This window comes from Fictibacillus sp. BK138 (genome assembly GCF_004216955.1).
Lineage (GTDB): Bacteria > Bacillota > Bacilli > Bacillales > Fictibacillaceae > Fictibacillus.
The window spans coordinates 1-56498 of the sequence record NZ_SGXL01000004.1 but is presented as its reverse complement, the minus strand read 5'-3'; the positions used below and the strand labels follow the sequence as shown (position 1 = coordinate 56498).

Sequence of the window (56498 nt, the reverse complement as noted above, 5' to 3'; positions counted from 1 at the left end):
TGAAGCACTTCTAGATAAAGATACAGATGAACTGCCTCGTCCGGTAGGAGGAGACTTGGGTTCTGTCAGCGATTATTTCGAAGGCGGACAGAAGTACATGCAATATCTGAAACAAACAATTCCTGGAGACTTCTCAGGACTGCATATCGCACTAGACTGTGCTCACGGTGCTACATCCTCACATGCACCACACTTATTTGCTGATCTGGAAGCAGATATTTCAACGATGGGAACTAGCCCGAACGGCTTAAACATCAACGAAGGTGTTGGGAGTACACATCCAGAAAAGCTTGCTGAGCTTGTAAAAGAAAAAGGCTGTGACATGGGATTAGCGTTTGATGGAGACGGAGACCGTTTGATCGCGATCGATGAAAAAGGGAACATTGTCGATGGTGACCAAATTATGTTCATCTGTGCGAAGCATCTTAAAGACCAAGGACGTCTGAAGCAGGATACGGTTGTTTCCACAGTAATGAGTAACCTTGGATTCTATAAGGCAGTTGAAGCGACCGGTATGAAATCTGCTCAAACAGCTGTTGGTGATCGTTACGTAATGGAAGAGATGCGTAAGAACGATTTCAATCTTGGTGGCGAGCAGTCCGGCCATATTATTTTCTTGGATTATACAACGACAGGTGATGGACTTCTTTCCGGAATCCAGCTTGCATCCATTTTAAAAGCAACTGGAAAACCATTATCAGAACTTGCAGGAGAGATGAAGAAATTCCCTCAGCTTTTGATCAATGTTAAAGTAGCAGATAAATCTAAGCTGAACGGAAACGAAGCGATCAAATCGTCTATCGATCAAGTGGAAACAGAACTCGAAGGAAACGGCCGAGTGCTTGTTCGTCCTTCAGGAACAGAACCGCTTGTTCGCGTTATGGTAGAAGCACCAACAGAAGAGCTTTGCCAGAAGCATGCAGAAACAATCGTAGAAGTTGTTAAAAAAGAGTTAGTATAAAAAGGAAGACCTTTATCCGACATAAAATGAAAAAGGGCACGAAACATATGCATATGCGGCTCACACAAAGGGCAGCTTATGCATATTTTTTTATTATGGAACTTTATGTTTCAACTTTTTCTTAATTAGGGAAAGAATAATAATTGACGGTTCTGAAAAACCCGTGTATGATTATTTTTGTTTACTTCAATAAAAGGAAGGAGTTTACAGTTAATCATTCATCCAAAAAGCGCCTGAACTGCTGATCGGAAAAAAGCAGTTGACGAGGAAGAGGTTCATCGATATTTCGGCGGATGCCTCTCGGAACATTCACTTCCGTAAGCTTTTGTTCAAACCAGGCAAGGTGACTTCCTGTACAAAGACGAAAGCAAGTGAAACCAAAATAAAAATAGAAAACATAGGTGGGGTTGTGAGCCCCGCTCACGGCCCTCTTATGTAAGCCGTCAGCAGAGTGTGATGGCTTAAGGAGGACGTTTATTTATGTGTGGAATCGTAGGTTATATTGGAAATAATGATGCAAAAGAAATCTTATTGCGTGGTCTTGAGAAATTAGAGTACCGCGGATATGACTCAGCAGGAATCGCCGTACTTAACGAAGACGGAGTTCATGTATTCAAGGAAAAAGGCCGTATTGCTAACTTGCGTGAGAGTATTGATCTAGGTGTTGCAGCATCTGTAGGGATCGGACATACACGCTGGGCAACTCACGGTGTTCCAAGTAAAGTGAATTCACATCCACACCAAAGTTCAACAGAGCGTTTTACACTTGTGCACAACGGTGTAATCGAGAACTATGAACAGGTGAAGAAGCAATACATTTCAGGTGTAGAATTATTGTCTGAAACAGATACAGAAGTAATCGTTCAGCTAGTAGAGCACTTTGTAAAAGAAGGCATGGAAGTGGAAGAAGCATTCCGCCGTACATTGTCTGAACTTAAAGGTTCTTATGCGATCGGTTTAATCGACAATGAAAACCCTGAAACCATCTATGTTGGTAAAAACAAAAGCCCATTATTAGTGGGTAAAGGTGAAGGCTTCAACGTTATTGCAAGTGATGCAATGGCTATGCTTTCTCAAACAGATCAATACGTTGAATTAATGGATAAAGAAATCGTAATCGTGACTCGTGACAGCTATACAATCAAGACGCTGGATGGTGAAGTTGTAGAACGTGCACCTTACACAGCAGAACTAGATGCAAGCGACATCGAAAAAGGCACGTACCCTCATTTCATGTTAAAAGAAATTGATGAACAGCCTTTCGTAATGCGTAACATCATTAATCAGTACCAGAACGAAAATGGCGACCTTAAGTTAGATGACGATATCCGTGCTGCAATGAAAGGCGCAGACCGTGTATACATCATTGCTTGCGGAACGAGTTACCATGCAGGTCTTGTTGGTAAGCAACTGATCGAGAATATTGCAAACATTCCAGTTGAATCACATATCGCAAGTGAGTTTGTTTACAACATGCCGCTTTTATCTGAAAAGCCATTGTTCATCTTTATCTCACAATCCGGTGAGACTGCAGACAGCCGTGCCGTATTAGTTGAGATCAAGAAGTTAGGTCACAAAGCATTAACGATCACAAACGTTCCGGGATCTACCCTTTCTCGTGAAGCAGACTACACGCTTAACTTGTATGCTGGTCCTGAGATCGCTGTTGCTTCTACAAAAGCTTATACTGCACAAATCGCTGTTCTTGCTATCTTAGCTGTTGATTCTGCTCGTGCTAAAGGCATCGAGTTAGACTTCAACCCGCTTCAGGAGCTTGCGATCGTAGCAAACGCTATGGAAGTTTTATGTGATCAAAAAGAAGAGATGGAACAGATTGCTCGTGAGTTCCTCGCTGTAACGCGCAACGCATTCTTCATCGGCCGTGCTGCTGACTTCTACGTATGTTTAGAAGCTGCACTTAAGCTTAAAGAAATTTCTTATATCCAAGCAGAAGGATTTGCTGGAGGAGAACTTAAGCACGGTACGATCGCGTTAATCGAAGACGGTACGCCAGTTATTGCTCTAGCTACACAAGAGCATGTTAACTTAAGCATCCGCGGTAACGTAAAAGAAGTAGCGGCACGCGGAGCATACACATGCGTGATCTCTATGGATGGAATGCAAGAAGAAGGCGATCGCATCGTTCTTCCGAAGATCCACCCATACTTGACTCCGCTTGTATCTGTACTACCAATGCAGCTGATCTCTTACTACGCAGCGCTTCACCGTGACTGTGATGTAGATAAGCCGCGTAACCTTGCAAAGTCAGTAACAGTAGAATAAATTTTAAAAACTACAGAAAAAACCACCTCCCGATGGAGGTGGTTTTTATTTTTGTGCTTCTTCATTCTTCTCAAGGTCTTTTATAAGCTTTTTCATCTCATCAATCTCTTTACGCTGTGCCTTAATGATTTTATCAGCAAGCTCCTGAACTCTTGGATCTGAAATGTTAGCACGTTCACTCGTTAAAATGGCGATAGAATGATGCGGAATCATAGCTTTCATCCAGCTCGTATCGTCTACGGTCGCCTGACTGCGAACCAGCCAGAGAGAAGCGGCAAATATAAGAGCACTGCTTCCTAGGATCACGATATTCTTTCGACGGTCTGTATACATCTTTCGCATGAATAACAGCATGACAATCGCCATGACAGACCCCATGATCAGAGCCATATAGAGCCGTGTTTCGCTATAAAAGACGTGATTTAATTGAAAGACATTTAAGTACATAAGTCCAAACATAATGATGGTTGAAGTAACAATCATAACCACAAATTTCGTATAATTTTTCAATGTAAGCCCTCCTTTAGTCTCCAAATATAATGTAACCGAAGAAACGTTAACTCAAACATCCCCTTACTTTTGATCGATAAATAAAGCTACTGCCAAGGTTTCTATTCATTAAAGCAGTGGTAATGAAAGAGTAGAAGCCATTAATTGGGAGGTGTTGATATGCGAGTAGCTGTAATCGGTACTTCTGAAGCAGTAGGAGAATTGGTTATTAAAGAACTGAAAGAAAAAGACCATCAGCCTGTTGCAATTATCAAAGAAAAGAATCGAAAGCCGGACATGGAAAAGCTGGGTGCATCAGACGTAGTCATTGACGAAGGAAATCGATTAGAAAAGGCATTTTCCGCTTGTGATGCAGTGATCTATATCGCCGGATCCAGTCCAAGAGCAGGTGAAAGTAAAAGTGTATTAGTTGATCATGAAGAAGTAATCGATTCAATGACAGAAGCTAAGAGACAAGGGATCGAACGGTTTGTTCTCATGAGTGCCATTCGAGCAAATGAAAAAGACAACAATGGAACAACTCGAATAGGAGATAAACATAAGCCGGATGAGCAGTTAAAACAAGAAGGATTTGTCTTCACTATTATTCGACCAGGTCATTTAACGGATAAGCCAGGCAAAGGAATGATTCGTATGGGAAAATCCCTGGATATAGATAGCGAAATTTCAAAAGAAGATGTTGCTTCTGTTTTAGTAGAGAGTTTAAATAATGAAAGTGCTTTTAATAAAATCTTTGATGTGACCTCAGGAAACGTTCCAATACATGAAGCATTTAATCATTAAGATCTCAGAAAGGATGATTGTGTGGACATTACCGCATATCTCGTAATAGGGCTTATCGTTTTTATCGCATTAGTTATCGTCGTACCTGTTGTCTTTTTTATTTATTTATATTTTAAAGATGACCGTCAGAAGCAGCATGCCATACTGCGGAACTTTCCTATCCTCGGCAATGTCAGATATCTCACCGAAAAAATAGGACCAGAGCTGAGACAGTATCTCTTTAATAATGATAATGAAGGAAAACCATTTTCTCGAAAACAGTACCAAGACGTTGTTAAAGCAGGCAAATATAAAGAGCGGTTAATCGGGTTTGGTTCAGATCATGATTTTGAAGCAGAAGGTTTCTATATTCGTAATACATTATTTCCAAAACAGCGAGATGAATTAAAAGTAGATAACACAGAAAAGGTAAAAACGAAAACGTATAAAATAGATAAAGATGGTCTTTTTACACGAAAAGAGCATCATGAAGAAAAGCTTGTTGATCCTTATTTATTAAGAGATGAAGATGCAGTGGTGATCGGCGGGCAAACATGTCGCACTCCATTTCGAGTAAAAGGTCTAGTAGGACAGTCTGGGATGAGCTTCGGTGCATTAGGTGAAAATGCGATTACCGCATTATCGAGAGGATTGGGTCTTGCAAAAGGAACATGGATGAATACGGGTGAAGGCGGATTGTCGGATTATCATTTAGCAGGCAATCCCGATATTATCATGCAGATTGGACCAGACCTGTTCGGAGTCAGAAAACCGAGTGGCGAATTCTCATGGGAAGAATTCAAAAAAAAGAGTGAGATGGATCAGATAAAAGCTTTTGAATTGAAACTGGCACAAGGTGCAAAAACGAGGGGCGGACATGTTGAAGGCGAAAAGGTAACAGAAGAAATTGCAAAAATACGCCTTGTTGAACAAGGGAAAACAATTAACAGTCCAAACCGCTTTTATGAATTTGATAATCCATCAACCATGTTCGATTTTATAGAAAAATTAAGAGATGTTGGCGGTAAACCAGTGGGTATCAAAATTGTAGTCGGAGACCTTGATGCACTTGAAGATATGGTCGCCACAATGAAAGAAAGCGGGAAAGGACCTGACTTCATAACCATTGACGGTGGAGAAGGAGGCACGGGTGCTACTTATCAGGAGCTAGCGGATGCTGTAGGATTGCCGATTCAGGCAGCATTGCCTGTAATGGACGAGATACTTATGAAATATGGCGTCAGGGACAGAGTGAAGCTGATCGCATCAGGAAAATTGATCACCCCTGACAAAGTAGCGATCGCTCTTGCTATGGGAGCAGATCTGGTGAATATCGCCCGCGGATTCATGATAAGCGTAGGATGTATTATGGCACAGGTATGTCATACAAACCAGTGTCCTGTTGGAGTTGCGACGACAAGCAAAAAACTTCAAGAAGGACTCATTGTGGAAGAAAAACACTATAGGGTTGCTAACTATGTAATCTCGTTAAGAGAAGGTCTTTTTAATTTGGCTGCAGCTGCTGGCCTGGACTCACCCACCCAATTTAAAAGAAAACATATTGTGCATAAAGACGACCTAGGACGAATATCGCCGGTAGAAGAAATTATACATGCAGCAGTGAAAGCACAGCATCATAAATAAAAGTATAGCAAAACCAAAAAAACTCATCTGCTTAAAGATGAGTTTTTTTTCTTACATTCTTTGATCATTGGACAGTTTATGTAACTCTTTTGGCAGCTGCCCCAACAAAATCATCCGGTACATACGAAAATCTGCCCTCAAAGACCAGAAGGGATGTCCAAATGTAGCAGGCTTGTTTCCTTCAATAAAAAAGTGACTGAACCAAGCAATGCCGTAAGCTACGACAGGAGCTAATAAGAGAAACCACAGACTTTTCCAGATCGCAAGAATAATAAAAATAAAGACAAATGAAGTGCCTACAAAATGCCATGCTCTAGTAGATGGTTTGCTATGTTGTGAAAGATAAAATGGCCAAAATTCTTCGTAATTCCTAAACTCCATACTAACACCTCCTATAAAGGTTTACTATTCTCTTATCCCAGCACTGAATCCTTTTTATTAAGAGGGAAATTCAGCTTCTTTGAGGAAGACTATAAAAAGATGAGAAAAAAGTTTTGACTCTGTGGTGCACAACACGGTTTATGATGGAGTTGCAGGTGGTGAATAACGGATGTACAGAGTAAGTGAGTTCTCAAAGATGACAGGTTTGAGCAAGGAAACATTAAGATATTATGCAGAGGTTAAACTCCTCGAGCCTGCTTATACTGATCCAAAGAATAATTACCGGTATTACGATAATGGCTCTTATTTAATCGCAATGATTTTAGTAAGTTTACGAAAATTCAACTTTACGATTCAAGAAATGATTACTGTTATTGAAGATGAATCATTTGAGAACCTGGAGAACATACTTAATCAAAAAAAGCGGGACATACAGAAAAAAATAGAGGAATTGCACGGCACAATAGATGAGATCGACCAGTTTTTAAAATGGGGAAATGAGGAGGAAGAATGATGTTAATATGGAATAAAGAGAGGGTAATTTCGGTAAATATTGAAAACGTGTGGAACCTATTTTCTGATGAAAATTTACAGCGCATCATGCCAAACGTTGTAGAACATACACCAATCGAAAAGAAAGAAGGGATAGTGGGTTCGACGTATCGCCAATCTTATAAAGAGGGGCGAAGAGTAGAAACCTATATTGTTGAGACCCTAGGGTATGAGAATACAGAATTCAAAAAACACTTGCATATAGGGTTTACGCTAGGAAAGGCCTTCGAGATTGAAACAGCCTTTACATTAATAAAAATTGATGAAACAAACACACGCTTTATATATTCGGGACACAATAAAGGCATCAATTTCTTGGGCAAAGTCATGCTTAAGATCGCAGGTGATAAAAATAACAATAAAGTTGTTCAAGATTTTATGGATAGAGTGGAAGAAGAAGCGATGGAAGAAACAGCTTCTGTTTAAAACTCAAGATGAGTCTGATTTGTGCATGCATAACATGATGTTTTATTTTCCATCCTAAAAGGTAGAGTTAAAGGAGTGTAAATTAAAGGAGTGGATGGAATGGATAAAGAGCAACTAAAACAAGAAATATTAAATGTATTAGAAAAAAGACAAACCGGAGTGCTTGCGAGCGTGAAACAGAATAAGCCGCACTCCAGATATATGACCTTCTATCATGATGAACTAACCTTTTATACACCGACTAGTATAGAGACACATAAAGCAGAAGAAATCCAGGAAAATCCTAATGTTCACCTTTTGGTTGGATATGAAGGCGAAGGCTATGGCGATCCATATCTAGAAGTAGAAGGTACAGCAACCATTCAAGATGATCAAGGATTGAAAGAGAAGTTTTGGTCTGAGCAGATGTCACATTATTTTGATGGACCAAACGACCCAAACTACATCCTGCTAAAAATTAAACCAAGTCTAATCAGATTGATGAACAGTGAAGAAAATTCACCGCTAACATTAGAATTATAAAAATTAAAAAAAGGCCTCTCTTTTGAATAAAAGAGGGGTCTTTGTTCGTCTAATAGTAATAATCAGATTTAATTTTCCTATAATTGTAAAAAATGATAAAATAAATAGACCGAACATTCTTTAAATTAAGAGGGGGCTTTTAAATGAAGAGGTTATGGACGGCTATAGGGCTATTAGTATTATTAATCGGATGCTCTGAAAAAGAAACAGATAAAGAGCCTAAGTTTACGGTGAAAGATGCGATTAAAAAGAATCATGTTGTGATTCAAAATCTGTCTGATAATGAAAAAGAATTATTTTTAGGTGCTACAAAAGCCGAACACCTTACGCCAATGTTTTCATTTTTAGAAGATGTAGAGGCAAATAAAGAAAGCACACTGGAAATAACGATCTTCCCTAAAACAGGTGGGCCGGTGACTAGTAAAGTACATTTTATTAGTGAAGAAAAAACAGTGTTTACAAATAATTATGCTGGTTATGGAATGCCTAAGGGTGAAATTGAATGTCTGAACGTTTGGGGTTCTAATCAAAACTTTATGCTGAATGGCTGTAAAGGAGAGCCATCCACGGTTTTTGTTATACCATACAGCAATAGAGAATATTTATTGGCGAAGAATGAATATAAAAAGATGAATAAAAAATAGGAGGGTGTTATGCCATACATAGTAAAAGATAGTTTGCTTTCATTAATCTTATCGGTCATCGGCATTATTCTCTTAGGTTCTGTTCCGTTTATGTTTACAGGCATGGCATTTAATACGGGCAGCTATGTGGATGGGATTGGAAAACTATTTCAAGAGATGATGAAGCCATCGGAGATCATGTATTTTACCGGAAGCGGCGTCTACCCGCTCTTTCCAGAAATCTGGGGCATCATCGGATATTCATTAACCATTCTATTTTCTGCGTTTTTTATCGCTATTATCTTAGCGCTAATATTTTCTCTTGTGATTTTTTCGCTTCCTGCACGATTAAAGGATAAGATTCGTGTATTTTCGTTTATGTTCGAATCGATACCTGATGTTCTGATTGCAATAGGGATGCAGTTTTTTATTATTTGGTTTTTTAAGAAAACGAATATTCTGTTGTTTCAAATTGTTTCTCTGTATGACCAGAAAACTTATTTTGTACCGATCTTTTGTTTAACGGTATTGCCCACACTGCTTATTCTAAGGATATTGCTTCTTAATATGGAAGAAGAATTTAACAAACAATACATCGATACAGCTAAGGGTAAAGGGATAGGCAGATTCCGTATTCTTTGGAGGCACGTACTTCCAAACACACTGCTGAGTGTTTTTCACCAATCTCGCAATATTCTCTGGTTTATGCTATCTAATCTATTAATGGTTGAATATTTGTTTAATATCTATGGAGTTACAACACTGGTAAGAGAAATGGGAAACCCGGCTATCTTTACCATTTCTATGCTTCTATTATTTTTACCCATGTTTCTATTCTTTACGGCTCTGAGAATTTTTACGTATAAGTGGGTGGGTGAAAAATGATAAAAGTCATTTGGAAAGACCCCTTTTTTCTTGTAGGATTTTTATTCATTTTTGCTTTGATCAGTTTCAGTTTTTATCATTATTATGTGATGGATAATGAAATCTATGAAAATCAGATTATCTATGAAGGAATCACACCTGTTGATAGAGCTCCATTCGAACCATCTAGCAAGTATTGGTTCGGCAGCGACCGTATGGGAGCGGATTTATTCTATCAGATTATTTCAGGCGCAAAATATACGTTAGGGATAGCCTTTGTGGCTAGTTTGTTAAGGATATTTCTATCTTTCTTAGGTGGAGTCCTGTTAATGAGTGCCGGTAAGATTCTACCCGTCATTAAAGGATTAGGACAATCCTTCTATTATATACCGTCGGCTCTTTTAATCTTTTTTATAGTAGGACCTATTATTTCAATTGAACAAATCACATTTTGGGAAAAAGCCATTTTTCAGATTATGCTGATCGTTCTAATTGCTGTTCCTAATACGGCCATATTGATAAAAGAAGAAATAAACCTAATCAAGAAAAATGAATTTATTACGAGTGCCAAGTTAATGGGAGGTAACAGGTTCCGAATCTTGTTTAAACACATCATGCCTCATCTATGGCCAAAGCTTGTTCTTATGTATGTCCAGCAGGTGATCGCTGTCTTATTATTGCTTGCCCATCTTGGCATTTTAGGAGTTTTCTTTGGAGGAACGATCTATAGGGAATATGGGATGGAATTTTTGATTCCGGCTTCCGTTTCAAACGAATGGTCGGGCTTGTTAGGAGGTTATTATGCTCAGTTGAGACTTGCACCATGGCTTGTATTCTTTCCGGTATTAAGTTTTGCAGCTGTAATCATGGCATTTAACTTTATGGCGGAGGGAATCAAGCGAAGCAGCGATCAATTGCCAGGCAGGAAAAAAGGGAAGAAGAGAGAAAAAGGTAATGAGGAATCTGTCTCAGGCGAATCCTTTGTATTTTTAACAGAGCGGAAAACAGGATAAATAAAAAAGGCAAGAGCTAAAACTCTTGCCTCTGGCTGTTTCTATCTCAACGTCGCACCGATGATGATGAGAAGGATAAAAAGCACTACAATCAAAGCGAACACTCCGCCGCCACCGCCGTACCCATATCCGCTATAACCATAACCGCCACATGGGGAGCAGCAACCGTATCCGTATCCAGGGTAACCCCAGTTACGTTGTTGTTGTCTCTTTCCAAACATGCTGTAATTCCTCCTTCTTTCTTGTGCCTTATGCTTTCATCTATAGTGTATGTCCCAGGAGAAGGAGTGACAGGGACAATACCCTAAATAAAATCAAAAAGTTTTGAAATTAAAGGAGGACAATCATGAGTGAAGTGCTGACACAATACAAAAATTTTACGAATTGGCTTCAACAGCTTAAACGAATGCCAGAGGAATATTGGCTGATGCCTATTAAAGATGGGAAATGGTCTGTTGGAGAAATTGTTGCTCATCTTAAGGCATGGGATGTTTTTGTATGGGATGAGAGAGTTGCCTATTTTGTAAGTGGATCTGAAATTCCGGTAAAAAAAGTAGATGTTGAAGAAATCAACAGCAATGCTGCAAATGAAGCCAAATCCGGTATATCTAAAAATCAGCTTCTAGACGAAGTGATTGAATGCCGCCAAGTGGTTGCGAAAAAGTTAGGAGAAGTTCCGAGTACTGTTTGGCAGGAAAGAATAGAAATGGGTTCGAAAATGATTACATTATGTGAATATATTAGCGGTCTGGTGGAACATGATGAACATCATAGAACTCAAATCGAAGAATTCCTTGCAGAGAAGGGCATTAGCATATTAAAACAGGAAGTGTAGACCGATAGGAAATAAAGTCGAATTTCCCCGGAAATTATTTCAGGAAATAATTGAAACTTTGAAAAGAGCTTCTATCAAGACAGAAGTTCTTTTTTTCGTTACCATATAATAAAACGTTCTTTTCTATTTTCATCGTTTGCAAGTTGATTGGAGCGCAAGGTTGCCGACTCCTCGAAAATGGAAAATCACATTTTCTTCGTGCGATGTAAAGCTACCGAGGCCTTCCTTGTCCTACTGGACGAGCGGTCAGGTGGAGACTCCTAATGGCGCAAAGCGGCAGGAGGCTCACCGCACGCCCCGTGGAAAGCGAGCAGCCTGGAGCGGAAATCAACTAACTTTCAAGAGCAACAATGAATATGAAAACAGCCAAATAAAAAAACAAAGAGGGCACATGGATACAATTACGCATACTTTATTTGGATTAACCCTTTATGGCGCGGCAAATAAATCAAATATGGATAAGTCACATAAAAGAGCGCTCTTGTTAACTACAGTTGTAGGCAGTCAAATACCGGATATTGACGTGGTGGTCAATCTGACCGAAACAGGGCGAATCATGCAGCAGATGTGGCATAGAGGCTTAACACACTCATTTTTTCTAATACCCATCTGGGGATTAGTGTTTTACTATCTAAGCCGTCTTTTATTTAAAGTAAAAGACAAGCGGATTTTTTATTGGGCGCTTCTAGCTGTTTTCATACATGATACGAGCGACCTTTTCAATACATGGGGAACGGGATATATTGAGCCATTCTCCAGCTATCGTGTAACATTCGGTACGATACCGATTGTTGATTTTGTGTTTTGGTTTTTGATGCTGGCTGGATTCATTGTTTCTCGAAAAAAAGAAGCTGGTGAAAGGTACAAAGTATTCAGAGTGGTTTGGCTGTTAATGATTGCACATGTTGTCATCCAGTCGGCTCAAGGATATATCATTTATAATGAAGCAAAAGAAAAGTATGAAGATGTAGCGCTCGCTGCGGGCTTTGTGCCTACTCAATTTCAGGTGATCGGAAAAGATGGAAGCGAAGTAGAGATTGTAAAAGACAGTATTTTTATAAAGCCAGAAGTTGAACACCGTTTGATTTCGAGGGATGAAGCGGATCTTGTACCCCTGTTTGAAGAGAATCCGAGAGCAAAAACCCTTCATGAATGGTCTCCTTTCGTAGTTGTAGTTGAAGAGGATGATAAGCTGGGAATCTATGACCCAAGGTTTTATCGTAATGGAGAATCATTCTTATATGAGTTCATAAAAAAGTAACCCTGAAATAATTTTCAGGGTTACTTTTTTGTGATTAATTTGTTTTAGTTTGAGTGTTTGTAGTGTCTGTGGTTGTTGTGTTAGCCTCAGTTGTGCCATCACCTTCTGCTGGCGGATCTGTTGGAGGTGTGTCTGGTTCCGGCTCAGGCTCTTCTGGATCTTCAGGTTCTGTTGGCGGATCCTCTGGTTCAGGGTCTGTTCCGGGATCGTCCGGCTCGTCATCCTGTGGTGGTGGAGGATCAGCCCCATCATCTCCTTTAGGTTCAGTTGGAGGAGGAGGATCTGTATTCTTGTCATCGTCTTCTTTTCTTTTTTCTTCTTCTTTTTGTTTAGAGTCTTCTTCCTTTTTCTTTTCTTTTTCTTTGTTTTTGTCTTCATTCTTTTTTGATTCTTTCTTCTTTGGCGCTTTCTTTTCTTTTATTGGAGCTAAAAGCTCTTTTACAGAAGTGCCTTTTACAATAAGCTCTCTAACGGTGTTGGAACCATTCTTATCTTTTGTGATATAGCCAGTATCTTTATTAATATAGATTTCTTCTACAGATTTGGGCTTTTCAAAACCAGCCGTTTTCTTTTCTTTTGAAACCTCTGAAACGATGGATTTGAAAATATATTTTGCGATTTTTTGATCCTCAGGAGTTAAATATTGTTCGGCGTTCGTCTTGTCATATCCCGTCCATACTGCTGCTGTGTAATTGGTTGTATATCCTGCAAACCATGAATCGCTGGAACCTTTTTCAATATCCAATCCATCAGGCATATTTGTTGTGCCTGTTTTACCGGCTACTTCTAATCCAGGAATCGCAGCTAAAGTTCCCGTACCTCGTTTCACAACGTCTTTCAGCATATCAGTAACCATATATGCGGTGTAGTCATGCATCGCTGCAACTGGTTTTGATTCAAACTTCTTCTCATAGCCATCAGGAAATTTAACTTTTCGCAATGTTGTTGGTTTATGATACACACCTTTATTTCCAAAGGCTGTGTATGCCCCTGCAAGTTCCAGTGGTGAAGGACCATGCCTGAATCCGCCTATTGCATAAGAGGGATAAGCATTTTTAATCGAGATACCGAGGTTATTGGCAAACTTAACGGCATCTTCAGATCCAACTTCCATAAATGTTTTTATTGCAGGGATATTGTATGACTTAACGAGTGCTTCCCGCATAGAAACATCTCCATGGAATTCATCATCCCAGTTGCCTGCTTCCCAGTCACCGATTTTTAATTCCTCATCTTTTATTTGCTTATATGTCGACCATTTTAACTTTTCTATGGCAGGACCGTAATCAAGAATCGGCTTGATCGTTGAACCTGGCTGTCTTTTCGTGTCTGTAGCATAGTTAAATCCTTTTGCGATATCTTCATCACCGCTCGTTCTGTTTCCGCCTAGAGCACGAATGACGCCAGTCTTCGTATCGAGCAGCGCTACACCTGCTTTAAACTTATCACTAGGATACTTCACAAACTCTTCTGTAGAGAGAACTTTTTCAGTATGTGCCTGTGCTTTAGGATCCAGAGTCGTGTAGATCTTTAGACCGCCTTCATAGATCTCACGCTCTGAGATGCCTTTCTCTTTTAATTCTTTGATTACTTGCTGAATGAAAGATTCATATTTTAATCGTTTAGCTTTTTCTTTAACAAGCGAGTTTTCTACTGGTGTCTTAACTGCTTCTTCTTTCTGCTCTTTTGTAATGGCACCATTTTTGTACATTAGCTTTAAAACTGTATTGCGTCTCTCTTCAGCAGCTTCCGGATGCAGGAATGGGTCATATCCGCTCGGCCGCTGAGGAAGTCCTGCTAATAATGCAGCTTCTGCTGGAGTTAAATCTTGCAGCGGTTTGTTGAAGTATGTCTTAGAAGCAGTTGCAACGCCATAAGCTCCGCTCCCAAAATAGATTTTGTTTAAGTACATCTCTAAGATTTCGTCTTTTGAATACTTTTGTTCTAGCTGAATAGCAAGGTATGCTTCTTGTACTTTACGCTTAATCGTTTTATCAGGTGATAGCACACTATTCTTCACGACTTGCTGAGTGATTGTACTTGCACCCTCAGCACCAAATCCATCCTGTACGTTTGCTAATGCTGCTCCAAATATACGTTTAACATCAACACCCATGTGATCTCTGAAGCGGGTATCTTCTGTTGAGATAAACGCTTGCTGCACAAGTTCAGGAATGTCATTAATTTTAGCGTATTCTCTCCGCTCATTGCTTGTAACATAAGTGATAAACTCATCATTCATATCATAGATCATAGAAGATTGCGGGTCGGTTAAGGCTTCTTCCGTTAATTTCGGAGTTCCATTTACATAGGCATATATCATGGCACCTCCGAATGTTACACTGGATAAGAAAAATATGAGAGTAATAATAGCAGTTCGCCGGATCCAGCGTGACTTTTTCTTTTGCTGACGGAGCTCTGTTCTTTTAGCCACAGCACTCTTCCTTTCTTTGGATACTATCCATGATTTACCCATTCTCTTCCTAAATAAAACAGTTTATGTAATGAAAGATGGGGAAAAATAAGAGAAAGAGGAGTGATTCCATGAAACCGCAGACAAAAGAACGCGCTGAGCTTATCTCTTCTATGCTCGGACAAATCATTCAAAAAAAGAGCGCAAGTGAAAATGAATTAAACCGTTTAACTGAAATATGCCAGCTATTAAAGGAAGATGTAGAAGTTGGAGAAAAAACATCTGGTGTACTGGATGATCTTTGTGAATTCGGAGAAAAGGCATTGAAACTAGATTCTGATAAACAAAGAGAAGAATTTATTCAGCAAGAGGATCGGAAACTCGAAGAATATTATGAGCACTTTAAAATCTTACTAGAAGGAAAATGACCTAAGCTTACTGCTTAGGTTTTTTTATGTCTATATCAAGCAGTTTTTCATTACTTAAGTTTTTGTCGAACGATTTTAATAGTCATCCAGCGTTTGATTTAATAAAATAAAATTAAATAAAACGACCAGTCGTTTTAAAACAAAATTCAGGGAGTGAATCATGTGCTAGTCATTAAACGTTTTAGTGAGTTATCTTTTAACGAAGCTTTATCTTTATGGAACGAATCTTGGAAACACTACTTCTCTGATATGACAATGAATCTTGACCGTTTCTTGCAAAAAGTAACAGGTGAGGGAATCTCGTTAGAAAATTCAGTTGTAGCTGTGTATGAGGGGAAGCTTGCGGGATTTGTACTGAATAGTTTTAGAACGATTAACGGCAAACAATATGTGTGGAACGGCGGCACAGCGATCGCACCTGCTTTTAGAGGAATGGGAATCGGGAAGAAATTAATCTCCGTGTGTCTGGAGATCTACGAAGAACAGAATATCGATATTGCACGTCTAGAAGCAATTAAAGAGAATGAAACAGCAATAAAGTTATATAAAAAGATGGGCTATCAAACGTTTGAAGAACTTGCTTTTATGCAGCATGAAGGAGAGATATCGGTATTTAATGAGCTAGGTTCAAATGTCGCTGTGAAAAATGCAACTATGCAGGAGATCAAAGCATTATCATTTTTTGAACCTCTCACCGCATGGCAAACTCAATTTCAAAGTTTAAAAGATTTTTCATGTGCAATGGCGATGGATGGTGAAAAGCCCGTGGGATATGCAGTATATAAAAAGGCATTTAAAGAAACTGGAGAGCTAGCGGGAATGGTTCTATACCAGTGTGCCATAGACCCTGAATATAACCTAGAGGAAGAAGCAACTGCGCATTTAATGAACGTTGCTTTTGCTCCGGAAGAAGGGGCTGTAAGAAGATTAACGATGAATGTGCCTAAAAAGGATGACGCAATAAACCGCTTATTGAATGAGGCGGGTTTTACTAAGTTCGTGGATCAAGTTCATATGGAGCGCCCGATAAAAAAAGAGATGGAAGCTCAGGCAGCAAAAACTTTTTCCGAAATAGACTGAAAACTCTGTTATACTTGAAATGGAAGACGTGTCATAAATGGAGGAAGCATCATGCCTAAAGTTTCAGCTCAGTATAAAGAAGAGAAACGAAACCACATACTCGAGAGCGCTTTAAAATGTTTTGGTGAAAAAGGATATCAAGCGACAATTATTGATGATATCGTGAAAGACTCAAACATCAGCAAAGGTGCTATCTATAATTATTTTGAAAGCAAAGAAGAGATCTATTTACAGCTTCTTAAAAAACGTACTAACACGTTTTTTGAAGAGATGGATGAAGTGAATGCACAGCTTACCAGTGCGAAAGAAAAACTTGCAAATCTCTTTAAGCGATTTAAAAAGCAAGAATTAAAAGAAGATGATCAGCAGACCATGCGTGTTTATATTGAGTTTTGGCTTTATGGCTCGAGACAGGAAGATTTAAGAAAAATTCTTGCAGAGAGATACAACCGATTTATCGACTATATCGTAAATATTATAGTAGAGGGCCAGAATTCCGGAGAAATCAAGAAAGAAATCGATCCACAGAATATTTCAAGGATCTTCTGGGCGATTCGTGACGGCAATGTATTGCATTATTCTTTTTTAGGAGAAGAAGAGCAATACCGAATTGCTTGGGATACAATCGAAGAAATGTTCTTAAACTATGTGCAGCAATAAAGACGCCAAACCCGGCGTCTTTTTCTTTGCTCTTTTCCAATAAAAATTTCACCTTAGTGGTTTGGTCAAAATTCTTCATTGAATAGTTAATTGCAGCTAGACAGGTGAGACCACTCAATGTCGCTAAGCGACGAGGGGGCTCACCACACACCTGCGGAAAGCGAGTTCTGTCGCGGAAATTAACCTCTTACACAAGCAAACATATTTTCGAAAACACCATTTTCTATTTAACGACTTTATTTGTCTAAGGAGTAATGGTTTTGTTGGTAATTATCGACAAATTGGTCCTTTCGTGATGCTTAAAATAAGAGTAGACTAATAGAGTAACATGTTTGTAATGTAACTTTTTATGAGTAAATACGACTACATAAATAGATAGACAGGGGGCCATTCGAGGTGAAGGAAACGTTCGACCGGTTATACGATGAATATCACCACGCTTTATTTCAATTTCTTTTTTACATGGTCCGAAACCGTGAATCGGCGGAGGATCTCGTTCAAGAAGTTTATATCCGGGTATTAAACGCGTATGAAAGTTTTGAAGGCAAAAGTTCAGAAAAAACATGGTTGTATTCGATCGCCAGGCATGTGGCCATTGACTGGTTAAGAAAACAATCAAGACGCAACAAACGATTTTTGATCTTTGACATTAAAGAGAGTGAAAGTGTGCTAAGAGATCAGGACCCCCTTCCAGAAGAGTTAATAGCAAAAAAAGAGTCTTTTAAAGATTTATATAAAATGCTTAAACGTTGTTCTTTAGATCAGCAGCAGGTACTCGTGCTTCGGTACATTCAGTCACTATCTATCTCGGAAACTGCGCAAATTTTAAGTTGGACAGAAAGCAAAGTGAAAACCACCCAGCACCGGGCTATAAAAGAATTGCGCAAATGGCTGGATCAGCAACCGGGCCTGGAGGAGGAATTGAAAGATGGAACCAATTAAGTGGAACGATGAAAAAATTGAACAGCATCTTAAAAGTCTGCCCCATATAAAAGACCGCCGATCCAAACAAGAGCTCTATTTAAAGGTACAGGCGAAGGTTCATTATAAAGACAATAAAGGGAAACGGCTTCCGTCGTGGAGTCTTCCAGCCCTTGCGACAGCTTGTGCACTTGTTATTTTTGGTGTTTTTGTTCCTGATCTCGTGAAAAACGGCGGAAAGATGGAGCAAAGCAAAATAGCGTTTGAAGCTGACAAAGGATCCAAAGGGATGGACGCAGCTTCGACTGCCACAGACGGAGATGTAAAATTAAAAGCTGATAAAAAAACTATGCCAGTTGCTTATCATGAACCGATCCAAGAAAGCAGCCTGGATGGCGTCGGGGTTGATCAAGATTGGGTAACGGTAGGGTACTTGGATGATCAGGCACAGCTTGCGATTCCTGTTAGCTTTATTACTCAGCCGAATCATTACTTGGATAAAGTAAATGAACAGCTTCAGAAATTCAAACCGGAGTCAGCTGGACTTGTGGAAAGCCCGCTACAGCGAGCCAAAATTACAGAAGAAGAAGAAACGGTAATCATTGACTGGCCGGCAGGATCTATATATGAGGCAGAAGAGCCTTTGCTTAAAAACCTGATTGCTTTAACCTTCTCGAATGAAAGCCAGAAATATAAAGTGGAATTTAGAACAGATGGTAAAGCGGGTTATGATTTTTCAAATTATGGTTTAATAAAAGATTGGGATATTGAAGTGCCGGGTGCTCCTCACTTCAGATATGATGCTCCAACTACAGATGCCTTCATTGTCAGCCTATTTTCTACAGGTAGGGAAGCGACAGATATGCCAGCTGATCTAGATGATGCTCTTGACGTTATGGATGAAGAGCAAGAACGTGGTTTGAAACCATTGCTCCCAAAAGATTTGGAACTAGAAGTTAAGGAAACAGGAGAGAAATCAGTTGAGATTACGTTCCCTGACTCTTTTAAACTTTTAGCGGATAATCTGGAACATCAGATGATGATTGATGCTATCCTCCTTACGGCTGAGAGCTATGGCTACGACAGCGTCAAGATTAATAATACGGGATTGGACTCTATCGGACCATACCAGCTAAATGAACCCATCGAAGGCATTACAGGACAAAATGTATATCACTATCAATAGAATGTCGAAAAAGGCTGCAATTTGCAGTCTTTTTCTTATGGGGAAAAAGTAACTTTGCGGTACGGCCCATCGACTAATAGATTGTAAGAGCTAATTTAAGAGAGGATGTTTTATATGAAACGTATACTGCTGGCATTTGTTTCATTAGGGCTCGCTGCACTATTAATTCTAGGTGGTGTAACCGCAGCAAAAGCTTCTCCATCCTATGATCAGGAAGTAACTGAAACCGCTAAACTCTACAAGGGAACTCCATTTAAGTGGGGAGGCACAACACCAAAAGGGTTTGATGCATCAGGTTTTACGAAATATATTTTTAAAACAACTGTAGTAAATAAAGACATTCCAAGAACTTCAGCCGCTCAGTATAAAGGCGGAACGGCTGTTGTGAAAGGAAAAGAAAAATTGGGTGACCTCGTATTCTTTAAAACGAACGGTAAAAGTATCTCATTTGTAGGGATCTACCTTGGAAACAAGGAATTTATTGCGGCAACTTCCAAAGGGGTGCGCATCCAATCCTTAAACACGAAGTACTGGAAAGACAGTTATGCAGGAGCTCGTCGATATTTACCGTAATTTCATAGATTTAAAAGGCTGTTCTCTTGTAAAAGAGAGCAGCTTTTTGCTGAAAAAATTCTATTTATGTAAATTTGGCAAAATTTTATAAATGTTACTTGTTTTTCCTGATTATACGTACTACAATATCCAAGTATTGTGATATTTTTGAGCCTTTTGTACTAGTGGAGGCAATAGGGGATGGAGGAAGGGAATATGTTGAAACTGACTTGGTTTTCATTGAAAAACCGCTCAGCCATCGTGATTATGTGTTTGCTGATCTCTGCGTTAGGAGTTTATGCAGGTCAGCGCTTGCCCATGGAATTTTTACCGAGCATCGATAATCCGATAGTTACTGTAACGACACTTGCGGATGGCATGGATTCAGAAACAATGACAGACACCATTACGGAGCCGATGGAGAAGGAGCTTCGGAACATTAAAGGTGTGGAATCCGTAACATCTGTTTCTGGTCAAGGAATCTCCCGGATTGATTTAACATTTGATATGAAGTCAGACATGAAAGAAGTAACAGCAGAGGTAGAAAGGAAGACGAACAGCTATCCTCTGCCTGAAGGAATCAACAAACCTTACGTCGTTCAGTTAAACACGTCCATGATTCCGATTATGGATCTTACGATTAATAAAGACGGTGCATTTACTACAGAAGATTATAAACTGATCGAAGAAGAAGTGATTCCACAGTTAGAGGGTGTAGAAGGGATAGCCGATGTTGCTTTATTTGGGAAAGCAACACGAGAGGTTACCTTAACGCTGGATCAAGATAAGCTTCTGGAAAAGAAGATAGCAGCTCCGCAAATCATGGCTGCTCTGCAGGGGAAGGATGTTTCACTTCCTGCAGGAAACGTCACGCTTGATGAAAAAACAAACACGCTGCGAGTATTAGGCGAAATGAAAGACTTGGATGCGTGGAAAAACATTGCGGTTGGACCTGGTGTTTTATTAAAAGATGTAGCTGAACTAAAAGATGAACAACGTCTTGAATCGTTTACACATGTTGATGGAAAAGACGCGATGTATTTGTCGGTAACGAAGGAAGCTAGTGCAAACGCCGTACAGATTGGTGACGATGTACGTGAGAAAATGAAGGAAATCAATAAGCAATATGGGGACACATTTAAACTCTCCGTGTTCTATGCAACATCTGATTCTGTCTATGATTCTGTTATGAGCATGGCAAAAGAAGTAGCACTTGGAGCGTTGTTTGCATCTGTTGTCATCCTCTTATTCTTGCGCCATTTTAAGTCAACGGTAATAGCGGTAATCAGTATTCCGTTATCTATTTTTTTAACACTGTTCTTATTGCATCAATCAGGCATAACACTCAATGTTTTAACACTGGGCGGTCTGGCTGTAGCAGTTGGACGCTTAGTAGATGATAGTATCGTAGTAATCGAGAATATCTTCCGTCGCTTGCAGACAGGAGAACGCTCTAAGGAGTTAATCGTTGACTCTGTAGGAGAAGTAGCAAAGGCGATCACGTCTTCTACGATAACAACGATTGCAGTATTCCTGCCGGTTGGTTTAGTTGAAGGAGCTCTAGGTGTATTCTTTATGCCTTTTGCCTTAACGATGGTTTATTCTCTATTGGCATCACTGCTTGTAGCACTTACAGTAGTACCGTTAATGAGCTATAAAATGCTGAAGAATGTAAAAGAACATACACCAAAACCACCAAGACGATATTTAAACATCCTAAACTGGTCGCTGAACCATAAATGGATCGTTAGCGGTCTTTGCATCTTGTTGTTTGCAGGTTCGATCGCTCTTTATGTTGTCATGCCAGCTGGGTCTATGGCGTCAGCAGATGAAAGCATGGTTAATGTGAGTATCGAATATCCGAAAGATACCTCTCTTGATGCAGTGAAAGAAGGAACATACAAGCTTGAAGAAGTGATCAATAATTACGACGGTGTGGTTTCAAGCTACTCTCAGGTTGGAGTATCAAGTGAGATGGCTCAATGGGGAATGGCTCAAGGAAACAACACGGCAAGATTAGTAGCTAAAATGGAAAAAGGTGCAGACACAGAAAAGTTTGTTGATGAGATTAAATCACTAGAAAAAGAATACGCACCAGCAACAATTTCTGCTTCAATGGCAAGTATGATGGGTGGAAGCTCTGATGCCATCAGTTTAAATATAACAGCCGAAAAACAATCCGATCTGGCTCCGATGGCTGAAAAGCTGACAGCAGAACTGCAAGATGTTAAGGGGCTTGAAAATGTTCAATCCAACAACGAAGATTTAAAAAATGAGTGGGTACTGAATGTTGATCAATCTAAAGCACAGGAAGCTGGGTTAACTCCAGCTGAAATTGCCCAGCAAGTAAGAGGGTTAACAGGGAGCAACCCAGTCGGTCAAATGACACTGGAAGGCATTAAGCTTCCGGTTATGATGAGCTATGATCTAAGTGACGTGAAGGATCGAGACGATTTATTAAAAACGGTTATCCTTTCCCCTGTCAAAGGTGCAGTTGCTTTGAAGGATGTAGCTGAACTATCGCTACAGCCTGCAAAAGCTCAAGTATTCCGTAAAGACGGGAAAGAGTATCTGCAGGTTACGGGTATCATCACAGACAAAAACATCAAAAAAGTTAACGCTGATATTGCGAACATACTTAAAAACATCGAGAAACCAGCAGGCGTATCCGTAGCATTAGGCGGAGTTGGAGAAGAAATGAACGAACAGTTCATGGATCTCTTTATGACGATGGGAGCGGCTATTCTGATCGTATACTTAATCATGGTGATTACATTCGGTCAGGCACGAGCACCATTCGCGATCCTGTTCTCATTGCCGCTCGCAGCGGTAGGAGCAATCCTGGCACTTGTTATTACACGAATTCCAGTCGATATCTCATCATTGATCGGTGCACTCATGCTGATCGGTATTGTCGTAACAAATGCGATTGTATTCATCGACCGCGTTCAACAGCAGCGTGAAAAAGGATTAGGTGTAAGAGAATCAATCCTGGAAGCGGGTTCTACCCGTCTTCGTCCGATTCTGATGACAGCTGTGGCGACAATCTGTGCGATGATCCCGCTAATGTTTGGCGGAGCAAGCGGCAGTCTTGTTTCAAAGAGTCTGGCGATTGTTGTTATCGGCGGTCTATCTGTATCAACTCTGCTTACACTAGTTGTCGTACCGGTAATCTATGAAATGCTGACGAATATCGGAAACCTGTTTAAACGCAAGAAGAAAAAGCAGGCAAAAGCAGCAGCTTAATTATAAAGTCACCTTGGCGTGAAAGGTTCCAGGGTGGCTTTTTGTATGTCGAAAATTGTCTGCAAATGTAAACTCGTGGATAAATGCTAAAAACTTTAGGATTCGAGGCTATATCTCGTGGATTGAGAGCCGAAACTTTTGGATTCAGGGGTAAAATTCGTGGATTTAAAACGTATGGCTAAAATATGCTTAGTTAAAAGCAAGATCGGAGGCGCCTGAGGTGAAGAAAAAGTAGATGTTCATAGGCTTATTAATCTTGGCAGTAATTACACTTTTCCTAACGAACCCCTCAAAAGAAGATTATGAAGTTATTTTTGTGCATCCGCATGTAAAAACAGCTGAAAACCTAAATAAACACTACCAATTAGAACATATAAACTTCTTCCTATTCTCGACGTATACTCCTATAGTTGCAGAAGAGTATGGAAAAACGCGATTAGGGATTCTCGGAAACTTTTTCACTATATCAGACGGTCAGTTCGATTACCCAAAGTGGCTCAAACTCTTTAATTAGTTACATCAAAAGCTTAGCTGTACATCGGCTAAGCTTTTTTATATAGCAATTGGATTAAACGATAACTTCATATGGTCATACTGTTAAAGATGAAATGAGGTGTGACCAATGACGATTATCCGGCTTGGATTTGTTGCGATGAGCATGGAACTAAAGAATGCTTCTCCCTCCAAGACAATGACATATAAACAGTTCAGCCAGCTTCAGAACAGAGAGGCAGGGTTAAGAAAACTAGAACGGATTTCGCTCGCAAATGTAACAAATACATTGCGGATCTTGAAACATGCAGCCGCTCACGATGTGGCTTTTTATAGGATGACTTCTAGAATTATACCGCTTGCCAATCATGGTGATTTACTAGACTGGGATTATATCAGCCCTTTAGCTGATGCACTTCATGAGATGGGACAGTTTGCCCTGGAAAATAAGATGAGACTGGATTTTCATCCGGATCATTTCGTTCTAATCAACTCTCCAAAAAAAGAAGTACTGAAGAACTCTTTAAAAACGCTTCAGCTTCACTATAAGCTTTTAAAAAATATGGGAATTGATCCAACGCACCGATGTGTGATGCATGTAGGAGGCAACTACAAAGAAACAGACGTAGCACTCGAGAGGTTTGTGCAAAATTGGGCTTACGTTCCTGTCCAGATTCAAAAGATGATCATGCTTGAAAATGATGATACGTCTTTTACGATGGCAGATGCCCTTTATTTATGCGAAAAGCTTCAGATTCCGCTTGTATTTGACTATCACCATCATCTTGCCTACCACCATGATGAAAACTGGACACAGCATTGGCCAAGGGTAGTAGAATCATGGAAACAATCACCGCTTCCGTTAAAAATGCACATATCCAGCCCGAAGAGTGATAAACAGTTTAGAAACCATGCAGATTATGTGGATGTTGATATGTTTTTTGATTTTCTAAAGGAAGTAAAAGGAAGTGTGGAACAGATCGACTGCATGATTGAATCCAAGAAAAAAGATTTAGCCCTTTTTCAACTAATGAGAGAAATAAAAGAAAGAACCGATGTGGAGATCATTGATGGAGCTTCATTTCGGCTTAAATAAAACCTTGCTGCGGCAAGGTTTTTTCTATGTCTAAAGAATTTGTCGAACGATTTATAAAACAAAGTCATTGACGAATGAAATTATTGGGAATTATAATTTAAATACTTAGTAAACATAAATGTATAAAAAGTATATAATAACTCAATATCAACTATTGGAGGCTATAACATGAAAAAAATCGCGATGATTACTGGAGCATCAAAAGGATTAGGGAAAGCGCTTACGCTATTTTTTGCTAAGGAAGGTTACAACTTAGCAATCTGTGCACGTAATGAACAGGGAATTCAAGAGGTGAAAGAGGAAGCAGAACAATTGGGAGCTGACGTATTGGCGGTAAGTGCAGATATGTCCAATTCAAAAGATGTTGAGCGATTTGTGGCATTGACTGAAGAGTACTTTGGGAAAATTGATGTTCTCATCAACAATGCTTCGATATTGGGACCTAGCCCTATGCCGTATCTGCTGGATTATCCAGAACAAGATTTTGAAGAAGTATTGCGTGTCAATACGATCGGACCATTCCTCGTGACGAGAAGAGTACTTCCGATCATGCTGCAAAAACAGCAGGGAAGCATTATTAACATCACATCAGAAGCGGGAGCAACAGGTTATGCCGGATGGGGAGCTTACGGCATATCAAAATTTGCACTCGAAGGCCTTACTGAAACGTGGTCTGATGAAGTAAACGGTTCAGGCGTTCGCGTTAACATGGTGGATCCCGGAGAAATGGATACGCATATGCACGAACTGGCAGTTCCAGATTGTGATTATGAGCTGGCAAAACCAGAAGATATCACCGCTGTATTTGGTTACTTAGCATCAGACGAGTCAAAACATATCACTGGAAAACGATTTGAAGCACAAGAGTTTCAGCTCGAGGGGAGTGAAAACTGATGGAATCTGCTATGAAGTTTGAGCTTCCACAAGAATTAAATGCAAAAGAACCGCCTGAACGCAGGGGGATCCGAAGAGACTACGTGAAGATGATGGTTCTAAATAAAACGACTGGTTATACAGAACATACAAAATTTTATCAGCTTGACCGTTATTTAAAAAGAGGAGATCTGCTCGTATTAAATGCCAGCCGCACAGTGCCCGCAGTTTTAAAAAGTATAAGAGAAATAGACGGAACTGAAGTCGAAGTGAGACTTGCTCACAGAAAAAATGAGTCTATATGGGAAGCCCTGCCGGTCAGCGGAACCCTTACGAAAGGGGAAATTATCCGATTTTCACCAACGCTCACAGCGACAGTAGTCGAACAATCATCTGATACACCTTTTGTTTCATTAGCGTTTAGCTTGTGCTGCTCTTCTCTATATAACCAGATTTATAGTCTTGGAGAGCCTGTGAGGTACGAGTACATTCAAGAACCTTGGAATCTTGATTATTATCAAACTGTATTTGCAACCATTCCTGGATCGGTTGAGATGCCGTCAGCGGGCCGCGCGTTCAGCTGGGAACTCCTTTTCCGGCTGCAAAAGAAAGGTGTCCGGATCGCGTACATTACTCTTCACACAGGACTCAGCTACCTTCTTGATGATAAGTGGCATAAAGGACCAGACAAGAATTTTGAAAACTATGAGGTTCCTGAGGAAACAGTAAACCTGATCCAAGAGACGAAAGAAGCTGGCGGCCGAGTAGTAGCAGTAGGTACAACGGTAGTCAGAGCATTAGAAACTGTGGCTCTCGAGAAAAAAGAACTGCAGGCTCACACTGGCTGGACGAATCTGTACATTACAGAAAATACGAAACTGCAAATCTGTGATGGATTAATAACTGGCATGCACGAACCAGAAGCGAGTCATCTTCAGCTGCTTTCTGCATTCGTGGATAAAGATAAGTTATACGATGCTTATCAAGGTGCAATCGAGCAGCGTTATTTATGGCATGAATTTGGCGATATGAATTTGATTTTATAGGAGAATACAAACATGCTCCATCACATTGGAATCTACGTCACTGATCTAGAAAAATCGCTTCAATTCTATGAAACAATCTTGCCTGTTAAGAAAAAAGAGTCATTAAATTGGAATGGCATAGAGCTCGTGTTTTTAGTTGGTAAAGGATTTGCGCTCGAGTTAATCCCTGACAGCTTGTCTGATTCTCGCACCACTCATATCGCTTTTGCTGTAGAAAGTGTTGAGACTAAAATAATGGAGCTTCAACAATCAGGAATAGCACCATCTGAAGGACCTTATAATCTCGAAAACGGATGGCAGACCGTTTTTTATGAAGGACCAGATGGTGAGGAGGTTGAATTTATACAAGTAAATGATTAATTTTTATTCTATCCATAGATATAAACGAATCTTCTGAAATGGAGATTCTTTTTTTGCTTCTAAATATTCCCGCGCTTTTTATAATTATAGACTATTATAAAAGAAGAGTTTAATAAATAGGGAGGACATCATTATGCTCTACCACTTTTCAGAAGAAGATAATATTGAAATTTTCCACCCAAGAAAACATCCGAGTTTTTCTGACCGTCCACCTATGGTTTGGGCGATTGATGATGACCGATCACCTCTATATCTTTTGCCGCGGGATTGTCCGAGAATTGGGTTTTGGGCTACACCTGAAACAAATGAAGATGACCGTGAAAAGTTCTTACATACAACCACAGCAGACAAGATTATTGCCATCGAAAGCGGCTGGCTGGAACGTCTGCAACGTACAAGACTTTATCGATATTCACTTGCTCCTGACCACTTTATAATGATGGATGAAGGTGCAGGCTACTTCGTATCGTATGAAACCGAGCAGCCGCTTAAAATGGAACCTGTGGGGTCATTGCTAGAAGCGTTGGTTAAAAGGGATGTGGAGCTTAGAATTATGCCTTCACTTACACCGCTTGCTGAGCAGCTCCCAAAAACTACTCTGCACTATTCAATGATCAGGATGAAAAAGCGATAAAATAGTATTTTACCTAGGTTAGTCTAATAAAGGAGGAGAGGTATAAAGGAGTATATGAACGGCGAAATTTGTCGAGGATTGTAGACTCGTGGATAAACACCTAAAATTTTTTGATTGAGGTCTAAAATTCGTGGATAAAGTGGCCAAATTTCTGGATTAAGACTGCTTTTTTGTGGATTCGAACTATCGGATAAGACTGAATACCCCCTAGGTACAGTCTGAAAACAGTTCCGGCACTCCAAACTGCGCCTGATTTGAGCGTTTTACGAGGGATTTAATCTGACTAGCTTAGTTTTTTATAATTCTCCCCCTCTAAAATTGAAATGTCCCTTCTGAAATTAATCAGAAGGGACATCTACATCATGTTTTATAAAATCGGTCACTTTCGAACGCGACTATTTTTGTTTTAAAAACCTCAAGAGATCACCATAAATAATCTGATCGGACTGATCGAGTTCTTCTTTCGCTTTTTCCATATATGGTTCACATTTTGAAGGGTCAACCGGTGCGCCAAAGGGCTTTACGTAGCATGTTTCACTCGTGTAAATAAAATCACTCGTAACAAAGGAGCCATTACGGAGTATGGTCAGTTCATCATGATCTTTTGAAAAAAGGTCTGTACCAAAATGAACATCATTCTTTGCTTTAATTCCAAGCAGATGAAGCAGAGTAGGTTTTAGGTCGATCTGTCCGCCAACCGTCTCCATTACTTTGCCTTTTTTACCTGGAATATGGATGAATAAAGGAACCTGCTGAAGCTCGACCTGATTATAAGCTGTAATAGACGCTTTTCCTAGTACATCAGCCATAGCTTCTTGATGTCGTTCTGAGATCCCGTAATGGTCTCCATATACCACTATTACAGAATTCTCGTAAAGTCCAGATTTCTTAAGGTCATTAAAAAACTGCTTCAATGCCTCATCAGCATAACGGACGGTAGTAAAATACCGGCTTACGGTTCCGTCGTCCACTGGATATGGTTCGACCCACTGTTCCTCCTCATTGATCAAATAAGGATGATGATTCGTCAGTGTAATCATTCTCGCGTAAAACGGCTGCGGAAGATCCATTAAGTAGGGTATGGATTGATGGAAGAACGGTATATCTTTCAACCCGTAGTTAATGGTATTTTCGTCTGTGACCTTATAGTATTCCTCACTGAAAAATTGATCATAGCCCATCGTCTTATACATAACATCGCGATTCCAGAAACTTTTATTGTTGCCATGAAAGACAGCCGAATAATAGCCGTTTGCTTTTAAGATCTCAGGCATGGCGTTATATTCGTTCAATGGATGAGTCTGAAAAACAGCGCCTCTTGGCAGCGGATATAGTGAGTTGTCGAGCAGAAATTCGGAATCAGACGTTTTGCCTTGTCCGGTTTGATGATAGAAATCAGAAAAATAATAGCTAGATTCTACAAGTTCGTTTAAGAAAGGTGTTACTTCCTCACCATTAATTTCATAGTTCAGCACAAAGTTTTGAGTTGATTCAAGGGAAATCACAATCAGGTTCTTGTCTTTTGCGATCCCATATAATTCAGGATTATTTTCTGTGTCTTTGTTGAGCTTATGTAGAATTTCCTCTGCATCTATATTGCTTGCCAATGCTTTTTGCATGGAGGATCTAGACTGGAGCATGATGTCGTATAGATGGTAATTGAACGTTCCCAGGCTTTTTACTAGTATCTCCCTGTCGAAAGTACGAGTTAACAGCTGCGGACGATCAACCTCAGCTAAAATTAGGTGTACAGCTAGAATAGCCAGTCCGTATGCAAAGAATTTTCTTCGCTCTTTCGTTTTTATGGTTTGATCGGACTGCCATAGGGGCTTTTTTAAAAGATATGCTAAAACAAAAAGGTCGGCAAAAAAGAATAGATCGGTTATGTAAACGAGCTCATACACACTGTTGCCGATATCCCCAACGTTCTTCGTCTGAAAAAGTACCGGTATCGTCAGGAAATCTGTGAAAAATCGATAATATACAACATTGGCGTATAATATGAAACTATAAATAAAAGACATCCAAATGATGACTCTTCTTCTTTTGGAAGGTGAAGTAAAGTAAGCGAAACTAAAATAGAGTACGAGAAAACTAAGCGGATTCAGAAATAATAAAATTTCTTGCAGGAAATGATCTGCAGGCAGCGTAAAAGAAACTTTAGAAACAATATAGGTTTTCATCCAAAGCAGAAAAATAGCCAGGAAGATTGCTGCGTGTTTTGTTTTAGTGGTCATGGATAACCCTCCTGTTTCAAAAACGGAAATCTTTACCATTGTAGGCTATTTTGTATAAGATTAAAAGTGTAATAACTACCTTTTTGCTTTATAAATGATTGTACAGGGAGATATTGATGGAATGAGCACACCTCAAGGACTTCACCACGTTGAAATTAATGTTTATGATCTTGCGCGAACAAAATTATTTTATAGCTGGCTGATGGCTGAGCTGGGCTACGAACCTTTTCAGGAATGGGACAAAGGGATAAGTTACAAAAATGGTTCCGCGTATCTTGTATTTACACAAACTGAAGCTAAGTACAATGAATTTTCCTTTCATCGCAAACATACTGGCCTGAATCATTTAGCTTTCTGGGCTAAATCACGTGCGCATGTAGAGCACCTTCGTGTACAATTGAAGGAGAATAGAGTACCTTTCTTATATGATAATGATTATCCCTTTGCTGGAGGCGAAGGGCATTACGCTTTGTTTTTCGAAGATCCAGACCGCATTAAAATTGAAATTGTGGCGCCGAGGTGATGAGGATATGATAGAACAAGAAAAAGAGACCCAGCAGCAGAAGAGTGAATGGGTAAGCTGGCTCAAAGCGATCGGTTTTGCGCTTGTGTTTGTTTTCATAACGAAGGCTTATTTTTTCGCACCTTATATGGTTGAAGGTGCTTCCATGTCACCTACCCTTCACGATCAGGAAAAGTTATACGTGAACAAAATTGTTTATGCTTTTTCTGAACCGAAAAAAGGGGATATTGTCATTATTAAAGGTGATGATAAAAGATACGTAAAACGGATCATAGGGATTGAAGGAGACGTTATCCAAATGAAGAGTGACGTCCTCTATGTAAATAATAAAAAAGTGAAAGAATCCTATTTGCAGGAAAATAAATCAGAAGCAAAGAGTCTTGGCGTGTATTTAACAGAGGATTTCGGACCGTTAAAAGTACCAAAAGGCAAAGTGTTCGTCATGGGTGACAACAGACTGAACAGCATGGATTCAAGAAATGGATTAGGTCTGATCGAAACTAAATCAATCGAAGGCCGTTCAGAAGTCGTAATCTATCCATTTTCTGAAATGAGAGCAACCCAATAAAAGTGCAGCGGTGCTGTGCTTTTTTCTTTTACACAAAAAGGAGAATGAGAGATGAACCGATGCAAATGGAGTGAAGAAAGTGAAATGCTGCAGCTCTATCATGACGAAGAGTGGGGCAAGAAGGCAGAAGGAAATAATAAACTGTTTGAATGCTTAACGCTTGAGCTGTTTCAATCAGGGTTAAGCTGGAGAACCATTCTTCATAAAAGAGAGAATTTCAGAAAAGCTTTTGCTGATTTTGACGTAGAGAAGGTAAAGCAGTTTGACGAAGAAGATGTTGAAAGATTAGTAGCTGATGCAGGTATCATAAGACATCGGAAGAAGATCGAGGCAACGATCGAAAACGCTAAAAGAGTGGGAGAACTTATAAGTGAATATGGAAGCTTTGATGACTTTTTGGATCAGCTGCCAGAAGATAAACTGGAAAAACAAAAAGTATTAAAGAAAACATTTAAACATTTCGGCTTAACGACGGCAGAAAGCTTTTTAGAAGCAACAGGGCGAATACCAGCCTCACATAGTGAACTTTGTTTCATGTTTAAGAGCTAGTCGATGAATGAGGGGCATAACCGTTATTTCCTGCATAAGCTAAAGCGGGAGGTATCACGTTATGCCTTATGTGATCTACGTATCTACAACGAGAAAAAGACTGGCCTTAGCAAAGGATGGCAAAGTAATCAAACGCTATCCGATTGGAGTAGGGAAAATGCTCACACCAACACCTACAGGAACCTATTCCATTATCAATAAAGCACCGAACCCCGGCGGACCTTATGGTGTCATGTGGCTGGGACTGTCCCGACCGCATTATGGAATACATGGAACAGACAACCCTGCATCAATAGGAAAATTTGTTTCAAAAGGCTGTATACGGATGCACAACAACCACGTGTTGGAGCTTTCAAAGCTTGTTCCTATTGGGACGAAGGTGGTTATAAGTGCATAGGGAAACCCCAATCTGGTAGATTGGGGTTTAAAGCCTTATGAATAGATTGTTAGAGACTTAATTCCAGGGCTATTATCCACTGCAGTAAATTTCACACCTTTTAAACTCTTAATACCAGGACTATTATCCACAGCAGTGAGCTTTAAACTCTTAATTCCAGGATTATTATCAACAGCAGTGAGTTTCAAACTCTTAATTCCGGGATTATTATCAACAGCAATGTAATTCACACTCTTAATTCCAGGATTATTGTCAACTGCTATCTTTTTTATACCTGGACTATTATCCACAGCTGAATCGGCAGAGATTCCAATTATTGAAAAGATACCTATGCCAACTAATAATAATAAACATAATAACTTCTTCATAATATTTCTATCCTCCTATTAGTAAATGTTTTTTCTAGCGTTACTTGCAACGCGGTAATATTCACTAGCTTTCTTATAATGGCTTTGCTCAAAGTATATATCTGCTAGTAACTCAGAATAAGTAGCAACGTATTCCCAAATCCCTTTTTGTTTAAAAAAGGGAATTGCATTTTTTCGTAAATATTGAACAAATTCATCATTTGTTTCTGCGTTATTGACTTTATATTGAACTATTCTAAGGTGATAGTATATTTCATGTTTTTCATCAATATATTTTAAACCTTTTTGAATTAACTCTTTCGCTTGTTCAAATTTTCCTAGTTCATAATGTTCAGTTGCTAGTAAATAGATTGTATTAGCAATATGCTGAGGGTCTTGACTCTTTTTATATTCTAAACTTTTTTCTAATCGATCTATAGCCTTTAAATGGTTTTTCTGGCAAAAGGCAATGTAACCTAAGTTATGGTATATAATTCCACTTAATGTATCATTTTTAAACGTAGTTGAATACTTTAAAGCTTGCTTTAAATGAGATTCTGCTAACTCATAATGCTGGGCACGTCTGTAACTAATGCCTAATAAAATCTGACAATCTGCACTCCTGCTATAGTTATATTCTCTATCAAAGATTGTAAGTGCTTTATAAGAATAAGTTGTAACAGAAGTAATTCTCATTAAGAAATTGTATGTCAAAGCAAGAAGGTAATAAATTACAGCTGCCTCTGAATCTTGTATACTTGAGGTCTGGTTAAATTGCTTTTCAGCTTTATGAAGATATTCAAGGGCTTCATTATATTTTTTATTAAAGTTATAATACATCCCCCAAAACATAAAATAATAGAATTTCAAATCATTGGAAAGATGATCGAATAATTCTTCAATTTCCTCTAACTTTAATTTTGTCTCTTCTAAAAGAGGAGGCTCCAGTACCATGAAATATCTGCATTGAAATAATTCAAACCTTAGGCGAAGACTAGGATCACTTATTCCTTCCATTTTTTCTTGAATAAGTGGAAACATTTCCTCTGCTTCTTCAAACCGACGATCAGTCATCATTAAATTCCACTCATTAAGCATTTCCAGGATTTTGCCTTCGTCCACTTCCTCCGGCGAAATACCTAGACGTTCACAGAGCATGTTAATGACTTCTTCGCTTGATTTGGCGTCCCCTTTCTCGATCTTACTCAAGTAAGAAACAGAGCAAATTCCCTGTGCCAGCTCTTCCTGGGTTAGGCCTTTTGTTTTTCTATAATATCTTATTCGTTGACCGACCATAAAATCCCCCTTTCAGAACTTGGGAAAATTGTCATGCTAGACCCCCAATTAACAAGCATCTTTCCTACCATTTTTCCCAATACAGAATCAACTGTATGTTTGATAAGATAAATATAACAGAAAATACAAAGTTTTTGCTAGAAATTGATAATTTCGATAATTGAGTTTTACATAAATCGAAGTCATGCGGGGAACCGGCGCCAAAATTGAAGGGGGAGAGTACTATGGCCAAAATGTATAAATTATCATCACGAACTGCAGAGAACACGAGCTCGCTGTATGTCTCATGTGATCCTGAACAGGCCGGAAGTGTAGTAAGAAATGAGGAGAGCGAATTTGCCTACTCCGAAGTATTCATGGACAACCAGAAAAATTACTGGTTTTCCAAAAAGGTTGATAACAACTCGAAGGATTACAAGTTGTTTATCTTTGATCATAAGAACGGCTGCTTAAAGTCACAAGTTATCAAGGGACAGCCGAACTTTTATGAATTCGACTCTTGTGTTGCTGTTGCTTGTGAAGGTGATGGTTCGAAAGGCTCAGTGCTCATTTTCTCAAAAAATGAACCCGAGTTGATTAAAGAGTGGAAAGTGAACGGCTATCTTTGGGAAGTTGAGATGAATCAAGATGTTCTCTATATTTCCTCCTACATTGTTGAAGAAGATCAAGCGGTTCTTTATATAATCCGAAACGGAAAGAAAAGGCGTGTGAATCTGGGAAGCAACATGGCACCGACAGATATCCTGTGTTATGAAAATTACGTTTACGTATCAGGTGCTCCCGTATTAAATGGTGACCCAAAGAAAGTCATGGTACTGAATGAAAAAGATAAAGTAGTAACGGAATATAAATTATCAATCTCACCTCGTGCTCTTTATCAGGTTGATAATCATCTGCTTGTATACGAATTGGATCTTTCAACGGGAAAAAGTGAAAGGATCGTTTATATCGACCTTGAAACGGGTGAACAAAAAGAACACGAGATTCCGCATTCGAAAATTGTGGAATGCACGAATGACTCTCTTTCTTTACTCGAACAAAACAGCAAGACGATCTATACTTGGGATCATGGCAACCGAAAAATCGTCAACACTCAAAAGGTAAATGAAATAGCTAAAGTCATATAATTGTTGAAAAGTCCTGTGTGAATGCGCAGGACTTTTTTGGTGCGTTCAAGAAAATTTTCCTGTAAAGGGGGAGATCATGTGATTTGGGAAGGTGCGAGTTGTATTTGTTTACATGAAGGGAAACTTTTAATGGTTCTTCAGGGAACACCAGAAGAAGAGAAACGATGGAGTACTCCTTCTGGAGGCTTAGAACGAGGTGAAACGCTTGAAGAATGTTGTGTACGTGAAGTGTGGGAAGAAACAGGCTATCTTGTGAAAATACAAGAAAAGCTTCATATAAAAGAAGGGATCTCGTTTGGCATACAGTTTAAAGTTCAATACTTCTTGGCTGATATCGTCAGTGGTTCTCCGAAAATTCAAGATCCTGACGGTTTAATCTACGATATTAGGTGGGTATCCTTTGAGGAACTGAAGCTTTTAAACATGTCTTTTCCTGAAGACCGGGAATTGCTGATGAACTATCTTGCACCTTTTGCAGATATTATTTAGGTTTGTTCACGAAAATACAGGGGAATCTATTGAGGAGGAATAGTGGTGGATGTTAAGTTTGCGGAAAAAGCTGAACTTGACCGTTTGTTAGATTGGTGCGATGAAGCTCCGGAATTTCATAATAAATTGCCCCAATACTTGGATCGTGACGATACAGCTGTATTAATGATGGAAAAAGATGAAGAAGTTATTGGCATCGCTTTATTAAAGGTAAAAGCGATCGAAAAAACGGGAACTATCTGGCTTCATTTAAATAAGGAAGGAACAGAGTACCATCCACAAATTATGCAGAAGTCGCTGAATTGGCTCAGACAAAACGGTGCAAAAGAATATACCGTCATTTAACGCTCAAAAAGGATGGGATTATGAATGGAACATACAAGTGTATATGGCTGGACTTGGCACCAGCATGAATGCCATAAAGAGGAAATAAGCGAACTGATAGCGGATAATAAAGGCTGTAAGAAGTGGCTGACTCATATTAAAGAAAATAAACAGAACTATTTAAGGATTGAAAGAGACAAAGACGGAGATCCGATTATACGCGGGTCGCTTACGTACAAACAAAATCCTGAGAATCAGGAAGAGTTTGAAGTTTTCCATTTTTATATCCGGCCAAAATCCTTCATAACAGTCGGTCTTGATCTATCAAAAATCACCGGAGACTTTAGAGAATCTTGTGACCACCTTATTATAGAAGAAAAAACTCCCGTTGAAGGCTTTTTAATTCTTATGGGTGAATTGATCAATCATTTTTTAGATGGGATCGATCAGTTTGAGAGTCAGCTTAAGAAGCTTCAGAGGGATGTCCAGAAGAATAATCATACGACTTTGCTTAACAGCATTTACGATAGCCGTATCGAACTGATTAATTGGAGCGATTTGACGCTGCCCGTTCATGAGACTGCCATGGCGATTAAGGAAGCGTTCCTTGATGACATTACTGAAACAAAAGCTTATAAAAAGATAACAACGCGTATAGAACGTACATTAACTCTGATTTCGCATTACCGTCAGGATATTGATACACTTCTTAACCTGGAAGAGGTTCTATCCTCGCACCGGGGTAATGAAATCATGAAAACGTTAACGGTATTTACGGTTATCATAACGCCAGCCATGGCGCTTGGAGCCATTTGGGGAATGAACTTTAAAAATATGCCGGAACTCGATTGGAAATATGGCTATTTATACGCCATGATTTTAATGGCTGTCTCAACTGTTGGTATATATTTATGGCTGAGAATGAAAGGCTGGACAGGGGACTTGCTTCGAGGAAAGAAAAATAGGAAGCATTTTGACTAAAAAATAGGTTGGAATGTACGATATATAAAAGGAATCAGGCGAATTTTGTCGAAAGGTATCAACTGATAAAATCGCCTGTTTTTTTATGGCGATAATTTCTAAATTTCATTTTGATTTCAACCATAATAGAAGAGAAACGTCTGGCGAAGAGTTATGAAGATTAAATGACTAACGGGAGCGGAATAGTATGAAAAAACTTAGCCTTTTTCTTGTTTTTTCACTTGTGATTCTGGGGCAATCACATTTTGTGCAGGCAGCAGGAGAAAACATACCGGATATTAAAAGCGAAAGCGCTGTAATGATCGATGCGAAAACTGGAGATATTTTATATCAAAAAAATAGTACGGACCAAATGTATCCAGCGAGCATCACTAAGATTGTTACTGGTATTCTGGCTATAGAATCAGGCAAGTTGGAAGAGTCTGTCATTGTGAGCAGTGAAGCGGCTAAAGCTGACGGAACACGTGTTTATCTATTAGAAGGTGAACAAGTACCGCTGAAAAAGCTTGTGCAAGGTCTTTTGATTAACTCTGGAAATGACGCTGCGATCGCGATTGCAGAATATATGGCCGGTGATGTAGCCTCATTTGCAGATCAGATGAATGAATTTGCTAAAAAGGTTGGAGCAGACAATACACATTTTGTTAATCCTAATGGCCTTTTTGATGTAGAGCATTACACAACTGCAGAGGACATGGCGAAGATTACACAATACGCGATGGAAAATGAAGTGTTTCGTGAGATCGTGTCTACAAAAGAGCTCCCTTGGGTTGGTGAAGGATGGGAAACGACATTGCGAAACCATCACCAGCTATTGTGGGATTATCCCGGCACTACAGGTGTAAAGAACGGTTATGTCAACGAATCCAAACATACGCTTGTTACTTCTGTATCACGGGACAATCTCGATGTGATCATTGTAACGTTAAAGGCGCCCTCAAGCCGTGCAGCTTACTGGGACACGATGACGATTGGAGATTATGGTTTTTCGAACTTTGAAAGACAAACCCTATCAGCAGGAACCGAAATACAGGCTGATAACGGAGAGACATATCCTCTAAAAGAGGATCTTACCGTAACAATGCCCATAGGAGAAAAACCGATTCAAGACGTAACAACAGAAGGTAAACTTCAATTAAAGAATGCAGAAGGTGAAGTGTTGCTTTCTCATACTCTATTTAAAGAAAAAGAAACAAAAGCAGCTTCAGCACCTAAAGAGGAACCGGCAGAAGAAGCGGCAGATCCAACATTTATGCAAACAGCTGTAAAGGCGAGTATTTTTCTCTATGGAGGCTTACTTTTATTATTAGCCTTCCTTGTCATTCTAAGAATGCGAAGCCAAAGACAAAAGCATAGAAAAATGAGACATGTAGCGAGAAGCTATGTGAAATAAGCCGCCCGATGGGCGGTTTTTTCTTTTGCGGATCTTTACTCAAATAAAAAATTGTTAGGATTAAAAGAATGATTGGTATATAATTGCATTAAATTACAAAATTCGACAATCGGAGATTTTAAATGATTCGCAATATAAAACTCGGTCAGCTATTCATAATAGGAAGTGCGGTAATTCAGGCGCTGCACCATTATTTTATCCAGCCAATGGAGCTCTTTTACACGTTTATATCACTGTTTTTAATAGGATTCCTGCCTGCTTTACTTATGAATTATTTAAATAAAGATTGGACAAAAGCTGTCTTTGTTTTATGCAGTATCTATGTTGTTTCTGTTTCTTACGCTTACGTGGGCTATCTGATCGTTCAGTCTGCTTATTTCTTTTTGCCGGTGACTGCTCTGCTTTTAAATGACAGACGTCTTTATTACCTGTCAAGTGCAGGGGGATTTCTTTCTTATCTACTTTTATCAAAAGATACTGCGGCTGATTACTTTGCATTTATTTCGATCTATTTGATCTTTTGTTTGCTGCTTTTTATGGTTCAAACGATCGTCTATAAAACAGTGAGGGAAAAGGAATCCATACAGCAGGGCGTTAAAGCATTTTCTCTGGCAGTTGAAGCAAAAGACTTATATACACAAGGCCATTCAAAGAGAGTAGCCCTCTATTCGATGATTTTGGCAAGGCACGGAGCGTTTAAGGATATTGATCTTGAAGAGCTAGAGTTAACGGCATTGATTCATGATATTGGTAAGATCTCTACACCGGACGCAGTCCTTATGAAGAACGGTAAACTAACTGAAGATGAGTATGAGATTATGAAAATGCATCCAGTCGATGGTATGGAACTGGCTAAGTCTTTCGGTTATTCAGAGCGGGTTCTCAAAGCGATTCTTCACCATCATGAAAGGTTTGACGGCTTAGGTTACCCCTATAAGCTAGCGGGTAACGATATTCCTTTTTATTCTCGACTATTAGCAGTGGCAGATTCTTTTGATGCTATGACAAGCAGCCGAGCCTACCGAAAAGCCATGACTCCTTGGGATGCAAAAAAAGAGATCGAAAACCAATCGGGAAAAATGTATGATCCTGCAGTTGTAGAAGTTTTTAATAGAGCGTACTATGACATGCTTTTGATCTGCGAGGAGAATGAAGATATCTATAATAATGTAAGTCTTATCGCTCATAGAGAGGTTTCCTCGGGATTATTCGAAGGAAAATTAGATTTGCCAAAGAATAAATAAGAGTGAAAATACTTTATAAAGTAAGGGGCTAACAAAGATGAATGCGACTACGTCATTGACCGAGACTTTATTGGAAGAATTCTATACTGTCGTTCGTACGACAAGCAATTTATTGAAGAAAGCGGATCAATCAGTGTTTGATTTCCGCCCAGCAGACAATATGAGGACATTCTTAGAACTGGCTAATCATCTGGTTCAGGTCTCACATGTTGATTTAGCCATCCTTCAAGAAAAGTCTGAAAAAGAAATTCGTGAACTGGAAAAGAAATTATCTGCTCAAAATGTAACTGAACTTACACATGTTCTGGAGGAAGGATACCATTTATTAAAGTCCTACTTTTTATCTCTTTCAGAAGAAGAATTTTTGAACAAGGAAACAAAAGCATTTTACGCCGAAAAGGGCATGACACAAGCAAAGTGGCTCGTAGAGATCGTCACGCACGCTTTCCATCATCGAGCACAATTATTTACATATTTAAAGCAAACGAATCATGAAGTGAATATGTTTGATCTGTACTAAAGCACCGGGGAGATATCCCCAGTGCTTTTCCTTTTTAGTGACATATCTGTTTCTTTCCTGTAGTATTGGGAGTCAATTAAAGCAGAAGGTTCCTTTTAAATAAGACTTTAAAAGCTTTTCTTGATTGTTGCTTTTCAAGCCATAGTTTTTCTTTTCTTCAATGCAAGTTAATTAGAGTGCAAGGTGCGAGACTCCTGCAGGACGAGTGGGACAGGTGAGACCACTCAATGTCGCGAAGCGACGAGAGGGCTCACCGCACACCCTGCGGAAAGCGAGCATCCTGGAACGGAAATTAACTACTTATAAAAGCAACAAGAAAATACAACCTTGCTTAAGAAGGAAAAATATTATTCTTTATTGAATCTTTTATGAGATGAATTATTAGCATGATTTAAATACATCCACGAGGTGATAGTTGCATGTATACCGTTTTTTCTACATTTGATGTACCTAATGAAAAAGCAGAAGAAGTAATTAATATTTATAAAAATCGCTCGCGCTCAGTAGACAATGCACCAGGGTTCGTGGACTTTTTATTATTACAAAATGATAAAAGAGCGGGTGAGTTAACCGTTCAGCTCATTTTTTCTACAAAGGAAGATTATTTAAAATGGGTCAGAAGTGAGGAATTCAAAAAAATTCATGATTTGGAGAAGAAGTACCCTGATAAAGAATTAGCTGCTGTAATTCCTACAGTTAAACAATATAAGGTGGTTGCAAAATGACGGAATTTAACATAAATGCTATGGTAGAGAGAGTCACTGAGAAAATTTATGAAAATGACCCGTCGCTTATGGACCGTTATGGTGAAAAAGGAAGAGGTAAATGCATTGAGGATAACCATCACCACTTCAAGCATTTAGAAACAGCTTACGAGCTGGACAATGAGGAGTTTTTTACAGATTATGCTTTATGGCTAGACGGAATCCTGCAGAAGTTTGGGATGACTACTGAACTCCTTATGGACAACTTTTCGATCATTATTGATGTGCTAAAGGAACAAGGAGTGAAAGATAACCCAAGGGTTGCCGTATATATAGATTATTTAAACAAAGCTAACAACATTCTAGGTGAGAAAGCAGCAGCTGCTCACAAATAAAGGGAGGGGCAGCCAATGGCTATATCAGATGTTGAGAAACTTGCACGGTTGTTCTTAGATGGCAATCATGTGGAAGCGATGCGTTTTATCAAAAAGCAGCCAAACCAAAGCCGGATGGTTTTATTCAAAGACCTGTTTACTCCTGCTATGTATCTTATAGGTGAGCTATGGGAAAATAATGAGATTTCAGTAGCTGATGAACATTTGGCTACCGGCGTCTGTGATTTTGTTCTATCTAGATTGTTTCAAGTATCAGAGGAAACTATGGGCGAAAAAAACAAAGCCATGTTCCTTTGTCTGCAAGGTGAACAGCATTATTTAGGCATCAAGATGATTAACAGTCTTTTTGAAGAACGAGACTGGGAAACGAAATATTACGGAGCAAGTCTTCCGTTAGAATTTGCACTTAAGTCAGCTCTACAATGGAAACCTGAAGTGATCGGACTTTCCGTTTCCATCGTCTACAACCTGCCCGTTCTTAAAAATTATGTTCGCACACTAGCCGCTCTGCCTCACAAGCCTGTTATTTTAATAGGCGGGAGACTCGCGAATAAGTATGACTTAGAACCTTATACCAACAAACAAGGAATTATTATTAACAGTCTCGAACAGGCAGAAAAATGGCTGGACGAGTATGTGGAAAAGAGGATCAATGCCTGAACATGAACTGTCCATTACCTGTACCATACGTAAAAATAAATAAAGATGGGCTGATTCAGGGCATGTCTCAACAGGCGAGTGCTCTCTTGGACGGACAGGCAGAAACGATTCATGATTGTTTTGACGAGGAGAGTCATAATAAGCTGACGAAGTACTTGCTGCCTTTTGAAGGTGAAAAGAGCTTTGAAGCAAATGTGAAAGGCAAAGATAACCCTTTTGTTCTCTGTGACGTTCATATTTCGTGGGAAAAAGACTATGCACATGTTGTTTTAATTCCGACAGGCACGCACGTAAGAGGACTTGAAGAAAAGCTTTCTGAACTTAGAATGAGGCTGGCTTCCACGGATTTTGAGCTTTTTGAGAAAAAAGAAGCGTTGGAAGAAGCGATGAAACGACTTGATGAACTTTCAGGTCCTTTTATTCCGATCTCTGAAAAGATGGCTTTTGTTCCTTTGTTCGGAGATATTACGGAATGCAAGATGATGACTGTCACGGGAAATGCTTTGAAAGCAGCATATGAAGGCCAGTTCGAAGACATTTTCTTTGATCTGTCTGCGACCGGTGAAATAGATGAACCAGGAGTTCAAAAGCTGAGCGAACTATTCCGCATGCTGCACTACATGAACGGAAAGCCGGTCAGTATTTTAGGTGTAAAACCCAAGCACGCAAGACAGCTACACAAACTAGATGTGGATTGGCCGGTTTATTATGAAACTTCATTAAAAGAAGTGCTGCTGCAGCACTCATAAAATACAGAAAGCACCTCGCATAATCGGAGGTGCTTTTTTTCTTGGAGATTAATATCTATTTTTCTTCCGGTGCAATGACGCAAGGATAATTGGGGCTAATGCCGCACCGCCGATCAGTCCAAATAAATGACCGAGAACATTGATTCTTTCATTTAAAAAAGTAGAAACTAAACTGATACCCAATACTACCAGAAGAATTTGCGTATTGGCCCTGTCTATATATTGACGGTGATTATACAGCATATAAACATAAATACCGAACAGTCCAAAGATCGAACCAGAAGCTCCAATATGTGCATATGACAACGGAAGCATTAAAAGGGTTGCGATGTTCGCGATCAGACCAGCACCAACATAACCGATGATAAACCTCGCTTTTCCGAGTATCTGTTCAAGAGCAGGACCAAATAAAATAAGTGAAAACGAGTTAAAAATAAGATGTCCCACAGCTTCATGCGTAATAATTGGTGTTAAAAGCCGCCAATACTCTCCTGCAGCAATATAATAATTAGAACCAACCATCAAATGATACAAAGACGTGCGAAAAGGGGTAAAATTAATAAGAAGAAACACAACAATATGAACAGCTGTTAGGAAAGTTACAATCGGGTAGCGCCTAATAAAGGTTTGGAAGCTTTCATCTCTTATGAACATTAGAATAGATCACCCTTTTTTATGCGAGTTTATACATATTTTAAATTCTGCCTTAAGTTTACCATGTGAGCGAGAAGAGAGCGAAAGATATAGCTGTAAAGGAGAAAGTAAATGATTGTTGGAACAGGCATCGATATTATAGAACTGAAAAGAATCAAAAAAGCTGCGCTTCATCAAGAGCGCTTTTCGAACAGAATCTTAACACCTTTTGAGCAAAAAAGATTTGAATCTTTGAACGGAAACAGAAAATATGAATACCTTGCCGGAAGGTTTGCCGCTAAAGAAGCGATGGCAAAAGCTCTCGGAGTTGGGATTGGCGCTGAACTCTCATGGCAGGACATGGAAATTAAAAGTGACGAAAAAGGTAAGCCATTTTTAACATCTCCTTATCCTTATTTATGCCACTTATCGATCTCTCATACGAAGGAATACGTGGTGGCTCAAGTTATTTTGGAAAGCTCGTCAAGCTAGTCTGCATATTGTCCAGGGTTGTCTCATATATTGTAATGCGGTAGAAGGGGCAGTCCTTTGCTTAAAGCGAAGTTAGCACCCCCTTCAATGTCGAAATTACTTTGGGACAAAGGGGATGGCAAAAAATGAAGAAAACACTGTCAATTATTTTGACGGCGTTCATGGCTTTAATGGTCCTGTCTGCATGCGGTGAACAAAGCCAGAGTGATGTTCTGGATTCGTTGGAAGAAAGAATGGAAAAAATGACAGGCTATAAAGCAGAAGCCAAAATGACTTTAAACACAGGAGAAAAGCCATTAACGTATGACTTGGAAATATGGCATAAGAAACCGGACTTTTACCGGGTCAGCTTAAAGAATGCTGAAAAAGATCAAAGTCAGATGATCCTGCGCAATAAGGACGGGGTCTTCGTACTGACGCCAGCTCTTAACAAAAGCTTCCGTTTCCAAAGTGACTGGCCGGAAAACAACAGTCAGGTCTATTTGTTCCAATCACTTATCGCGGATATCTTAAACGACACGGACCGTGGCTTTAAATCAAAAGAGAAAAGCTATGTTTTCCATACAAAAACGAATTACCAGAACAAAAACTTATATCAGCAGGAAATCACATTAAATAAAGATCTAGATCCTACTCAGGTCCGTATTATGGATCAAGATCAAAAAGAGCTTGTGAGACTGGATTTTTCAAAAGTTCAATTTAATGCAAAGTTTGATAAGAACTCTTTCGATATGGAATCAAACATGTCGAGTGCTCAATTTGAAATTCCCACTTTCTCTGGATCAGACGAAGAGTTTGAAGTACTGTATCCTACTTACACTTCTAACTTGAATCTTGTGAATGAGAGAGAGGTAGCACTTGGGGACAATGATTCAAAGGTCGTTCTAAATTATGCGGATGAAGAAGAAAACAAATCATTCACACTCATGCAGCAAAAAAATACAGCAGTAGAAACAGCGTCCAGGTTAACATTAGCAAACGGAGAACCTGTTGATCTAGGCTTTACAGTCGGAGCCATGACAGAACAATCTGTAACATGGAACTATAATGGAGTAGATTATTTCCTCGCCTCAAATAACTTAGACCAAGAAGAGCTCATGGCTATCGCTAGATCTGTGTCTGGGGAAGCAATCAAATAATTCCTACTATAATATAGGGCGGCTAAGACTTTTAGCCGTCTTTTTCTTTGCGTTTTAAGTGTTTTACGGTACGTGTTCTTATAATTATTACACGTTCGCTCAAGATTTTCGAATACCGCTCAAAAAGTCTGAGTTACGCTCAAAACAGTACTAACTTCGCTCAAAAATACTCCGGACCGCTCAACTTTTCCGATCTTCGCTCAAAACAAGGATTGCTCCTGCAACTAACCCCGCATTTTCAAAGAACCAACCTTTATTTACTTACATAATTTTAATTAAACAGTTAAAATAAGAGGCAATCATTCAGTTTTTCTTAGCAGGAGGCTTAATTGTGGACAGAAATCACTTTTATAGAGATACATGGGCAGAAATAAACCTAGATAAAATCAGCAGAAACATAAAATCATTCAAAAACCATCTTCCTGATCAAAAAATTATGGCCGTTGTTAAGGCGGATGGTTATGGCCATGGAGCGTACCAGACTGCTGTTGCGGCGCTTGAATCCGGAGCTGAACTGCTTGCTGTTGCGATACTCGACGAGGCACTGGCATTAAGAAAACAAGGAATTTCAGCACCGATTTTAGTTATGAACCGTATTCGTCCTGAATATGTTAGTCTTGCGGCGGAAAATGAGATAAGCATCACCGTTTTCCAAAAGGGCTGGCTTGATGAAGCATCAGAGTTCCTGAAAGAAACAGATAAAGTATTGAACATTCACTTGAAGCTTGATACAGGTATGGGAAGAGTGGGTATTACAGAAGAAGAGGAGCTTCATGATATTTCACTTTTGATCCAGGATTCTTCTGCGTGTGAAATAGAAGGCGTCTTTACTCACTTTGCTACCGCGGATGAATGGGAATCTGAACTTTTTGATATTCAAAGAAAAAGATTTATTAATCAATTAGACTTGCTGAAAACGTGGGGGATCACACCGAAATACGTTCACAGCGCAAATAGTGCAGCAGCATTGCGTAAGGTTGAAGGGCCTTTTAATCTCGTTCGATTGGGAATCAGTATGTATGGTTTATCCCCATCTTTAGAGATGAAAGAAAAGCTTCCATTTATATTAGAAGAAGCTTTCAGTCTGCATTCTCAGCTGATTCATGTTAAAAAACTGATGCCTGGAGATACTGTAAGTTATGGAGCGACTTATACAGCGAAAGAAGAAGAGTGGGTAGGGACTCTTCCGATCGGTTATGCCGATGGATGGCAGCGAAGATTATCACCAGGTGCTGATGTGTTGATCCGGGGAGAGCGTGCACCTATTATCGGCCGGATCTGTATGGATCAATGCATGGTAAGGCTTCCTTATGAAATGGATATTGGTGAGAAAGCTACCTTAATAGGGAACCAGAGTGATGAAACGATTGAAATGGATGAAATTGCTTCTCTAGCAAAAACCATAAATTATGAGATACCATGTTTAATTTCTTCCCGAGTGCCGAGAGTTTTTGTGAAAAAGGGTCGAATTTCAGAAAATATGAATGTAATTCTAAATTTTTAGCAGAATATTAGAAGGACTATTAAAAATTTTGTAGAATAAATACTTTGAAATCGCTTTGCAAATGGAATATTGAAGTGATAAGATTATATGTGGTTAAAAGGAACTTGATCGTAGTATAGCTTTGCGCTGGAGGTGTATGTTGTGTCCGAATTGAACACAAAAAGAATCGTGATTAGTCTTCCTCAAAAGTTACTGACTGAGGTAGATCGTGTCATTAAAAAAGAGAATTTGGACCGCAGCGAATTTATCCATCAAGCTACTGAAATGTTTCTTCGTGAGCGGAAGAACAAACGTCAGTTTCGTGATGAGATGAAACAGGGTTACATGGAAATGGCTAAGATCAATCTAACGATTGCCTCAGAAGCATTTATGTTAGAGGAGGAAGCCGATCATACCTTGGACCGCTTAGTTAGCGGGGTGTAGTCCTTGATAGTCAAACGCGGAGACGTTTACTTTGCAGATCTTTCACCGGTAGTAGGTTCAGAACAAGGCGGAATTCGCCCTGTACTGATCATACAGAATGATATCGGAAACCGTTTTAGCCCAACAGTAATAGTTGCTGCAATCACAGCCCAAATTCAAAAAGCAAAACTTCCAACACATGTTGAAATAGATTCTAAAAAATACGGCTTTGAACGGGATTCAGTTATTTTGCTTGAACAGATCAGAACGATCGATAAGCAAAGATTAACAGATAAGATTACACAGCTGGATGAAGACATGATGCGCAGGGTAGACGACGCATTGCAGATCAGTACTGGTCTGGTAGATTTTTAAATTTTTATAACACACATTGAGAAACTGTCTGACAGAGGTCTGGCGGTTTTTTATTTTAGCTGGAAAAAAATACAGGTTTGAGCTTGCTGAAATTCGGTTATATATCCAAGGTTAGAAACAGTGTAAACATTGCAGAAAATTATCAGAAATGAAATAATAGAGTCGATACTATATGTAGCGGGGGTGCTATACAAATTGGACAACTTGATTGTACAAATGATTAACGAAAATCAAGAAACCCTTAAAAATAATTGGCTTAAGGAAGTCAATCTTTTTAAAGATAAGGAAATTGCAAGCTACACAACAACACTAAAACTTAGTGAAGAAACAGATCAGCAGTTTTTTGAGCTATTAATTAAGCATATAAATTACCACGATATTTCTAAAGATGGGACACTGGATCAATTCTTTGATCAGGTGCTTCATACAGGATTACCGCTGAAATATTTAACGCAAGGGCTTCAGATTGCACGCCGCGTTATTCTAAACATGCTTGTCGAAGCGGAAATGGATCAGGAGAAACTTGCCGCTCTTTACCGCGAGATCGACAGTTGGCTTGATCCGATTTTAAACAGAGTGGTAGAAAACTCATCTCAAATTTGGGAGAGAACAGTTTCCATTCAAAAAACAGCACTATTGGAACTCTCGGCTCCACTTATTCCGGTATTCAAAAACATTAGTGTAATGCCTTTGATCGGTTCTATTGATACGGAGCGTGCGAAGCTGATTATGGAGAACTTATTGAATGGTGTAATCAAGTACCGCTCAGAAGTTGTTCTTATTGATATTACAGGAGTGCCAGTCGTTGATACGATGGTTGCTCACCATATTATTCAGGCTGCTGATGCTGTCAGATTACTTGGATCTACTTGTATCCTGGTAGGAATCCGGCCAGAAATTGCACAGACCATTGTAAGCTTAGGTATTGATTTAAGCTTATTCCCTACAAAGAGTACGCTTCAAAAAGGTATGGAAAATGCTTTAGAAATTACGAAACAGCAGTTAATAAGCAATGAATAGGGAGTGTTGGAGAAAATGAGAATTCCTATTTTAAAATTGCATGAATATTTATTGATCACCATTCAAGTTGAAATGGATGACCAAACAGCCCTTCAATTTCAGGAGGATCTGTTGAATAAAATTCATGATACCGGTGCTAAGGGAGTAGTGATCGACTTAACTTCCGTTGACATGATCGACTCTTTTATTGCCAAAGTTCTTGGAGATGTAGTCAGAATGTCAAAATTAATGGGAGCGCAAGTTGTATTAACAGGAATACAGCCCGCAGTTGCTATTACACTTATTGACCTTGGAATATCCATGAGGGAAGTTTCGACAGCACTTGATTTAGAACAAGGGCTTGATAAATTGCGTCTGGAACTGGAGGGATGATAATGGACATCCAATCCTGTGTGGAAGTACGCAACGAATGGGACATCGTAAGTGCCCGTCAGCTTGGCAGAAACATGGCCAAGGAGCTTGGCTTCGGAAATGTTGACCAAGCCAGAATTACAACAGCAATTTCTGAACTTGCCCGTAATATTTATTTGTATGCGGGCAGAGGAAAAATCTGTATCGAGCCTATCGATCAACTAGGCAGAAAGGGTCTGCGAATTGTAGCCCTAGACAATGGACCTGGAATCCGCGAAATCCGTAAAGTAATGGAAGATGGGTATACTACTTCCGGAGGTTTAGGAGCAGGATTACCAGGCGTGAAGCGTTTAATGGACGAATTTTCTATTGAATCCACAGTTGATGTGGGAACGGAGATTTCTGCTACTAAATGGCTTCGTTAGGAGGAGAGCTCTTGACTGCAAAAGACGCACTAACTGAACGTTACCAAGATCTATTATCGGTCTATCTAAAAGCTAAAACTGAGACAACACTCTATAAAGGCCAGCAATTCAGCAGAAAATTGCTTGAACAGCAAATCTCCCCTGAGGATCTTGTCAGTCTCCATATTCAGGTTATGGACGAACTGTTTCCTGATATGTCAGAAGAAATGAGGGATTCCTTCGATTTTCTTCTGGAGGCAATGATCGGATACGGGTTTGCTTATCGTGAACATCAAAGTTTACGTGATAAACAGCAGCAGCTGGAATCCGAAATTGAAGTAGCTGCAAGCATGCAGCAGACTTTGCTGTTAAGTGATGTACCTGAATTTGATGAACTGGATATTGGAGTTGTCAGTGTTCCTGCTAAGAAAATGAACGGTGATTATTATAACTTTGTAAAAAGTGGAAGTAGCCTTAGTGTCGCCGTAGCTGATATAATCGGCAAGGGCATACCTGCTGCACTTTGTATGTCTATGATCAAGTACGCGATGGATAGTCTTCCGGAAGAGCAGATGAAGCCTCATCTTCTTTTAGAAAACCTAAACCGCGTTGTTGAACAGAACGTTCATAGCAATATGTTCATCACAATGTTTCATGGTGTCTATGAGCCGGAAAGTCATAAATTCTTCTATGCAGGTGCAGGTCACGAACCTGGATTCATCTATGATGCAAAAGAAGATCGATTCCACGATTTAATTGCTAAAGGTCTTGTATTAGGAGTTTCCAGAACAACCACTTATCATCCTTATGAGAGAGTAATCGAAATTGGAGATATGGTGATCCTCCTATCTGATGGAGTAACGGAATGCCGTACAAGCAAAGGTTTTATTGAAAGAGAAGAAATTGTATCTCTTATCCGAAAGTATATGGATCTGCCTGCTCAGCAAATCGTCCAGAATGTTTTTCAAGAACTGGATCGATTGCAAGGGTTTGAGCTTAGAGATGATTTCACCTTAATTATTTTAAAACGAATGGTTTAGCATACTTTGGTTCAGGGTAAAGGTAATTTATCGGGTTTTAATCAAAGCGTGGGGGGAAAAAAATGAATTTGCAAATTAATCAACACCAAATAAATGAAACACACGAGTTACACCTTACAGGAGAAGTGGATGCATATACAGCTCCAAAGCTAAAAGAAGTAATGCTTCCACTAACAGAAAAAGAAGGCAGCGTTGTTGTTGTCGATCTTTCTGGAATCGATTATATGGATAGTACAGGGCTAGGAATTTTTGTTGGAGCGCTAAAATCTTCAAAAGCTAACAACAGTTCATTAAAGCTTCGCGGTATGACAGATCGTGTTAAACGTATCTTCGAGATTACCGGCTTAACAGAAGTGATGGACATTGAAAGCGGAGTAAAGGGGGAGGCGCTATGAGAACAGCGTCTGACTATATTGAAATGAATGTCCCGGCAAAACCGGATTATGTGGGTGTGGTCAGATTAACGATCTCTGGCCTTGCTAACAGAATGGGTTTTGCGTTTGATGAAATAGAAGATATTAAGATTGCTGTTTCTGAAGCAGTGACGAATGTTGTTAATCACGCTTATGCGGATGAAGATAAAGGTCAAGTCCGTATTGGCTGCAATATCTTTGACGACCGAATTGAAATAACTGTGGTCGATCAAGGTAAGAGCTTTGATGTTGACACTATCTCAAAAAATCTTGGCCCAGTCGATGGAAAATCTGTTGATCAGTTAAATGAGGGAGGTTTAGGCCTCTTCCTAATAGATACACTTATGGACAAGGTAGAAATAAGCAGTGAAGCCGGTGTCGTTGTAATGATGACAAAGTATCTTCACAGAGATGAGGTGGAGGAACATGTCGACAGAATCTCGCCAGCGCCTTCACAGTAAAGAACAAGTCTATGCGTGGATCGACGAGTTGCAGCAAGATCCACAAAATGAGGAAATTCAGACGAATCTTGTTCTGCAATATCAAGATCTTGTCCATTCCTTAGCTAGAAAGTTTTCAAAAGGCAAAAGCATTCATGACGATTTAGTACAAGTCGGTATGATTGGTTTATTAGCTGCGTTTAGAAGATATGATAAAACGTTTGGCAGATCGTTCGAATCCTTTGCGGTTCCGACAATCGTAGGAGAAATTAAACGATTTATCCGTGATAAAACTTGGAGTGTGCATGTACCTCGCCGAATTAAGGAATTAGGGCCGAGAATTAAAAAGGCGGTTGAAGAATTAACGACGAGTTTGCAGAGATCACCTAAGATTGCCGAAATTGCAGATTACCTGGAAGTTTCAGAAGAAGAAGTGCTAGAGACGATGGAAATGGGCAAGAGCTACCAAGCTCTTTCTGTAGACAGCTCTATTGAGGCTGACCAAGAGGGAAGTACAGTAACACTTCTAGATCTTGTTGGTTCAAACGATGAAGGATTCGATCAGATTGACAAAAGACTTCTTTTACAGAAAGCTTTTGCGGTTCTCTCTGAACGGGAACGCGAAATCCTTCAGTGCACGTATTTTGAAAACTTAAGCCAGAAGGAAACAGGAGAAAGATTAGATATTTCTCAAATGCATGTTTCCAGATTACAAAGAAGAGCTTTAGAAAAGTTGAAAGAAGCTTTGCGAGTGACTCCTTCGGAGGCGCTTAGATGATCGAACACTATCAATACAGCAGAGCATCTGTTTCCTCGTATCAAAAGCCAAAAAAGGGAAATGATCTTTGCGGAGATAGTTTTTATGTGAAAGAAACGGACAATTATTTGATTTGCGCTGTTGCGGATGGCTTAGGAAGCGGGAAAATGGCAAAAGAAGCATCGGGAGCAGCAACCGACATCATCGATCAAAATCATGATGAGACAGTGGAGCAGCTTATGCATCTTTGCAACGATGGACTAAGACATACGCGCGGTGCTGTTATCGCAATCGTTAAAGTCGATTATAAAAATCAAACTGCCACTTATTCTGGAGTAGGTAACATCCGTTTTATGGTCTCTGCAGAAAGACAACGTGCTATTCACCCTTTGCCGAAAGTTGGTTTTCTAGTAGGGAAACCAGAACGATTTAAAGTACAGGATTTTAAATTCGAAAGAGAGTTAACATTTATGCTCTATTCCGATGGTATGGATATTCATACGCAAAGCCGTACACTTTTAACAAAAATGATTTCTCCGAAGGAATCTGTTAAGTATATAAGCGGATTACCGCAGGATATCAACGATGACGCTACAGTCCTAGTAGGTCAAGTGAATATGAGTTAGAGAAACATCATCCTTACTGCATTTGAGGATGGTGTTTTTTGTTTGTTTTTGGTGTATTTCTAAAAGGTTCTTTTTAAAAGATTTTTGTTAATCGCTCTTTTCTTCATTTGCAAGTTGATTGAAGCGCAAGGTGCGAGACTCCTACGGGACGAGCGGTCAGGTGGAGACTCCTAATGGCGCAAAGCGGCAGGAGGCTCACCGCACGCCCCGTGGAAAGCGAGCAACCTGGAGCGGAAATCAACCCCTTTCTATCTGGCAATGTAACAAAAACAGTCTAAAGCTTTTTTACGGAGAGATTCACTTCGTTTATAATAGAAGTAATTGATTGAAAAAGGAGTGTTCTTATTGGGACAACCTGTTAATGAACAAGCATTGCGTATGATGGAACAGGAACTTAATGTTAAAGGTAAACAAATTAATCAGGTTATTGAATTATTAGAAGAAGGAAATACGGTGCCTTTCATTGCCCGTTACCGAAAGGAATTAACAGGAGGTCTTGATGAGGTTCAGATTAAAGACATCATGGACCGCTGGACTTATTTGCAAAACCTTGCTTCCCGCAAAGAGGAAGTTATTCGTCTAATCGACGAACAGGGAAAATTAACAGATGAACTTACTGCTGCGATTAAAAAAGCTCAAAAGCTGCAGGATATAGAAGATTTGTATCGTCCTTACAAACAAAAAAGAAGAACAAAAGCAACTGTAGCAAAAGAAAAAGGATTAGAGCCACTTGCATTATGGCTGCTCGAAGAACACAACGATAATCCTTTAGTAGCGGCGAAAGAATACATAAATGAAGAAAAAGAAGTATTGTCAGAAGAAGATGCTCTTCAGGGAGCTAAGGACATCATAGCTGAAATGCTGTCTGATGATGCTGATATGCGAAAATGGATACGTGAAGATACCTTCTCAAAAGGCGAAATCAAAACTGAAGGGAAAAATACAGAAGCTGACGAAAAGAAAGTATTCGAGATGTACTACGAATACCAAGAACCAATCCGAAAAATTGTTCCTCACCGGATTCTTGCTGTGAACCGTGGTGAAAAAGAAGGGATCTTAAAGGTTGGCATCAGTACTCCTTCAGACCTGATCCATTCTAAAATGGAGAGAAAAACGATTAAGCGATCAGGCTCACCAGCTGCACCATTTTTGCGAGAAGCGATAGAAGATGCGTATAAAAGACTAATTGCACCTTCGATCGAACGAGAAATTCGCGCAGCTTTAACAGAGCAAGCAGAAGAACGTGCTATTCACATTTTTTCTGAAAATGTAAGAAGCTTATTGCTTCAAGCGCCATTAAAAGGAAAAGTTGTATTAGGAGTGGACCCAGCGTACCGTACCGGATGCAAGCTTGGTGTCGTTGATGAAACGGGGAAGGTTCTTCACATTCAGACCATTTATCCAACACCTCCAAGATCAGAAGTTGAAAAATCTGCTGCGGTAGTAAAAAAGCTGATTGATAAGTATGATATTGAAATTGCAGCGATCGGAAACGGAACAGCGTCACGTGAAACGGAGCAGTTTATTGCAGAGACATTAAAAGATCTCGATAAATCTGTGGCTTATGTGATTGTGAACGAAGCAGGCGCAAGTGTTTATTCCGCATCCAGTGTTGCCCGTGAAGAGTTTCCAGACCTTCAAGTGGAAGAAAGAAGTGCCGTTTCGATTGCGAGAAGACTTCAAGATCCGTTGGCGGAACTCGTGAAAATAGATCCAAAATCTATTGGAGTCGGACAATATCAGCACGATGTATCGCAAAAACGACTAGGCGAAGAGATCAGTTTTGTGGTTGAAACAGCGGTTAACAAAGTAGGTGTTAACGTAAATACAGCTTCTGCATCATTGCTTCAATATGTTTCAGGCCTGTCCAAAACAGTTGCTCAAAACATTATTTTAAAAAGAAATGATGTTGGGAAGTTTAAGAATAGAACAGAGCTGAAAAAGATTCCTCGCTTAGGTGCAAAAACGTACGAGCAATGTATCGGATTTTTGCGTGTTATGGATGGAGATCAGCCTTTGGACCAAACGGGAATCCATCCTGAGAGTTATCCAGGAACGAAAGCTTTGTTAAAAGAGTTAGGATTTAAACCTGCTGACATCGGTACAGAAGCTTTGGCAGATAAATTAAAATCTCTTTCACTTGAGGAGACTTCAAGGAAATTAGATATTGGTGTACCGACATTAAAAGATATTATCGACGGACTGACAAAACCTGGCCGTGATCCTCGAGATGAATTTTCAGGCCCGGTCCTTAAAACAGATGTTCTTAAGATGGAAGACTTAGCACAAGGTATGGAACTGCAGGGAACAGTCCGCAATGTAGTAGATTTTGGTGCTTTTGTAGATATTGGAGTAAAGCAAGACGGTCTCGTTCATATATCAAAATTAACTGACCGATTTGTTAAGAATCCAATGGATGTGGTAAGTGTAGGACAAGTGGTAACCGTTTGGGTCGATTCAGTAGATGTAGCTAAACAGCGAATCGCCTTAACGATGATTGCTCCTAAAAAAGGATAGGCAAAAGAAAAAGCGCTTCTCCAGTGTGGTCATTCTTCACTGGAGGAGTGCTTTCTGTTATAAAAGAACCAGCATTGATTCAATAAGCGGATTTGGTAACGATCTTTTTGATAATAAGCGCGGCGGAGCTGTCTTTTAAACCATGTTGGCATATAGAGAACCTCCTTGAACTTCCCAATCCGTTGTTTGTGTATTAGTCTATGTTTAGATGCTTGTTAATGTGAACTCGAAATAGTAAGGGGAATTACCATGACAGATGAAGAACTGCAAAAACTAACAGAAGAGATCTCCATGCAATTTTTCAATAAAAAGTTCCGTCATAACGCCAGATTTAACAAAAGATTACGTACAACAGGCGGGCGGTACTTATTAAGGTCTCATGATATCGAAATGAATCCTCATCTTTATGCAGCGTTTGGAATGGATGAGTTGATCGGGGTAATAAAGCATGAGCTCGTTCATTATCACATGCATATTGAAGGGAAGGGTTATAAGCATGCTGATTACGACTTTAAGTATTGGCTGAATAAAGTTGGCGGTTCCCGTTATTGTCAATCTATCCCTGAAAAAAGGAGAACAGAGAGTTATAAATATCACTATATATGCACAGACTGTATGCAGTCTTATAAAAGAAAAAGGAGAATTGATACGAAGAGATATGTATGTGGAAAGTGCAGGGGGAAATTAAAACAGATTTCTTCAAAATAGGGTGTTGACTTCGATAATAGGAATGTGGTAATTTAATTAAGTCGCTGTTAGACAAGCCTTTTACATAGCCTTCTTTAATGGTTGGCTGCAGCAACAAAAGCTTAAAAAAACCTTCTAAAACGGGTTGACATTTTAAGCTGAAACAATTATGATGTTAATTGTCCTTAAAAGACATTCCACAGTAGCTCAGTGGTAGAGCTATCGGCTGTTAACCGATCGGTCGTAGGTTCGAGTCCTACCTGTGGAGCCATACAGAGAAGTACCCAAGTGGCTCAAGGGGCTCCCCTGCTAAGGGAGTAGATCGCTAACGCGGTGCGAGGGTTCGAATCCCTTCTTCTCTGCCATGTGGCCCGTTGGTCAAGCGGTTAAGACACCGCCCTTTCACGGCGGTAACACGGGTTCGAATCCCGTACGGGTCACCATTTTGTTTCTAACAAAATACGAAATACCTAGATGAATGGACTCGTGGTGTAGTGGTTAACATGCCTGCCTGTCACGCAGGAGATCGCCGGTTCGACCCCGGTCGGGTCCGCCATTTTTATTCTAAGGTGTTGGGCTATAGCCAAGCGGTAAGGCAACGGACTTTGACTCCGTCATGCGCTGGTTCGAATCCAGCTAGCCCAGCCATTTTTTGTTTTTAAGATGATTGTTTAAGTATTAAATGCTTAAACTAGCACGAGCCATTAGCTCAGTCGGTAGAGCATCTGACTTTTAATCAGAGGGTCGAAGGTTCGAGTCCTTCATGGCTCACCATTTTTCAAATTAATATGCGGGTGTGGCGGAATTGGCAGACGCGCTAGACTTAGGATCTAGTGTCTTTGACGTGGGGGTTCGAGTCCCTTCACCCGCACCATATTAATTTTTAACTAATAAGTTGCAGTGTTCATGCGCTGGCATCTTGCCGCGCGGTCGTGGCGGAATGGCAGACGCGCTAGCTTGAGGGGCTAGTGGGGGCAACCCCGTGGAGGTTCGAGTCCTCTCGACCGCACCAACTTTTCAAAATAACATATAATGCATTTGAATATGCAATGGATAGGCGCCCTTAGCTCAGCTGGATAGAGTGTTTGACTACGAATCAAAAGGTCGGGAGTTCGAATCTCTCAGGGCGCGCCATATTTTACGGGAAGTGGCTCAGCTTGGTAGAGCACCTGGTTTGGGACCAGGGGGTCGCAGGTTCAAATCCTGTCTTCCCGACCATTCTTTTGCGGGTGTAGTTTAGTGGTAAAACAAGAGCCTTCCAAGCTCTGGTCGTGAGTTCGATTCTCATCACCCGCTCCATTATTTTCACGGGCCTATAGCTCAGCTGGTTAGAGCGCACGCCTGATAAGCGTGAGGTCGATGGTTCGAGTCCATTTAGGCCCACCATATTATCTTTAAAAAAAGATTTTTAAAAAGCGCTTGACTTTATAACTTCGATTCGGTAAGATAATAAAGCTGTCTCGAAAGAAGACAAGCCAAACAAGTTCTTTGAAAACTGAACAAAAGCAAAGGTAAGGAATTAAGAATTAATTCCGTCAGTAACAAATGAGAGCAAGTCAAACACTTTTATG

At 39.7% G+C, this 56498-nt stretch carries 63 protein-coding genes and 12 tRNA genes (1 of these 75 running past the window's edge); 66 read left to right on the top strand and 9 right to left on the bottom strand.

What is annotated here, in order from left to right:
• Together glmM and glmS are read left to right on the top strand one after the other, a co-directional pair.
• Positions 1-961: the 3' portion of a phosphoglucosamine mutase gene (glmM, locus tag EV282_RS18940; protein WP_130297444.1), read on the top strand. The gene continues 380 nt to the left of window position 1, outside the view; only the last 961 of its 1341 coding nucleotides appear in the window; the start codon falls outside the window, past its left edge; the stop codon is at positions 959-961.
• 480 nt (positions 962-1441) lie between these two features.
• The gene (gene glmS, locus EV282_RS18935) at positions 1442-3244 is read left to right on the top strand and encodes a glutamine--fructose-6-phosphate transaminase (isomerizing) (protein ID WP_130297443.1); all 1803 of its coding nucleotides are present in this window, start codon (positions 1442-1444) and stop codon (positions 3242-3244) included.
• A gap of 45 nt (positions 3245-3289) precedes the next feature.
• On the opposite strand, the gene EV282_RS18930 is transcribed toward glmS, so the two are convergent.
• The gene (locus tag EV282_RS18930; protein ID WP_130297442.1) at positions 3290-3754 is read right to left on the bottom strand and encodes a DUF305 domain-containing protein; all 465 of its coding nucleotides are present in this window, start codon (positions 3752-3754) and stop codon (positions 3290-3292) included.
• Positions 3755-3913: 159 nt separating this feature from the next.
• Here EV282_RS18930 and EV282_RS18925 point away from each other — a divergent pair, with 159 nt between their 5' ends.
• Both EV282_RS18925 and EV282_RS18920 read left to right on the top strand, forming a co-directional pair.
• Entirely contained in the window at positions 3914-4537 is a 624-nt protein-coding gene (locus EV282_RS18925) for an NAD(P)H-binding protein (RefSeq protein ID WP_130297441.1), read from the top strand.
• Positions 4538-4558: 21 nt separating this feature from the next.
• Entirely contained in the window at positions 4559-6160 is a 1602-nt protein-coding gene (locus EV282_RS18920) for an FMN-binding glutamate synthase family protein (protein ID WP_130297440.1), read from the top strand.
• Between the two features lie 51 nt (positions 6161-6211).
• Here EV282_RS18920 and EV282_RS18915 read toward each other — a convergent pair whose 3' ends face one another.
• Positions 6212-6541 (bottom strand): DUF962 domain-containing protein, encoded by a 330-nt coding sequence (locus tag EV282_RS18915; protein WP_130297439.1) that lies wholly within the window; start codon positions 6539-6541, stop codon positions 6212-6214.
• Between the two features lie 169 nt (positions 6542-6710).
• Here EV282_RS18915 and EV282_RS18910 point away from each other — a divergent pair, with 169 nt between their 5' ends.
• From EV282_RS18910 to EV282_RS18885, 6 genes are all read left to right on the top strand, one after another.
• Positions 6711-7055 carry a MerR family transcriptional regulator gene (locus EV282_RS18910; protein WP_130297438.1) on the top strand — a complete coding sequence of 115 codons (345 nt, stop codon included), beginning with the start codon at positions 6711-6713 and terminating at the stop codon, positions 7053-7055.
• Complete coding sequence (locus tag EV282_RS18905; RefSeq protein WP_130297437.1) at positions 7055-7519, top strand: SRPBCC family protein; 465 nt, start codon at positions 7055-7057, stop codon at positions 7517-7519. The genes EV282_RS18910 and EV282_RS18905 overlap by 1 nt, the downstream gene beginning before the upstream one ends.
• A 99-nt stretch (positions 7520-7618) precedes the next feature.
• Positions 7619-8041 (top strand): pyridoxamine 5'-phosphate oxidase family protein, encoded by a 423-nt coding sequence (locus EV282_RS18900; protein WP_130297436.1) that lies wholly within the window; start codon positions 7619-7621, stop codon positions 8039-8041.
• Between the two features lie 143 nt (positions 8042-8184).
• Entirely contained in the window at positions 8185-8685 is a 501-nt protein-coding gene (locus EV282_RS18895; RefSeq protein WP_130297435.1) for a hypothetical protein, read from the top strand.
• Between the two features lie 9 nt (positions 8686-8694).
• On the top strand, positions 8695-9549 hold the full coding sequence (locus EV282_RS18890) for an ABC transporter permease subunit (protein ID WP_130297434.1): 855 nt from the start codon (positions 8695-8697) through the stop codon (positions 9547-9549).
• Positions 9546-10541 (top strand): ABC transporter permease, encoded by a 996-nt coding sequence (locus EV282_RS18885; RefSeq protein WP_130297433.1) that lies wholly within the window; start codon positions 9546-9548, stop codon positions 10539-10541. The genes EV282_RS18890 and EV282_RS18885 overlap by 4 nt, the downstream gene beginning before the upstream one ends.
• 41 nt (positions 10542-10582) lie before the next feature.
• Here EV282_RS18885 and EV282_RS18880 read toward each other — a convergent pair whose 3' ends face one another.
• Complete coding sequence (locus EV282_RS18880) at positions 10583-10762, bottom strand: YjcZ family sporulation protein (RefSeq protein WP_130297432.1); 180 nt, start codon at positions 10760-10762, stop codon at positions 10583-10585.
• Between the two features lie 125 nt (positions 10763-10887).
• On the opposite strand from EV282_RS18880, the gene EV282_RS18875 reads away from it, so the two are divergent.
• Entirely contained in the window at positions 10888-11376 is a 489-nt protein-coding gene (locus EV282_RS18875; protein ID WP_130297431.1) for a DinB family protein, read from the top strand.
• A gap of 391 nt (positions 11377-11767) precedes the next feature.
• Positions 11768-12637 carry a metal-dependent hydrolase gene (locus EV282_RS18870; RefSeq protein ID WP_130297430.1) on the top strand — a complete coding sequence of 290 codons (870 nt, stop codon included), beginning with the start codon at positions 11768-11770 and terminating at the stop codon, positions 12635-12637.
• 34 nt (positions 12638-12671) lie between these two features.
• On the opposite strand, the gene EV282_RS18865 is transcribed toward EV282_RS18870, so the two are convergent.
• Positions 12672-15071 (bottom strand): transglycosylase domain-containing protein, encoded by a 2400-nt coding sequence (locus EV282_RS18865; RefSeq protein ID WP_242611956.1) that lies wholly within the window; start codon positions 15069-15071, stop codon positions 12672-12674.
• A 110-nt stretch (positions 15072-15181) separates the two neighbouring features.
• On the opposite strand from EV282_RS18865, the gene EV282_RS18860 reads away from it, so the two are divergent.
• The 12 genes from EV282_RS18860 (at position 15182) to EV282_RS18800 (ending at position 27624) form a co-directional block, all read left to right on the top strand.
• Positions 15182-15478 (top strand): hypothetical protein, encoded by a 297-nt coding sequence (locus tag EV282_RS18860; protein WP_130297428.1) that lies wholly within the window; start codon positions 15182-15184, stop codon positions 15476-15478.
• Between the two features lie 162 nt (positions 15479-15640).
• Positions 15641-16558: a GNAT family N-acetyltransferase gene (locus EV282_RS18855; protein ID WP_165389541.1), complete on the top strand. Its 918-nt coding sequence runs from the start codon at positions 15641-15643 to the stop codon at positions 16556-16558.
• Between the two features lie 51 nt (positions 16559-16609).
• The gene (locus EV282_RS18850; RefSeq protein ID WP_130297426.1) at positions 16610-17218 is read left to right on the top strand and encodes a TetR/AcrR family transcriptional regulator; all 609 of its coding nucleotides are present in this window, start codon (positions 16610-16612) and stop codon (positions 17216-17218) included.
• 396 nt (positions 17219-17614) lie between these two features.
• Positions 17615-18160: an RNA polymerase sigma factor SigX gene (gene sigX, locus EV282_RS18845; protein ID WP_130297425.1), complete on the top strand. Its 546-nt coding sequence runs from the start codon at positions 17615-17617 to the stop codon at positions 18158-18160.
• Positions 18147-19325, top strand: a complete 1179-nt coding sequence (locus EV282_RS18840) for a hypothetical protein (RefSeq protein WP_130297424.1) — start codon at positions 18147-18149, stop codon at positions 19323-19325. The genes sigX and EV282_RS18840 overlap by 14 nt, the downstream gene beginning before the upstream one ends.
• A 114-nt stretch (positions 19326-19439) precedes the next feature.
• Positions 19440-19898 (top strand): C40 family peptidase, encoded by a 459-nt coding sequence (locus tag EV282_RS18835; RefSeq protein ID WP_130297423.1) that lies wholly within the window; start codon positions 19440-19442, stop codon positions 19896-19898.
• Between the two features lie 195 nt (positions 19899-20093).
• Positions 20094-23123: an efflux RND transporter permease subunit gene (locus tag EV282_RS18830; protein WP_130297422.1), complete on the top strand. Its 3030-nt coding sequence runs from the start codon at positions 20094-20096 to the stop codon at positions 23121-23123.
• A gap of 622 nt (positions 23124-23745) precedes the next feature.
• Positions 23746-24711 carry a UV DNA damage repair endonuclease UvsE gene (gene uvsE, locus EV282_RS18820; protein WP_130297421.1) on the top strand — a complete coding sequence of 322 codons (966 nt, stop codon included), beginning with the start codon at positions 23746-23748 and terminating at the stop codon, positions 24709-24711.
• Between the two features lie 168 nt (positions 24712-24879).
• Positions 24880-25605 carry an SDR family NAD(P)-dependent oxidoreductase gene (locus EV282_RS18815; RefSeq protein WP_130297420.1) on the top strand — a complete coding sequence of 242 codons (726 nt, stop codon included), beginning with the start codon at positions 24880-24882 and terminating at the stop codon, positions 25603-25605.
• Positions 25605-26630, top strand: a complete 1026-nt coding sequence (locus tag EV282_RS18810; RefSeq protein ID WP_130297419.1) for an S-adenosylmethionine:tRNA ribosyltransferase-isomerase — start codon at positions 25605-25607, stop codon at positions 26628-26630. Before EV282_RS18815 ends, EV282_RS18810 begins: the two co-directional genes overlap by 1 nt.
• Positions 26631-26642: 12 nt before the next feature.
• A complete protein-coding gene (locus EV282_RS18805) occupies positions 26643-26990 on the top strand; it encodes a VOC family protein (RefSeq protein ID WP_130297418.1) in 348 nt (115 codons plus the stop codon).
• Positions 26991-27123: 133 nt separating this feature from the next.
• Positions 27124-27624 (top strand): DUF6886 family protein, encoded by a 501-nt coding sequence (locus EV282_RS18800; RefSeq protein WP_242611955.1) that lies wholly within the window; start codon positions 27124-27126, stop codon positions 27622-27624.
• A gap of 395 nt (positions 27625-28019) precedes the next feature.
• Here the strand turns inward: EV282_RS18800 and EV282_RS18795 are convergent, their stop codons facing one another.
• The gene (locus EV282_RS18795) at positions 28020-29861 is read right to left on the bottom strand and encodes an LTA synthase family protein (protein ID WP_130297416.1); all 1842 of its coding nucleotides are present in this window, start codon (positions 29859-29861) and stop codon (positions 28020-28022) included.
• 121 nt (positions 29862-29982) lie between these two features.
• Here EV282_RS18795 and EV282_RS18790 point away from each other — a divergent pair, with 121 nt between their 5' ends.
• The 4 genes from EV282_RS18790 to EV282_RS18775 all read left to right on the top strand — a co-directional run bounded on the left by EV282_RS18790 (position 29983) and on the right by EV282_RS18775 (position 31898).
• Positions 29983-30384: a VOC family protein gene (locus tag EV282_RS18790; protein WP_130297415.1), complete on the top strand. Its 402-nt coding sequence runs from the start codon at positions 29983-29985 to the stop codon at positions 30382-30384.
• A gap of 10 nt (positions 30385-30394) precedes the next feature.
• Positions 30395-30952, top strand: coding sequence for a signal peptidase I (gene lepB / locus EV282_RS18785; RefSeq protein WP_226537556.1), 558 nt, complete (start codon positions 30395-30397; stop codon positions 30950-30952).
• Between the two features lie 51 nt (positions 30953-31003).
• Positions 31004-31501: a DNA-3-methyladenine glycosylase I gene (locus tag EV282_RS18780; RefSeq protein ID WP_130297413.1), complete on the top strand. Its 498-nt coding sequence runs from the start codon at positions 31004-31006 to the stop codon at positions 31499-31501.
• A 61-nt stretch (positions 31502-31562) separates the two neighbouring features.
• The gene (locus EV282_RS18775) at positions 31563-31898 is read left to right on the top strand and encodes a L,D-transpeptidase (RefSeq protein ID WP_130297412.1); all 336 of its coding nucleotides are present in this window, start codon (positions 31563-31565) and stop codon (positions 31896-31898) included.
• A gap of 35 nt (positions 31899-31933) precedes the next feature.
• Here EV282_RS18775 and EV282_RS18770 read toward each other — a convergent pair whose 3' ends face one another.
• Together EV282_RS18770 and EV282_RS18765 are read right to left on the bottom strand one after the other, a co-directional pair.
• On the bottom strand, positions 31934-32266 hold the full coding sequence (locus tag EV282_RS18770) for a hypothetical protein (protein ID WP_130297411.1): 333 nt from the start codon (positions 32264-32266) through the stop codon (positions 31934-31936).
• Between the two features lie 18 nt (positions 32267-32284).
• The gene (locus EV282_RS18765; protein ID WP_130297410.1) at positions 32285-33541 is read right to left on the bottom strand and encodes a tetratricopeptide repeat protein; all 1257 of its coding nucleotides are present in this window, start codon (positions 33539-33541) and stop codon (positions 32285-32287) included.
• A gap of 224 nt (positions 33542-33765) precedes the next feature.
• On the opposite strand from EV282_RS18765, the gene EV282_RS18760 reads away from it, so the two are divergent.
• The 11 genes from EV282_RS18760 to EV282_RS18710 all read left to right on the top strand — a co-directional run bounded on the left by EV282_RS18760 (position 33766) and on the right by EV282_RS18710 (position 42127).
• The gene (locus tag EV282_RS18760) at positions 33766-34668 is read left to right on the top strand and encodes a hypothetical protein (protein ID WP_130297409.1); all 903 of its coding nucleotides are present in this window, start codon (positions 33766-33768) and stop codon (positions 34666-34668) included.
• Positions 34669-34746: 78 nt separating this feature from the next.
• Positions 34747-35157: an NUDIX hydrolase gene (locus EV282_RS18755; RefSeq protein WP_278043790.1), complete on the top strand. Its 411-nt coding sequence runs from the start codon at positions 34747-34749 to the stop codon at positions 35155-35157.
• A 45-nt stretch (positions 35158-35202) separates the two neighbouring features.
• Positions 35203-35502, top strand: coding sequence for a hypothetical protein (locus EV282_RS18750; protein WP_130297407.1), 300 nt, complete (start codon positions 35203-35205; stop codon positions 35500-35502).
• A gap of 24 nt (positions 35503-35526) precedes the next feature.
• On the top strand, positions 35527-36462 hold the full coding sequence (locus EV282_RS18745) for a magnesium transporter CorA family protein (protein WP_130297406.1): 936 nt from the start codon (positions 35527-35529) through the stop codon (positions 36460-36462).
• 187 nt (positions 36463-36649) lie between these two features.
• Positions 36650-37855, top strand: a complete 1206-nt coding sequence (locus EV282_RS18740) for a D-alanyl-D-alanine carboxypeptidase family protein (RefSeq protein ID WP_130297405.1) — start codon at positions 36650-36652, stop codon at positions 37853-37855.
• Between the two features lie 122 nt (positions 37856-37977).
• Positions 37978-39099, top strand: a complete 1122-nt coding sequence (locus tag EV282_RS18735; protein WP_130297404.1) for an HD-GYP domain-containing protein — start codon at positions 37978-37980, stop codon at positions 39097-39099.
• 37 nt (positions 39100-39136) lie between these two features.
• Complete coding sequence (locus EV282_RS18730) at positions 39137-39619, top strand: DinB family protein (RefSeq protein WP_130297403.1); 483 nt, start codon at positions 39137-39139, stop codon at positions 39617-39619.
• Between the two features lie 419 nt (positions 39620-40038).
• Positions 40039-40344, top strand: a complete 306-nt coding sequence (locus EV282_RS18725) for an antibiotic biosynthesis monooxygenase family protein (protein WP_130297402.1) — start codon at positions 40039-40041, stop codon at positions 40342-40344.
• A complete protein-coding gene (locus tag EV282_RS18720; protein ID WP_130297401.1) occupies positions 40341-40718 on the top strand; it encodes a hypothetical protein in 378 nt (125 codons plus the stop codon). Before EV282_RS18725 ends, EV282_RS18720 begins: the two co-directional genes overlap by 4 nt.
• Before the next feature lie 15 nt (positions 40719-40733).
• A complete protein-coding gene (locus EV282_RS18715) occupies positions 40734-41378 on the top strand; it encodes a cobalamin B12-binding domain-containing protein (RefSeq protein ID WP_130297400.1) in 645 nt (214 codons plus the stop codon).
• Positions 41339-42127, top strand: a complete 789-nt coding sequence (locus EV282_RS18710) for a Stressosome protein rsbRB (RefSeq protein ID WP_165389540.1) — start codon at positions 41339-41341, stop codon at positions 42125-42127. The genes EV282_RS18715 and EV282_RS18710 overlap by 40 nt, the downstream gene beginning before the upstream one ends.
• A gap of 48 nt (positions 42128-42175) precedes the next feature.
• On the opposite strand, the gene EV282_RS18705 is transcribed toward EV282_RS18710, so the two are convergent.
• Positions 42176-42781: a rhomboid family intramembrane serine protease gene (locus tag EV282_RS18705; protein ID WP_130297398.1), complete on the bottom strand. Its 606-nt coding sequence runs from the start codon at positions 42779-42781 to the stop codon at positions 42176-42178.
• Positions 42782-42892: 111 nt separating this feature from the next.
• Between EV282_RS18705 and acpS the strand changes: the two genes are divergently transcribed.
• The 14 genes from acpS to EV282_RS18635 all read left to right on the top strand — a co-directional run bounded on the left by acpS (position 42893) and on the right by EV282_RS18635 (position 54240).
• Positions 42893-43252 (top strand): holo-ACP synthase, encoded by a 360-nt coding sequence (acpS, locus tag EV282_RS18700; RefSeq protein WP_130297397.1) that lies wholly within the window; start codon positions 42893-42895, stop codon positions 43250-43252.
• A gap of 125 nt (positions 43253-43377) precedes the next feature.
• On the top strand, positions 43378-44391 hold the full coding sequence (locus EV282_RS18695) for a LolA family protein (RefSeq protein ID WP_130297396.1): 1014 nt from the start codon (positions 43378-43380) through the stop codon (positions 44389-44391).
• 331 nt (positions 44392-44722) lie between these two features.
• On the top strand, positions 44723-45895 hold the full coding sequence (gene alr / locus EV282_RS18690) for an alanine racemase (RefSeq protein WP_130297395.1): 1173 nt from the start codon (positions 44723-44725) through the stop codon (positions 45893-45895).
• A 141-nt stretch (positions 45896-46036) separates the two neighbouring features.
• The gene (locus tag EV282_RS18685) at positions 46037-46318 is read left to right on the top strand and encodes a CopG family ribbon-helix-helix protein (protein ID WP_066285713.1); all 282 of its coding nucleotides are present in this window, start codon (positions 46037-46039) and stop codon (positions 46316-46318) included.
• 3 nt (positions 46319-46321) lie between these two features.
• Complete coding sequence (locus EV282_RS18680) at positions 46322-46672, top strand: type II toxin-antitoxin system PemK/MazF family toxin (protein ID WP_066239453.1); 351 nt, start codon at positions 46322-46324, stop codon at positions 46670-46672.
• 195 nt (positions 46673-46867) lie between these two features.
• On the top strand, positions 46868-47692 hold the full coding sequence (locus EV282_RS18675; RefSeq protein WP_226537517.1) for an STAS domain-containing protein: 825 nt from the start codon (positions 46868-46870) through the stop codon (positions 47690-47692).
• Between the two features lie 15 nt (positions 47693-47707).
• Complete coding sequence (locus EV282_RS18670) at positions 47708-48064, top strand: STAS domain-containing protein (RefSeq protein WP_066239455.1); 357 nt, start codon at positions 47708-47710, stop codon at positions 48062-48064.
• 2 nt (positions 48065-48066) lie between these two features.
• On the top strand, positions 48067-48468 hold the full coding sequence (locus tag EV282_RS18665; protein ID WP_066285716.1) for an anti-sigma regulatory factor: 402 nt from the start codon (positions 48067-48069) through the stop codon (positions 48466-48468).
• Between the two features lie 11 nt (positions 48469-48479).
• On the top strand, positions 48480-49487 hold the full coding sequence (locus tag EV282_RS18660; RefSeq protein WP_130297394.1) for a PP2C family protein-serine/threonine phosphatase: 1008 nt from the start codon (positions 48480-48482) through the stop codon (positions 49485-49487).
• A gap of 62 nt (positions 49488-49549) precedes the next feature.
• Positions 49550-49882, top strand: a complete 333-nt coding sequence (locus tag EV282_RS18655) for an STAS domain-containing protein (RefSeq protein WP_130297393.1) — start codon at positions 49550-49552, stop codon at positions 49880-49882.
• Positions 49879-50361 carry an anti-sigma B factor RsbW gene (gene rsbW, locus EV282_RS18650; RefSeq protein ID WP_077365855.1) on the top strand — a complete coding sequence of 161 codons (483 nt, stop codon included), beginning with the start codon at positions 49879-49881 and terminating at the stop codon, positions 50359-50361. Before EV282_RS18655 ends, rsbW begins: the two co-directional genes overlap by 4 nt.
• On the top strand, positions 50327-51118 hold the full coding sequence (sigB, locus tag EV282_RS18645; RefSeq protein ID WP_066285727.1) for an RNA polymerase sigma factor SigB: 792 nt from the start codon (positions 50327-50329) through the stop codon (positions 51116-51118). Before rsbW ends, sigB begins: the two co-directional genes overlap by 35 nt.
• Positions 51115-51723 carry a SpoIIE family protein phosphatase gene (locus EV282_RS18640; RefSeq protein WP_130297392.1) on the top strand — a complete coding sequence of 203 codons (609 nt, stop codon included), beginning with the start codon at positions 51115-51117 and terminating at the stop codon, positions 51721-51723. Before sigB ends, EV282_RS18640 begins: the two co-directional genes overlap by 4 nt.
• A 378-nt stretch (positions 51724-52101) precedes the next feature.
• Positions 52102-54240: a Tex family protein gene (locus EV282_RS18635; protein ID WP_130297448.1), complete on the top strand. Its 2139-nt coding sequence runs from the start codon at positions 52102-52104 to the stop codon at positions 54238-54240.
• Positions 54241-54269: 29 nt separating this feature from the next.
• Here the strand turns inward: EV282_RS18635 and cmpA are convergent, their stop codons facing one another.
• Positions 54270-54392, bottom strand: coding sequence for a cortex morphogenetic protein CmpA (gene cmpA / locus EV282_RS18630; protein WP_130297391.1), 123 nt, complete (start codon positions 54390-54392; stop codon positions 54270-54272).
• Between the two features lie 97 nt (positions 54393-54489).
• On the opposite strand from cmpA, the gene EV282_RS18625 reads away from it, so the two are divergent.
• The 13 genes from EV282_RS18625 to EV282_RS18565 all read left to right on the top strand — a co-directional run bounded on the left by EV282_RS18625 (position 54490) and on the right by EV282_RS18565 (position 56313).
• On the top strand, positions 54490-54948 hold the full coding sequence (locus tag EV282_RS18625; protein ID WP_130297390.1) for a SprT family protein: 459 nt from the start codon (positions 54490-54492) through the stop codon (positions 54946-54948).
• 175 nt (positions 54949-55123) lie between these two features.
• Positions 55124-55198 (top strand) — tRNA-Asn (locus tag EV282_RS18620).
• Between the two features lie 3 nt (positions 55199-55201).
• Positions 55202-55292 (top strand) — tRNA-Ser (locus EV282_RS18615).
• A 3-nt stretch (positions 55293-55295) separates the two neighbouring features.
• Positions 55296-55370, top strand: a tRNA-Glu gene (locus EV282_RS18610).
• A 37-nt stretch (positions 55371-55407) separates the two neighbouring features.
• A tRNA-Asp gene (locus EV282_RS18605) sits at positions 55408-55483 on the top strand.
• 17 nt (positions 55484-55500) lie between these two features.
• Positions 55501-55575, top strand: a tRNA-Gln gene (locus EV282_RS18600).
• A gap of 50 nt (positions 55576-55625) precedes the next feature.
• Positions 55626-55701 (top strand) — tRNA-Lys (locus EV282_RS18595).
• A 16-nt stretch (positions 55702-55717) separates the two neighbouring features.
• A tRNA-Leu gene (locus EV282_RS18590) sits at positions 55718-55801 on the top strand.
• Between the two features lie 52 nt (positions 55802-55853).
• Positions 55854-55939, top strand: a tRNA-Leu gene (locus tag EV282_RS18585).
• Between the two features lie 45 nt (positions 55940-55984).
• A tRNA-Arg gene (locus EV282_RS18580) sits at positions 55985-56061 on the top strand.
• Between the two features lie 7 nt (positions 56062-56068).
• Positions 56069-56145, top strand: a tRNA-Pro gene (locus EV282_RS18575).
• A gap of 7 nt (positions 56146-56152) precedes the next feature.
• Positions 56153-56226, top strand: a tRNA-Gly gene (locus EV282_RS18570).
• 10 nt (positions 56227-56236) lie between these two features.
• Positions 56237-56313: transfer RNA gene (locus tag EV282_RS18565), tRNA-Ile, on the top strand.
• Positions 56314-56498 lie beyond the last annotated feature (185 nt).

Coding starts and splice junctions, on each gene's coding strand:
- EV282_RS18625 (WP_130297390.1), top strand. CDS start 54,490: ATGACAGATGAAGAACTGCAAAAACTAACAGAAGAGATCTCCATGCAA.
- EV282_RS18840 (WP_130297424.1), top strand. CDS start 18,147: ATGGAACCAATTAAGTGGAACGATGAAAAAATTGAACAGCATCTTAAA.
- EV282_RS18885 (WP_130297433.1), top strand. CDS start 9,546: ATGATAAAAGTCATTTGGAAAGACCCCTTTTTTCTTGTAGGATTTTTA.
- EV282_RS18890 (WP_130297434.1), top strand. CDS start 8,695: ATGCCATACATAGTAAAAGATAGTTTGCTTTCATTAATCTTATCGGTC.
- EV282_RS18670 (WP_066239455.1), top strand. CDS start 47,708: ATGAGAATTCCTATTTTAAAATTGCATGAATATTTATTGATCACCATT.
- EV282_RS18925 (WP_130297441.1), top strand. CDS start 3,914: ATGCGAGTAGCTGTAATCGGTACTTCTGAAGCAGTAGGAGAATTGGTT.
- cmpA (WP_130297391.1), bottom strand. CDS start 54,392: ATGCCAACATGGTTTAAAAGACAGCTCCGCCGCGCTTATTATCAAAAA.
- EV282_RS18745 (WP_130297406.1), top strand. CDS start 35,527: ATGGAACATACAAGTGTATATGGCTGGACTTGGCACCAGCATGAATGC.
- EV282_RS18770 (WP_130297411.1), bottom strand. CDS start 32,266: ATGAAGAAGTTATTATGTTTATTATTATTAGTTGGCATAGGTATCTTT.
- EV282_RS18905 (WP_130297437.1), top strand. CDS start 7,055: ATGTTAATATGGAATAAAGAGAGGGTAATTTCGGTAAATATTGAAAAC.
- EV282_RS18720 (WP_130297401.1), top strand. CDS start 40,341: ATGACGGAATTTAACATAAATGCTATGGTAGAGAGAGTCACTGAGAAA.
- EV282_RS18835 (WP_130297423.1), top strand. CDS start 19,440: ATGAAACGTATACTGCTGGCATTTGTTTCATTAGGGCTCGCTGCACTA.
- EV282_RS18640 (WP_130297392.1), top strand. CDS start 51,115: ATGATCGAACACTATCAATACAGCAGAGCATCTGTTTCCTCGTATCAA.
- EV282_RS18775 (WP_130297412.1), top strand. CDS start 31,563: ATGCCTTATGTGATCTACGTATCTACAACGAGAAAAAGACTGGCCTTA.
- EV282_RS18695 (WP_130297396.1), top strand. CDS start 43,378: ATGAAGAAAACACTGTCAATTATTTTGACGGCGTTCATGGCTTTAATG.
- EV282_RS18915 (WP_130297439.1), bottom strand. CDS start 6,541: ATGGAGTTTAGGAATTACGAAGAATTTTGGCCATTTTATCTTTCACAA.
- EV282_RS18805 (WP_130297418.1), top strand. CDS start 26,643: ATGCTCCATCACATTGGAATCTACGTCACTGATCTAGAAAAATCGCTT.
- EV282_RS18740 (WP_130297405.1), top strand. CDS start 36,650: ATGAAAAAACTTAGCCTTTTTCTTGTTTTTTCACTTGTGATTCTGGGG.
- EV282_RS18705 (WP_130297398.1), bottom strand. CDS start 42,781: ATGTTCATAAGAGATGAAAGCTTCCAAACCTTTATTAGGCGCTACCCG.
- uvsE (WP_130297421.1), top strand. CDS start 23,746: ATGACGATTATCCGGCTTGGATTTGTTGCGATGAGCATGGAACTAAAG.
- EV282_RS18710 (WP_165389540.1), top strand. CDS start 41,339: ATGGCTGGACGAGTATGTGGAAAAGAGGATCAATGCCTGAACATGAAC.
- EV282_RS18730 (WP_130297403.1), top strand. CDS start 39,137: ATGAATGCGACTACGTCATTGACCGAGACTTTATTGGAAGAATTCTAT.
- EV282_RS18635 (WP_130297448.1), top strand. CDS start 52,102: ATGATGGAACAGGAACTTAATGTTAAAGGTAAACAAATTAATCAGGTT.
- EV282_RS18875 (WP_130297431.1), top strand. CDS start 10,888: ATGAGTGAAGTGCTGACACAATACAAAAATTTTACGAATTGGCTTCAA.
- EV282_RS18765 (WP_130297410.1), bottom strand. CDS start 33,541: ATGGTCGGTCAACGAATAAGATATTATAGAAAAACAAAAGGCCTAACC.
- acpS (WP_130297397.1), top strand. CDS start 42,893: ATGATTGTTGGAACAGGCATCGATATTATAGAACTGAAAAGAATCAAA.
- EV282_RS18880 (WP_130297432.1), bottom strand. CDS start 10,762: ATGTTTGGAAAGAGACAACAACAACGTAACTGGGGTTACCCTGGATAC.
- EV282_RS18665 (WP_066285716.1), top strand. CDS start 48,067: ATGGACATCCAATCCTGTGTGGAAGTACGCAACGAATGGGACATCGTA.
- EV282_RS18725 (WP_130297402.1), top strand. CDS start 40,039: ATGTATACCGTTTTTTCTACATTTGATGTACCTAATGAAAAAGCAGAA.
- EV282_RS18895 (WP_130297435.1), top strand. CDS start 8,185: ATGAAGAGGTTATGGACGGCTATAGGGCTATTAGTATTATTAATCGGA.
- EV282_RS18870 (WP_130297430.1), top strand. CDS start 11,768: ATGGATACAATTACGCATACTTTATTTGGATTAACCCTTTATGGCGCG.
- EV282_RS18815 (WP_130297420.1), top strand. CDS start 24,880: ATGAAAAAAATCGCGATGATTACTGGAGCATCAAAAGGATTAGGGAAA.
- EV282_RS18850 (WP_130297426.1), top strand. CDS start 16,610: ATGCCTAAAGTTTCAGCTCAGTATAAAGAAGAGAAACGAAACCACATA.
- EV282_RS18795 (WP_130297416.1), bottom strand. CDS start 29,861: ATGACCACTAAAACAAAACACGCAGCAATCTTCCTGGCTATTTTTCTG.
- EV282_RS18760 (WP_130297409.1), top strand. CDS start 33,766: ATGGCCAAAATGTATAAATTATCATCACGAACTGCAGAGAACACGAGC.
- EV282_RS18655 (WP_130297393.1), top strand. CDS start 49,550: ATGAATTTGCAAATTAATCAACACCAAATAAATGAAACACACGAGTTA.
- EV282_RS18735 (WP_130297404.1), top strand. CDS start 37,978: ATGATTCGCAATATAAAACTCGGTCAGCTATTCATAATAGGAAGTGCG.
- sigB (WP_066285727.1), top strand. CDS start 50,327: ATGTCGACAGAATCTCGCCAGCGCCTTCACAGTAAAGAACAAGTCTAT.
- EV282_RS18830 (WP_130297422.1), top strand. CDS start 20,094: ATGTTGAAACTGACTTGGTTTTCATTGAAAAACCGCTCAGCCATCGTG.
- rsbW (WP_077365855.1), top strand. CDS start 49,879: ATGAGAACAGCGTCTGACTATATTGAAATGAATGTCCCGGCAAAACCG.
- EV282_RS18790 (WP_130297415.1), top strand. CDS start 29,983: ATGAGCACACCTCAAGGACTTCACCACGTTGAAATTAATGTTTATGAT.
- EV282_RS18810 (WP_130297419.1), top strand. CDS start 25,605: ATGGAATCTGCTATGAAGTTTGAGCTTCCACAAGAATTAAATGCAAAA.
- EV282_RS18800 (WP_242611955.1), top strand. CDS start 27,124: ATGCTCTACCACTTTTCAGAAGAAGATAATATTGAAATTTTCCACCCA.
- EV282_RS18860 (WP_130297428.1), top strand. CDS start 15,182: ATGAAACCGCAGACAAAAGAACGCGCTGAGCTTATCTCTTCTATGCTC.
- EV282_RS18715 (WP_130297400.1), top strand. CDS start 40,734: ATGGCTATATCAGATGTTGAGAAACTTGCACGGTTGTTCTTAGATGGC.
- EV282_RS18780 (WP_130297413.1), top strand. CDS start 31,004: ATGAACCGATGCAAATGGAGTGAAGAAAGTGAAATGCTGCAGCTCTAT.
- EV282_RS18900 (WP_130297436.1), top strand. CDS start 7,619: ATGGATAAAGAGCAACTAAAACAAGAAATATTAAATGTATTAGAAAAA.
- glmS (WP_130297443.1), top strand. CDS start 1,442: ATGTGTGGAATCGTAGGTTATATTGGAAATAATGATGCAAAAGAAATC.
- EV282_RS18910 (WP_130297438.1), top strand. CDS start 6,711: ATGTACAGAGTAAGTGAGTTCTCAAAGATGACAGGTTTGAGCAAGGAA.